Genomic DNA, 51,182 nt, shown 5'->3' with positions numbered 1-51,182 from the left:
CGGTTTGACACCCCTCCCTGCTTGTGGCTCGCTCTGCCCGGTTCGGGACGGGACCACCCCACCCGAACCGCACCACCCACGCAACGCACAGCCGCCCAAATCAACAGGCGTGCCATCAACCCACCAACGGCGCCGGCCCGGTCCTTGATCAGCTGGCGGGGTCCGGGGCGGAGCCCCGCGCCTGAAACAGGCACCCACAACGACAAGACGACCACCCCCTCCCGCCAACCCGAAAATTGGTCTATACCTAACGAAAGGAACAGCCCCGAGCCCAGGAGCACTGGTGACCGAGACAGCACCCTCACCGCAGGAACTGGTCCCCCAGCCCGTCCAGGTGCACCCGATCCCGAACGCGACCTTCACGCTGACCCCCGACACCAAGATCGTCCTGGCCACCGAGGCAGCCCACCACCCGGCAGCCAGGCTCGCCGAGGTCCTCCGCCCCTCCACGGGCTACGACCTGGAGATCACCACCGAACCGTCCTCGAACGCCATCCTCTTCGACACCGGCGAGACCGCCGAGGAGGGCTACGAACTGGACGTCACCGCCACAGGCGTGACCATTCGGGCCACCACCCCGGCCGGCCACTTCAACGCCGTGGCAACCCTCCGCCAGTTGCTGCCACCCGAGGTGGAGGCGAAGTCCGAACAGCCCGTCGAATGGCGCATCCCCGGTGTCAGGATCGAGGACCACCCGAGGTACCCCCACCGAGGCGCAATGCTGGACGTGACCAGGCACTTCTTCACACCGGACCAGGTGAAGAACTACATCGACCAGCTGGCAGCCTTCAAAATCAACCACCTCCACCTGCACCTCTCGGACGACCAGGGCTGGCGCCTGGAAATCAAGTCCTGGCCACAACTGACCAACATCGGCGGCAGAACAGAAGTGGGCACCAGAACAGGAGACTTCTTCTACACCCAGGCCGAGTACAAGGACCTCGTCGAGTACGCCCGAGCGAGGGGAATGACGGTGATCCCGGAGTTCGACATGCCGGGCCACACGAACGCGGCCCAGTCGAGCTACGCGAACCTGAACGCCGACAACACCAGGCGCGACCCGTACACCGGCATCGAGGTGGGTTTCTCCTCCCTGGCCATCCACGAGGACATCACGTACGAGTTCATCGAGGACGTGATCAGGGAGGTGGCCGCGATCACCCCCGGCCCGTACCTGCACATCGGCGGAGACGAGGCCCTGACCACCCCGGACGCCGACTACGAGGCGTTCATGACCAGGGCCCTCCCGCTCGTCGAGAAGTACGGCAAGACCGCCATCGGCTGGCACGAGTTCATCAAGACCACCACCGACACCGGCCCGGTGGTGCAGTTCTGGAACCAGACCACGGCCGACGAGAACGTCGCGGCGGCGGCCAAGCGCGGCACCAGGGTCATCCTGTCCCCGGCCAACCGCGTCTACCTGGACATGAAGTACACCGAGGACACCGAACTGGGCCTCAAGTGGGCGGGCGTGGTCGAGGTCAGGGACTCCTACGACTGGGACCCCGGCAGCTACCTGGAGGGCGTGCCGGAGGACCGGGTCCTCGGCGTGGAAGCTCCACTGTGGACGGAGACGGCCGAGACGCCGGCGGACCTCGAGTTCCTGGCCTTCCCCCGCCTGCCCGCCGCGGCGGAGCTGGGCTGGTCACCGCGGGCGACCCACGACTGGGACGACTTCGCCCGCCGCCTGGGAGCGCAGGCGAGGCGCTGGAAGGTCCAGGGCATCAACTACTACCGCAGCCCCCAGGTCCCCTGGCAGGACTAGAAGTACCCCTGCCCGCGGTCCGAGTAGCTGACCACCAGGTGCTTGACCCGGCGGTACCGGGACAGCGCGGCGGCGTCCGCGGGGTAGGCGTAGTAGTTGTTGACCCACACCCGCTCGGCGGCGAGCTCCTGGCCGACGTTGTGCGCCAGCGCGATGTCCCGGCACCAGAGCCCGGCGCCGAGCTGGGTGGTCGCGTCGTTCGCGATCTTCACGGCGTCGTCCCGGTCGTCGAACCGGGTCACGGCCACGACCGGCCCGAGGACGTCGGCGGAGAACACGGCCGACCGGTGGTCGCCCTCGAAGATCGTCGGCTCGACGAAGTGCCCGGAGGCCTCGCCGCCCAGCACCAGCCGCGCGCCCTCGGCCCTGCCCCGCGCGAAGTACGCGAGGACCCGGTCGCGCTGGGCGAGCGAGACGAGGGCGCCGACCATCGTGTCGGTGTCGAGCGGGTCGCCGGTCTTCAGGCGCCGGGCGCGCTCGGTGGCGAGGTGCAGGAGCTCCTCGTAGGCGGCGGTCTGGATCAACGCGCGGGACGGCGCCACCGGGATCTCGCCCTGGTTGGCGGCGAACATCGCGAAGCCCTCGAGGGCCTTGTCCAGGAAGCCGTCGCGCTGCGCGAGGACGTCCGAGAAGAAGATGTTGGGGCACCGGCCTGACACGACCGGGTGGTCATCCGATCCAGTGACCACGTTCACCACACCGGGCGGCAGCAGGTCGGCGATGACGTCGAGCAGGACGTGGATCGACGCCGGCGTCTGCAGAGCGGGCTCCAGCACCACGGCGTTGCCGGCCGCGAGGGCCGGTGCGAGCACACGACCCGCGTTCATCAGCGGGAACGTCCAGGAGAGGCGCTCGTGCACGACGCCGAGCGGCTGGAACGTGCGGTAGTCGCAGGTGCCGCGGCCGAGCTGCTCGACCTCGCCCAGCTCGGCGCGGACGACGGCGGCGAACTGGCGGAACTGCTCGATCAGCATGGGGACGTCGGCGACCAGCGCCTCGCGGACGGGCTTGCCGTTGTCCCACGTCTCGGCGACCGCGAGCTCGGTCGCGTGCTCCTCCACCCGGTCGGCGATCTCGCCCAGGACCGTGGCGCGCTCCTGCGCCGTCGTGCTCCCCCACACCCGCGCGGCGCCGCTGGCCGCGTGCAGGGCGCGTGCGCGGTCGGCGTCGGTGCCGCGGGCGACCTCCGTGAACACCTCACCGGTCACCGGCGACACGTTCTCCACGTACTCGCGGGCCACGGGAGCGACGTGGTCGCCGCCGATGTAGTGGTCGTACCTCGCTCGGTACGCGACCACGCTGCCGGGCTGACCCGGCGCCGCGTACTGCGTCATTCTCGACTCCCGCTGACGGACTGGGGTGGGGGAAATGAGAAAGTAGGCAGCAGAACGTTGCATGCTCGTTGCAAGCCGTGGATGGATTCAGTGGCCCACGACCCCGAGCAACACGCACTGTTGCTGAGTCGCGTAAGAGACGCCGTGTTGAGTGGTACTCGCACGGTTGATTCGCCACGCTCGGTGATTTCCGCATCGTGGCAGCGATCACTCGCCGCGAACGTCGATCCCGACCTGCACACCGCGCCGACCGTGTTCGCCGCGGACGAGCTGCCCGATCTGCGCGAGCGCCACCCGCTGCACCCGAGCCTGCCGGTGCTGCGCGAGACGTTGCTGGGCTTCGCGGAGGAAGCCGGGCACATCATGATCGTCACGGACGCGCAGGGCCACATCCTGTGGTGCGAGGGCTCGAAAGACACCCGCGGCATCGCCGAGGACGTCGGCCTGGCCGAGGGAACCCTCTGGTCGGAGGGCGCGGCGGGTACCAACGGCATGGGCACGGCGCTGGCGCTGAACTCCCCCGTCACGGTCCACTCCGCCGAGCACCTCGTGCGGACCTACCACCACTGGACGTGCGCGGCGAGCCCGATCCGCGACCCCGACAGCGGCACGACGATCGGCGTGGTCGACCTGAGCGGCCCGATCTCGACCGTGCACCCGTCGATGGTGGCGCTGGTGTCCGCGTCGGCCCGGCTCGCCGAGTCGGAGATGCTCGCCAGGATGCACGCCCGGGACGAGGCGCTGCGGGCGCGCAACATGCGCCACCTCATCGCGTTGCGCGGCGAGCCCGGCGCGTTGCTCAGTCCCAGCGGGCGCGTGGTCGCGGTCGAGCCGTACGGGTTGCTGCCGGCGCGCGTCGACGTGTCCTGCGGCCGCGTGCTGCTGGACGACGGCCGCGAGGCGGTGCTGGAACCCCTCGCCGAGGGCTACCTGCTGCACGTGCCACGGCAGCGGCACGTGCGGCGCAGCGTGCTGTCGCTGTCGTTCCTGCTGCCGGAGCCGAGGGTGGTGCTGGACGGGCGCGAGGTGCCGATCTCGTCGCGGCACGCGGAGATCCTGTGCGCGCTGACGTTGCACGGCAGGCTGTCCGCCGGCCAGCTCGCGCTGCGGCTCTACGGCGAGCGCGGCAACCCGACGACGGTGCGCGCGGAGCTGCACCGGCTGCGCGCCCAGCTGGGCCCGGACGTGCTCGCGACCAGGCCGTACCGGCTCACCGCCGACGTCGAGGCCGACTTCCTGGCGGCCAGGTCGGCGCTCGCCGACGGCGACGTCCCGCTGGCCGCCGCGCGCTACCGCGGGTCGCTGCTGCGCCGGTCGGAGGCGCCGTTCGTGCTGGCCGAACGCGACGACCTGGCGAGCGGCGTGCGCAGGGCCGTCCTGTCGCGCGGGGACGCCAACGCGCTGTGGACCTTCACCCAGACCGACTCGGGCGAGCACGACGTCGAGGCGCTGGAACAGCTGGTCAGGCTGTTGCCACCGGACGACGTCCGGCTCGCGATCGCCACCGCGCGGCTCAGGAGACTCAGTCAAGACGATTGACAAGAGTCTCAACACCTGAATATCTTCCCAACTAAGAGACTTAGTAGGGGAGGCTGTCATGCGCGTCATCGTCATCGGAGCGGGGACCGGTGGCCTGTGCCTGGCGCACGGGCTCAAGAAGGCCGGTGTGGACGTCGCGTTGTTCGAACGCGACCGCACGCCGCGCAGCATGCTGATCGGCTACCGGGTCGGGATCAGCCCCGATGGCAGCAAGGCGCTGCACAGCTGCTTACCGCCGGACGTGTTCGCCGAGTTCGTCCGCACGACGGCCAGGCCGCCGCAGCGGATCAACATGCGGACCGAGAAGTACCGGGAGCTGCTGGTCGGCGACATCCCGACGGACGTCGACGAGAGCCGCAACGAGAAGTCGGTCAGCCGGATCGCGATGCGCACGGCGTTGCTGAACGGCCTGGAGGACGTCGTGCGGTTCGACAAGACGTTCACGCACTTCACCCAGAACGACGACGGCACCGTCACCGCGTTCTTCGCCGACGGCACGTCCGAGACCGGCGACGTGCTGGTCGGCGCCGACGGCGCGCAGTCGAAGGTGCGCAAGCAGTACCTGCCGCACGCGAGGGTGGTCGACAGCGGCATCACGTCGATCGCGGGCAAGCTGCCGCTGACCGACGAGAACGTGAAGCTGCTGCCGCCGCTGGCCGACGGCGCCGTCACGCTGCTGTTCGGGCCGCGCGGCGAGTTCGTGATCGTCCACGTGATGCGGTTCGACGACAACGAGATCGAGGACGACTACATCATGTGGGGCTACGCGGCCTCGCACGACAAGTTCCCGGACATGAAGGGCATGAGCCAGGCCGAGCTCAAGCAGGTCGTCCTGAGCATGACCCCGGACGTGCACCCGCACCTGCGGCAGCTGTTCGCGCTGGCCATCCCCGAGACGGTGTTCCAGATCAAGGTCCGCACGTCCGAGCGGCTGAAGCCCTGGACGCCGAGCAACGTCACGATGATCGGCGACTCGGTGCACCTCATGACACCCGGCCGCGGCATCGGCGCGAACACGGCGCTGCGGGACGCGGAGCTGTTGTGCCGCAAGCTCGTCGAGGCCCAGCGCGGCAAGGACGTCGTCACGGCGATCTCCGAGTACGAGCGGGAGATGGTCGGGTACGCCTTCGACGCCGTGGAGGCGTCGCTGGAGATGATGGACGGCACCAGCCTCGCCCACAAACCGGTGATCGGCCGGGTCGTGTCGGCGTTCTCGCGGACGTTCCTGCGGGTGACCAACGCCGTGCCCGCGCTCAAGCGCAGGATGCTGGCCGAGGACGCGGCGGAGCGTGATCACGTAAGTTCGGCGCATGAGGTCGTTCACGCCGGGTGAGGTCGTGGTGCGGCGTGAGGTGCTGCACGGCGAGGTCTGGTCGGAGATGCCGGTCAGGGTGGTCGCGGACGAGCCGGGGCTGCTCGCGGTGTTCGTCGAACCGGGCACCCCGCTCACCTACCCCGCCCACCACCACCCGCACCCCTGGAACACGCCGAACCGCGGGTTCTGGCGCGGGCACGGCAAGCTCATGCTGCACCGCCCGGCCGACGCCTACTCCGTCGACCTGTTCTGGAAGGGCGACGACCGGGTGTTCGGCAACTACTACCTGAACCTCCAGGCGCCCTACCGCCGCGTCGAGGACGGCTTCGAGACCCTCGACCACGCGCTCGACTACACCCTGGACCCGGACGGCACCTGGGCGCAGCGCGACCTGGACGAGTTCGAGGAGCAGGTCGCGACCGGCAAGTACTCGGCGGAAGAAGCCTCGGCGATCAGGGCCGAGGGGGTCACGATCGAGAAGATGCTGGCCTCCGGCGAGATCTGGTGGGACACGGCGTGGGCCGGCTGGCAGCCGCCGGCGGTGTGGCGGTGAAGGTCCGGCCGCTGACGTTCGACGCGCTGGTCGCCGAGATCGTCCGCCGGGTGGGCGCGATGGACGGCCGGGTGCGCGTGCTCGTCGACGGCGCACCCGCCGCGGAACCGGGCAAGCTCGCGGACGCCGCCGTGGAACCGTTGCGCGCCTTGGGCCGCGCGGTGCAGCGGGTGTCCCTCGACGACTTCCTGCGACCGGCCTCGGTGCGGCTGGAGCACGGCCGCACCGACTCGTACTCGTACCGGCACGACTGGTTCGACTACAAGGGGCTCCAGCGCGAGGTCCTCGACCCGGCCCTCGACGGCAAGGTGCTGCCGTCGCTGTGGAACGCCGCCACGGACCGGGCGAGCCGCGCCGAGTACGTCGACCTGCCGGAGAACGGCGTCGTGCTCGTCGACGGCACGCTGCTGCTCGACCGGTGGCTGCCGGCCGAGCTCACCGTGCACCTGTGGCTCTCCCCCGGCGCGCTGAAGCGCAAGACGGCGCAGGAGTGGACGCTGCCGGCGTTCGACGACTACGAGCCGGTCGCCGACATGTTCGTGCGCTACGACCACCCGGACCGTCCCGGTCTCGTCGAGTCGTGAACCACACCCCACGACCCTCCCGGTTTCGGTAGTCTGCGAGGCATGTGGCGGCCAGAGACCAGGAACCGAGCGCTGCTGGTGCTCGCGGTCTTCCTGCCCGCCCTCTACGCCTTCACCCTGCTGTCCTCGCCCACCGAGGTCGTCGCGGCTGTGACCGCGCTCGCCCTCGCGCTGGTCGTGCTCGTCGCGCTGGTGCCCGTGTCGGTGGCGCCGGCGCGGTCGCTCTCGATCCGCGAACGGGCCCACCGCACAGCACAGCTGCGCCTGCGAAACCCCGATGCCGCAGGCAGACCCCGTCCTCGAGCGCCGGGATGCGGGACGTTCTGACGTCCCCCGCACCCCAACTCGATACGGAGAAACGACCCTTGTTCGCTGACCTGGGCGCCGCCCTGGCGGGCTTCGGCATGCCCGCGCTCGCCATCGTGCTGTTCACCGTCGCCGTGCGGCTCGTGCTGCACCCCTTCTACCGCGCGGCCGTGCGCGGCGAGAAGGCCAAGGCCAGGCTCGCGCCGGAGATCCAGAAGCTGCAGAAGAAGTACGGCAAGGACCTCGTGCGGTTCTCGGAGGAGTCGCAGAAGGTCTACAAGAGCAACGGCGTGTCGATGTTCGCCGGCCTGCTGCCGATGCTCGCGACCGTCCCGTTCTTCATGGTGGTCTACCAGGTCGTCACGACGCCGAACCCGTTGCTGGACGGCACGTTGTTCGGCATCTCGCTCGGCACGCACTTCACCACCGGCTTCGCGTGGGTGTTCTTCGTGCTGTTCGGGCTGCTCGCCGTCGTGGCGTACCTGACCGTGCGGTGGCAGCAGTCGCGGATGACCACCACGCCCCAGCCGGGGTTCATGACCGGGCTGGTGAAGGTGCTGCCGTTCGGCACGATCCTGGTGGCGGCCTACCTGCCGCTGGCCGCCGGGCTGTACCTGCTCACCACGACGACGTGGACGATCGCGGAACGCGCGCTGCTCTACCGCATCCTGAGCTGAAGCTGCGCGACGAGCCGGACGAGCGGGTCGTCGAGGTCGAGGCCGTCGGCACCCTCCTTGGCGCGCTTGAGCCGGTACCTCAACGTGTTCGGGTGGACGTGCAGCCGTTCCGCGGCGGTGCGCACGTCGCCCAGCGCGTCGAGGTAGGCCAGCAGCGACTTCGCCAGCTCCGGGTCGAGCGCGTCGATCCGGGGGTCCCGGATGCGCGGGTTGTCCTGCAACAGCGCCAGGATCTCGCTCACCAGGACCTGGGAGCGGACGTCGGCGAGCGTCGCCACCTCGGCGTCGAGGTCGCGCGCCATCGCGTCCAGCACGCGTTCGGCCTCCTGCCGGGAGACCCGCGCCTCGTCCAAAGTGGACACCGTTGAGCCGACGGCCGCCTGGACCGCCGTGTGCAGGTGCCGGCGTGCGGTGGTGACGATCTCGCGCGTCAGGGTGAGGAGCTGGGCGTTCGGGGCGAGGTCCGGCAGCAGCACGTAGGTGCGGCCGCCGGACTCGCTCACGAGCGCGCTGCGCCGGTACGCCGCCGCGTGCACGGAGATCAGGCCGGTCATCTCGGCGCGGCGCAGCTCGTGCTCGCTGCGGCCTCCCTCGGCGCTCCTGACCGCGAACACCACCACGGCGGCGGGTTTGCGGGGGTCGGCGCCGATCTGGCCCGCGACCGTGGCGGCGTCCATCCGGCCGGTGAGCAGGGCGGCGAGGAGGTTCTCGCGGAACCTCGACGTGGGCTGGTTGCGCTGCTGGACGAGGTGCGGCGCGGTGACGCGGGCGGCGCCGAGCAGTGCCCGTTCGGCCTGCTCGGTCAGCGGCTGGGCGCCCTCCTGCACCCAGATCGAGCCGAGCGGCTGGGCGCCCGCGTGGATGCCGACCGCGATGCGGCGGCGGATGCCGAGCTCGGGGCGCTCGTCGATGCGGACGACCTCCTCGCCCGACCGGAGCAGGTTGTAGACGCCCCACTCGCGCAGCATCTTCAGGTACGGCTCCGGGCCCTGGCGGCCGAGGATCGACAGCCGGCGCAGCTCGTCGACCTCGTCGGACGACCGCGAGTACGCGAGCACGCGGCTCGCGGTGTCCTCGATGCTGACGATGCCGCCGGTCAGGGTGGCGATCGTCTGCGCGAGCGCGAACAGGTCGCCGAGGACCTCGCCGTCGTCGGTCGTGGTCGTCAGCACGCCCTTGGCCAGCGACTCCAGGTGGCCCCAGCGGACCTCGGGCCTGACCTCCAGCAACGCGACACCGGCGTCCGTCGCGGCCTGGTCGAGCGCCGGAGAGCTCTCCTTGACGGCGACCGCGGCGGCCTTCGCCCGGCCGGCGGCCCTGATCAGCGGCAACGCGGCCCGGCCGCGGGCGCCGATGAGCAAGGCGAGATCGCCCGCGGCGACATCGGGTGGGTCGTCCGGATCCATGATCACGACGTCGCGCACGTCGACCTCCAGTCCGACCGGCGCGACCTGCAGTTCGACGAGCGGGTCGCCGAGCGCGATGAGGACGTGGCGGAGGCTCGACACTGTTCGATCGTACATCTGACCCGGTGAATCTTGGCCAGTTGGACAACCGGGGCCAAGTCGTGCGGACTTACGGTGTGCGTACCGACACTGATTCGAAGAGGAGTTGCGAGTGGACGCGGTCACCCAGGTTCCCGCCCCGGTCAACGAGCCGGTCCTGCAGTACGCCCCCGGCACCCCGGAGCGCGCCGAGTTGCAGGCCAAGCTGGCCGAGCTGCAGAAGGAGCCGCTCGAGCTGACGTTGACCATCGGCGGCGAACAGCGCATGGGTGGCGGGGAGCGTTTCGACGTCGTCCAGCCGCACAACCACCGCTCCGTCCTCGGCACACTCGCCGGCGCGACCCAGCAGGACACCACCGACGCCCTGCGCGCGGCCCGCGAGGCGGCCCCGGCGTGGCGCGCGCTGTCGTTCGACGACCGCGCGGCGATCCTCCTGCGCGCCGCCGACCTGCTCGCCGGCCCGTGGCGCCAGACCCTCAACGCCGCCACGATGCTCGGCCAGTCGAAGACCGCGATCCAGGCGGAGATCGACTCGGCGTGCGAGCTGATCGACTTCTGGCGCTTCAACGTGCAGTTCGCCCGGAACCTCCTGGCCGAGCAGCCGATCTCCTCCCCCGGCGTGTGGAACCGCACGGACCACCGCCCGCTCGAGGGTTTCGTCTACGCCATCACGCCGTTCAACTTCACCGCCATCGCCGGCAACCTGCCGACCGCGCCCGCGCTGATGGGCAACGTCGTGCTGTGGAAGCCGTCGCCCACCCAGTCGTTCGCCGCGCACCTGACGATGCGGCTGCTGGAAGAGGCGGGCATGCCGCCCGGCGTCATCAACCTGCTGCCCGGTGACGGCCTCGCCGTGTCCGAGGTCGCCCTGAGCTCTCCCGACCTCGCGGGCATCCACTTCACCGGTTCCACCGCGACGTTCCAGAAGCTGTGGGCGCAGGTCGGCGCGAACATCGCCAACTACCGCTCGTACCCGCGGATCGTCGGCGAGACCGGCGGCAAGGACTTCATCCTGGCGCACCCGTCGGCCGACCCGGACGTGCTGCGCGTGGCCATGATCCGCGGTGCCTTCGAGTACCAGGGCCAGAAGTGCTCCGCCGCGTCGCGCGCCTACGTGCCGCGCTCGGTATGGAACAAGATCAAGGACCAGTTCCTGGCCGAGGTCGAGGCGCTGACCTACGGCGACGTCACCGACTTCTCGAACTTCGGCGGCGCGGTGATCGACCGCCGTTCGTTCGACAAGCTCTCGGGCGTGCTGCAGGCCGCTCGCGCGGACTCGTCGCTGGAGATCGCGGCCGGTGGCACCGCGGACGACTCGGACGGCTTCTTCGTCCGGCCGACCGTGCTGCTCGGCTCCGACCCCGCGAACTCCGTGTTCACCACCGAGTTCTTCGGCCCGGTGCTCGCGGTCCACGTCTTCGAGGACGCCGACTACCTGACCGTGCTCAAGCAGATGGAGAGCGCGGCGCCGTACGGTCTGACCGGCTCGATCATCGCCCGCGACCGCGCCGCCGTGGCGCACGCGCAGGAGGAGCTGCGGTTCGCCGCCGGCAACTTCTACGTCAACGACAAGCCCACCGGTGCCGTCGTGGGCCAGCAGCCGTTCGGCGGCGGCCGCGCGTCCGGCACGAACGACAAGGCGGGGTCGGTCCACAACCTGCTCCGCTGGGTCAGCCCGCGGTCGGTCAAGGAGACCTTCGCGGCGCCCACCACCCACCTCCACCCGCACCAGGGCTAGATCCGGCCCGATCGATGAGTGGTTTCCGCCGCCACCCGCGGCGGGAACCACTCATCACCACACCCCGAGGACGTGAACATGTTGCGCTCCAGCCTCCTCTTGGCGTCCCGCAGCGCGGGTGCCCGCAAGCTCGTCGAGTCGACGCCGCTGACCCGGCCCGTCGTCGAGCGGTTCGTCGCCGGTGACGACGTCTCCGCCGCGATCCGCGCGACCGCCGAGGTGCTCGGCGACGGCCGCCTGGTGACCCTGGACCACCTCGGTGAGGACACCGTCGAGGAGTCGCAGGCCACCGACACCGTCGAGGCCTACCTGACGCTGCTGTCGCGGCTGGAGTCGCACGGGCTCACCGAGGGCGCGGAGGTGTCGGTCAAGCTGTCGGCCGTCGGCCAGTCGCTGCCGGTGGACGGCGAGAAGATCGCGCTGGAGAACGCGCGGCGGATCTGCGCGGCCGCCGCCGTCGTCGGCACGACCGTGACGCTCGATATGGAGGACCACACCACCACGGACTCGACGCTGGGCATCCTGCGCGAGCTGCGGGTGGACTTCCCGTGGGTCGGCGCGGTGCTCCAGGCGTACCTGAAGCGCACCGAGCAGGACTGCCGCGACCTCGCGCACTCCGGTTCGCGCGTGCGGCTGTGCAAGGGTGCCTACCAGGAACCCGCTTCTGTTGCGTACCAGGACAAGCACGACGTCGACCTGTCGTACGTGCGCTGCCTGAAGGTCCTGATGGAGGGTCAGGGCTACCCGATGGTGGCCTCGCACGACCCGCGTCTCATCGCGATCGCCGCCGACCTCGCCTCCGCGCGCTCCAAGGACACCTACGAGTTCCAGATGCTGTACGGCATCCGGCCCGAGGAGCAGAAGCGCATCGCGTCCGAGGGCAACCGGATGCGCGTCTACGTCCCGTACGGCGACGAGTGGTACGGCTACTTCATGCGCCGTCTCGCGGAGCGTCCGGCCAACGTGGCGTTCTTCGTGCGGTCGCTGCTCATGACCAGCTGAGCGCGATCTCCGCCTCCTCCACGGTCTCCAGGGCGAACTCCAGCTTGACCGGATCGCCCACCGCGCGGGCGATGCGCACCGCGCGGTGGGCGAGCTGGAGCGCCTTGACCGGTTCGTGCCGGGTCTCCACGCAGAGCCGGCCGTAGATCGTCAACGCGTCGGCGTACCCGGACTGCCGGTCCAGGTCCAGGCCCGTCATGTGCCACAGCACCAGGGCCGTGTGGGCGGTGTTCCTGGCGTCGTCCTTGCGTTCCGCGCCGCGCAGCCGGCACGCGTGCTGCTGGATGGCCGCGAGGTAGGCGTTGGGCGGCAGCTTCGGCAGCTGTGCGCGCCAGACGTCGACCGTGAACTCCGACAGCCGCAGGGCGCGGGCGTGGTGGTCGGACTCCGACAGCGCGCGGGCGGCGGACTGCAGCACCGGCGCCAGTTTCGCGCCGAAGAACTCGACGAGCTGCGACGGCAGCCGGTGGCAGATCTCCAGGCACTCGTCGGTGGTGCGCAACGCCTGGTCGTCGCGGTCGTGCAGGAGCTGCTGCTCGGCGAGGGCCGCGAGGGCGATCAGCAGGTCGGCCTGGTTCCAGACGAGGTCCTCGGCCACCAGCTCCCGGTGGACGTGGACGGCCTCCTGCGCCGCGTCGAGGTCGTCGGCGATCTGCGCGAGGACGAGCAGCGCGGTGCCGAGGCCCTTGCGGTTGCCCGTCTCGCGCCACGCCATCACCGCCTCGCGTGCGGTGAGCTCGGCGTCCAGGTCCTCGTCCAGCTGCCGCAACGCCTGGCTGTGCCGCATCAACGCCTCGGCGAGCTCCGCGCGGAACGTCTCCGGGTTCACGACGGCGAGCCGCCGGAACAGGTCGATGGCCTCCTTCACCGCCTCGCTCGCGGCACCGGCCCTGCGCAGGTCGATGAGCATCGTGCCCGCCACGACCAGGTTGCGGGCCAGCTCGGGTTCGAAGCGCGGGTCGTCCCGCGCGAGCACCCGCCAGTTCGCGATGGCGAGCTGCATGGAGTCGGCGGCGTGCTGCTTCTCGCCGTCGGCCAGGTGGCGGCGGGCCATCGCGGCCGCGACCCTGGCGAAGTCGGCGCGGAACAGCGCCGGGTGGTTCTTCGCGAGCTCCTGGTAGAGCAGGACGGCGCGGCTGATGGCGGTCGTCGCGGCCTCGTCCTGGCCGAGCGCCTGGTAGCGGTAGCTGATCTGTTCCAGCGCGGAGGCGAGCTGCGGACTGGTCTCCGGGTCGTCGAGCGCGATCTCGTGCCACAGCGCGATGGCCTCCTCGGAGACGGCCAGCGCCTCCTCGCGCCGCTGGGCGTTGATGAGCCGCAGGCCGAGGTCGCCCAGCGCGTCGGCGAGCAGCGGCCGGTTGTCCGCGTCCTGCCGGGCGAGCTCGCGGTAGCACTCCACCTCCCGCCGGGAGGCCTCGACGGACTCCTGGCGCAGGCCGCACAGCATCGTGCGGGCGCTGAGCATCCCGTACATCTCGGCGCGGTCGAGGACGTCGCCGGCGCGTTCCACCAGGCGGTGGGTGAGGATCGAGGGAAGGGCGTCGACGGCGAAGCGCTCGTCGCGGAAGACCTGGCGGGCGATGTGCACCGCGGTGGCGCTCGACCCGATCTCGGCGGCGATGCGGAGGCTGTCGCGGGCCATGTCCGGCACGACCTCCGGGCGGGCGGCGAGGAGCTCGTCGAGCCTCGGGACCAGGTGCGGCCACCGCTGGGCGGCGCGGGCGAGCACGTCCGGGTCGGGGTCCTCCGGCGTGGCGACCGCGAGGTAGTCCTCGGCGATCCGGCCGGTCGCGGGTCCGGTGTCGTGGTCGAGGAGACGGCGGACGAGCTGGGTGCGGTTGACGTCGCACGGGTCGCCGTGGACCGCGGTCAGCGCGGCCATGTGCAGGTCGAGGACGGTCTCGCGGGCGATGTTGGGCGGCGGCTCGTCGGGGGCGGTGACGTTCAGCTGCTTCGCGAAGTGCTGACAGGCGAGGGTGAACGACTCGGCGCGGCCGGCCGGTGCCGGACTCAGCGCGAGGTCGGTGACCTCGTGGTCGAAGTCGGCGATGCGCTGGCGGGTGGAGGACCACCACCAGCCCGTGGCCCTCGCGGTGAGCAGCACCCGCGTGCGCGCCGGTCCGTGCCTCAGCGTGTCCTGGAGCCGGGTGAACACGTCCTGCCACGGGAGGCGGTCGGCGTCGTCGACCACGACGAGCCTGCCGTGCCCGGCCTCGTCCCAGTGCTCGTCGCGGAAGTGCAGGAGCAGCCTGGTCTTGCCCGCGCCCGCCGGGGCGTGCAGCAGCATGGACGCCCGCGGCGCCGGGCTGTCGCGCCAGAGCACGAGGGCCTGCAGCTCGGGTTCTCTGCCGTGGAAGGGGACCACCTGGTGGGTGGGATCCAGCAGGGCGGCAACGCTCAGTGCTCGGTCCACGGCTTCATAGTCGGCCGGTGGTCAGGCCAGGGGTAGGAAGACCACACCATCGTGGTCTTTTCCTGTTTACGCCTCACTCCTTCGCCGTCTGTCTTGGAGAAGCTCCACCGGTTATCCGGCACCCGGAGTTCAGCCTGGACTGAAACTGTCAGGGCCGGTGGGCACAATCAGGGGCGTGCTGGTCGCCCTCGTCCCGGAAGCGGACGGTGCGGGCCGGTGGCAGAAGCTGCACGACGACGGGACACCCGCGGGTCCCGCGATGGCGGCGGCGTCGCTGGCCCCCGCCGTCGCGTCGCTGGAGCGCGCCCACCGGCCGCGCTGGGTGTGGGCGGACACGTCCGAGACGTACCCGCCGCTGCTCGCGGCCGGCGTGCGGGTCGACCGGTGCTGGGACCTGCTGCTGACCGAGTCGCTGCTGCTGGGCGCCGAGGGCAGGCACCGCGAACCGCGTGAGCTGGCGGGGGCGGTGGCCCGCGAGCTGCGACTGCCCGCACCGCCCGACGTCGGCGTGCGCAAGAAGGACGACGAGCTGACGTTGTTCGGGCCGGAGCCGGTGGTGCTGCCGGGCGGCACCGACGAGCTGGCGGCGTTGTCGCTGGTTTTCCGCGCCCAGCAACGGAACCCGGCGCTCGGCCTGCTGATCGCGGCGGAGTCGGCCTCGGCGCTGGTGGCCGCGGAGATGACGCACCACGGGTTGCCGTGGCGCGAGGACGTGCATCTGCAGATCCTGGAGGAGATCCTCGGGCCGCGGCCGGCTCCGGGCGCGCGGCCGAAGTTGTTGCAGGACTTGGCCGACCGGATCCAGGAGGCGCTGGGCGGGCGCGAGATGAACCCGGACGCGCCGGCCAGCATCGTGCGGGCGTTCGCCCGTGCGGGCATCGAGGTCCCGTCGGCCCGCCGGTGGGTGCTGAAGAAGGTCGACCACCCGGCGGTGGCGCCGTTGCTGGACTACAAGGAGCGCGCCAGGATGTGGGTGGCGCACGGCTGGTCGTGGCTCGACACGTGGGTCGCGGATGGACGGTTCCGGCCGGACTACGTCGTGGGCGGCGTGGTCTCCGGCCGCTGGGCGTCGCGCGGAGGTGCGGCGTTGCAGATCCCGCGCTCACTGCGCCGGGCCGTGGTCGCGGACGAGGGCTGGTGCCTGGTGGCGGCCGACGCCTCCCAGCTCGAACCGCGGATTCTCGCCGCCCTGTCAGGGGATCAGCGGCTGATGGAGGTCTGCGGCGACGACGACCTGTACGCGGCGCTGGCGGAGGACTCGTTCAAGGGCGAACGCCCCCGCGCGAAGATCGCGATGCTCTCGGCCATGTACGGCGGCACGTCGGGCGAGGCCGGTCCGCTGCTCGCCGTGCTGCGCAAGAGGTTCCCGGTCGCCGTCGGCTACGTCGAGGCGGCGGCGCTCGCCGGCGAGCAGGGCCGGATGGTGCGCACCCGGCTGGGCCGCACCTCGCCCACGCCGTCCGCGGCCTGGCAGGAGCTGACCGGCGGGGCGGACGACTCGGGCGACGTGTCGCGGTCGTCAAGGCAGGCGGCGCGGAACTGGGGCCGGTTCACCCGCAACTTCGTCGTGCAGGGCAGCGCGGCGGACTGGACGGCGGCGCTGCTGGGCGTCCTGCGCACCCGGTTGCCCGCCAGCGCGCATTTGGTTTTCTTCCAACACGACGAGGTCCTGGTGCACTGCCCCCTGGCCGACGCGGACGCCGTCGTCGAGGCGATCGCCGTGGCGGGACGTGAGGCGACGCGGCTGCTGTTCGGCGAGACCCCGGTCCGGTTCCCGATGAACGCGGTGACCGTGGAGTGCTACGCCGACGCGAAGTAACAGTCCACACGAGACGCTCCCCCTGCCGTGACCGTTTCGCGGCGTTGGTCCGAACGGGCGCTTGTTCTTGCGCCGTGAGAGCGCTCTCATAAATGGACTGCACCCGTGACAAGGAGGTCACTCGCGCATGAAGCAACGCCGCCGCGTCCTCGCGGCCACGACAGCTCTTCTTGCCGCGGTCCCCCTGGCGATCGCCGCCATGTCCGCCAACGCCTCGATCCCACCCCCTGCGACGGGATGGACGCAGGTGTGGGGTGACGACTTCAACGGTTCGAACGGATCGCTGCCGTCGAGCGCCAACTGGATCATCGACACCGGCCACGGCTACCCCGGCGGGCCCGCCAACTGGGGCACCGGCGAGATCCAGAACTACACGAACAGCACGAACAACCTGAAGCTCGACGGCAACGGCAACCTGCGCATCACGGCGCTCAAGGACGGCTCCGGCAACTGGACGTCCGCGCGCATCGAGACCCAGCGCTCCAACTTCAAGCCACCGGCCGGCGGCAAGCTCGCCATCGAGGGCCGCATCCAGATGCCGAACGTCACGGGCGAGGCCGCCCTGGGCTACTGGCCCGCGTTCTGGACCCTCGGCGCGCCGTACCGCGGCAACTACTGGAACTGGCCGGGCATCGGCGAGTTCGACATCATGGAGAACGTCAACGGCATCAACTCCGTCTGGGGCGTCCTGCACTGCGACGTCGCGCCAGGCGGTGCCTGCGGCGAGTTCACCGGCATCGGCAACTCGCGGGCGTGCCCCGGCTCGTCCTGCCAGTCCGCCTTCCACACGTACCGCTTCGAGTGGGACGACGCGGCCAAGACGTTCACGTGGTTCGTGGACGGCCAGTCGTTCCACCAGGTGACGCAGGCCCGCGTCGGCGCCGGCGTGTGGAACCAGATGACGTCGCACGCGGGGCACTTCATCCTGCTCAACCTCGCGATGGGCGGCGCGTTCCCGAACGCGCTGAACAACAACCAGCCGACCCCTGTCGCGGCCACCCAGTCGGGCCACTCGATGGTCGTGGACTACGTGGCCGTCTACTCGACTGGTGGCGGGACCACTCCCCCGACCACCACGACCACCACGTCGAACCCCGGCGGTGGGGGTTCCGCGTACAGCGAGCTGCAGGCGGAGAACGCCTCGGAGCGCTCCGGCGGGTCCGTGGGATCGGGTGACGGTGGCACCGGTGTGAACCAGATCGCGAACGGCGGGTACCTGAAGTTCTCCGGCGTCAACTTCGGCTCGGGACCGGCGCGGCAGTTCTACGCCCGCGTGGCCTCCGGCGCCGGGGGTGGCGTGAGCGGCCTGGTCGAGGTGCGGCTCGGTTCGCGCACCGCGACCCCGGTGGGCTCGTTCGCGGTCGGCAACACCGGGGGCTGGGACGCGTGGCGGACCATCCCCGCGAACATCTCCGACGTCACCGGCACGCACGACGTCTACGTCACCTTCACGAGCGGGCAGCCTTCGCCGTACGTGAGCGTGAACTGGGTGAAGTTCGGAACCTGACCCCGTGTGAACGCTTCGTCGAGGTGGTCCGCTAGGATCTCGTCCGCAAGCACGGACGATTAGCTCAGCGGGAGAGCACTACCTTGACACGGTAGGGGTCACAGGTTCAATCCCTGTATCGTCCACCAGTTCGTGCACGTCAGGAAGCCGGTCAGCGATCACCGCTGACCGGCTTCCTCGCGTTCGGCCCCCGGCAGGTCGAACATTCCTCGAACAGGACCTGAAGCGCGCTGTCACAGCATCTCCTCCGAAGGATCCACGCCCTCGAGGACGGAGACCCGCGTGCTGAAGAAGCGCACCACGGCGTTCGCGCTGTGCGTCGCGGTGGCCGGCTCCCTGCTGAGCCCGTTCCAGGCGTCGGCCGCCGCCCCACCTCCACCCGCGACCGGGGCGGGAACGGACCGGTCCACTGTGGACCCGGCCAGGCGCGACGCCGTGCTGGCGCCGGGCTGGAGCACCTCCCGGGACCTCGCCTGGACCACCAGCGGCGACTCCACCGGCCTGCACCTGCTCGTCGCCGAGGCCGCCACCGGCTACACCTGGCGCACCGCGGCCACCCTGGGCGAGTCGTGGGTCGAGACCGACCAGTGGATCGGCAACGCCTGCGTCACCGGTTCCGGCAAGCGCGCCGTGGTCGTCTACGCGCCCCGGCACTTCACCAACCGGGCCCACCTGTTCGACCGCGGCGCCTTCGCCGCCGTCGTGGACCTGACGAACGGGCACGTCACCAAGCTCGGCACCACCGTGTCGCTCGCCTACTACAACCCCGGCTGCGGCACGGGCGAGACCGCGGTACTCACCCAGTCGGGTGTCGCCGACTTCGGCGTGACCAGGCTGAACACCGTCGACACGGCCACCGGTGCGGTCGTGCGCGCCCAGGAGCTCAAGGGCGAGGTCACCTCCGCCATCCCCCTCGGGGACGAGATCGCCGCCGCGTGGGGCTCCCGCGTCGTCGCGATCGACGCCGGCGGGAAGGCCCGCGACCTGGCGTCCACGGGTGGTGTGCCCTTCCGGTTGCGCGCCGACGGCGGGGGCGGCGTGGTGTTCATGGACCGCGACGGCGACGACGGCCGGGTGCGCCGGGTCGCCGCCGGGAAGGTCGGCGAGCTGGCCCGCGGCGAGTGGGCCGCGCTGCGCGTCACCGGCGGCGTCGGCGGCGCGGTGTTCATCACCGGCAGGACCGCGAAGGTGGGCGCGCTGCCCGCGACCGTCCGCAGGATCGACGCCGACGCGAGCGCCGAGGTGTCCACGCTGGGCGGGATCGCGTTCGGCCACCGCGCGCCTCGGCCGGGCGACCACGTGAACCCCGAGGAGGGCGTGCGACTGGCCGCCCGCGTTCCCGCCACGGGCCAGGACGTCGAGTTCCGCGTCCGGCCCGCCGCCCGGCAGCGCGCCGACGCGGCCCAGGGCCTGACCGACTCGCCCGCGGTGACCGCCACGAGGAGCGCGGGGCAGGCCGCCGGCCCGTCCAGCGATCCCGTCGACCAGGACCGGCGCTGCTCGATCCAGCGCAACGACGTGAACCTCCAGGTGTACCAACCACATTGGAGCCAGGTCGAGTGGGCGGTGGAGCTGGCCGTGCAGAAGCAGCTCACGATCACCCGCCCCGCGAACTGGAAGAGCTCGGGCATGGCCTCGTCGTGGTCGCCCCAGGCGATGTTCCAGCCCGCCGACCTCACCGGCGGCGGCCAGGTGCCCGCGCAGATCATGCTCGCCGTGCTGGCCCAGGAGTCGAACCTGTGGCAGGCGTCGCCGCTGGTCACCGAGGGCGCCACCGGTAACCCGCTGGTCGGCAGCTACTACGGCGCCGAGGACGGTTGGAGCATCAACTGGACCGATGCCGACTGCGGGTACGGCGTCGCGCAGGTCACCGACGGCATGCGCAAGGCGGGCACACCCGATGCCGGGAACACCCTGCCGCCGGAGAAGCAGCTCGCGGTCGCGGTCGACTACGCCACCAACGTCGCGGCCGGTGTGCGCATCCTCCAGGACAAGTGGAACCAGACCAGGTCCATGGGCATGATCATCAACGACGGCGACCCCTCGAGGATCGAGAACTGGTTCGCCGCGCTGTGGGCCTACAACAGCGGCATCAACCCGCAGCGCACCAGCAACCCCACCAACTGCACGCCGGGACCGTCGTGCACCGACGGCGCGGGCAACTGGGGCCTGGGCTGGACCAACAACCCCGCCAGGACGGACTACCCGCCGGACCGCCTGCCGTTCCTCGACCACGACAACTACGCGGACGCCAAGAACCCGCAGCTGTGGCCCTACCCGGAGAAGGTCATCGGCTGGGCGGCGTTCCCCATCGTCAAGTACACCGGGGGCGACGGCTACGAGGGCGGCTACAAGCAGGCGTGGTGGTCGACCAAGGAGCTGCGCACCGCCGCGAAGCCCCCGGTGCGGAAGTTCTGCGTGCTCTCCGCGACGACCGGCAACCGCTGCAACCCCGACAACGTCCAGACCACCGCCGAGCCCTGCACCAGCTCGGACTTCCACTGCTGGTGGCACAGCCCCGCGACGTGGAAGGACTGCGCGAAGGCCAGCGGTCCGTGCGGGCACCCGGCCGACTCGATCGCCGCGCCGGGCACACCGGAACCACCCGACGCCGACGTCCCCGGCGCCTACACCGACGAGTCCCGCCCGCGCCGCTCGCCCAACTGCACCACGGCCGGGCTGCCCGCGAACGCGCTCATCGTCGACGACGCGCCGACGGCACCCCTGCTGCGTGCCGGCTGCCAGCGGCCGTGGAGCAACTCGGGGAGCTTCGCGCTGAACTTCCCCGCGCACACCGACGGCCTCTACCACTCCAAAGTGGACTTCCACCAGATCGGCGGTGGTTTCGGCGGGCACTTCTGGTTCACCAGGACGCCCTCGGCCGAGTCGATCAACCGCAACCAGTACGTCAGCGGCACCTGGACGCTGGGCAGGACGCTGAACCAGTGGGCACGCGTGATGGTGCACATGCCCGACCACCAGGCGCACAGCCAGCAGGCCAAGTACACGATCAACCTCGGCAACGGCCAGACCCGCACGAGGGTGGTCCTGCAGAAGACCCGTTCCAACAAGTGGGTGTCGCTGGGCGCCTTCCAGTTCGGCGGCACGCCGTCGGTGTCGTTGAGCTCCATCACCCGCGACGGCGACGGGACCCAGTCGCTGGCCTTCGACGCGATCGCCTTCCAGCCGCTGAGCGGGAAGCCCGCCGAGCAGGTGGTGGTGATGGGCGACTCGTACGCCTCCGGTGAGGGCGCCTCCGCGAGCGGGGGCGTGGACTACTACCAGGAGAGCGACGACGCCGGCTACACCGGTCCGGACTACCGCAACGCCTGTCACCGCTCGACGAAGGCGTGGTCGCGGCAGGCGACCCTGCCGGGGCGGACGCAGCCGGTCGGCGTCCAAGCCGACTCGTGGGACCAGACGATGGATTACCACATGACGGCCTGTTCGGGGGCGCGCACCCAGCACCTGCTGCCCTCCGGGGTGGCCGACGCCTGGGGACGCACCGGGTCCGGCCAGTACCGCGAGCTGTCGCAGCTGGAACGCGGTTTCGTCGATGCCGACACCACCACGGTCGCGCTGAGCATCGGGGGCAACGACGCCCACTTCAGCGACGTGGTGCAGCTGTGCACCGTCTGGTCGCCCGATCCGACGTCGGACTGCAGCCGCAGCGAGATGGGCGGCCGGGACTGGCTGGGCGGTGGCGCGCCCGTCCCGGGCTCCCTGGGGGAGGCGGTTCCCCTGGTGATCAGGGATCGCGTCAAGCCGTCGGTGCGCACCGCGCTCCAGCAGATCAGGACCGCGGGGCCGAACGCGCGCATCGTCGTGCTCGGCTACCCCAGGCTCTTCCCGCCGGGGCTGACGGACGGCAGCTGCACGCTGCTGGGCCTGAGCCACTGGGACATGAACTTCATGAACGCCATGGCGGACCTGCTCAACGACGCGATCCACGAGGTCGTCACGACCATGGCGCAGACCGACGGGCGCGTGCTGTTCTCCGACCCGCGCGACGAGTTCGAGATGGAGAACGCCTGCGCGGACGACCCCGCCAAGCAGACGATCCACCACGTCGTCCTCGACAAGACCCTGGGCGAGGACCCCGGCGCCCCGACCTCGGCGCAGTCGTTCCACCCCAAGATCTCCGGCGCCCGCAACTACGCCGACGCGCTGGAGCACACCCTGCGGGTGAACACCGTCGGGGCGAAGCTGCCTGTGACGGTCGGCAAGGACGTCGCCCTGGAGGTGCTGGACGACCTGAGGTCCAACCCCTCCGGGTCGCCCACCGGTTACAGCCGCTCGCTGTTCCCGCACTGGAAGAACGCGGTCGACAACTGCGACGCCCGGCAGGTGGCGCTGCGCCGCGACGCCACCACCTCCACGACACCCGCGAGCTCGTGCCCGGTGACCGGGGGCAACTGGGTCAGTCCCTACGACGGGGCGGCACTGGCCACCCCGTCGGCCGTGACCACCGACCACCTGGTGCCGCTGGCGCACGCGTGGACGGCGGGGGCCAGTGCCTGGACCCCCGAGCGCAGGACGGTGTTCGCCAACGACGTCGAGCACGCGCAGCTGCTGTCGGTCTCGGCCGCGAGCTACGCCGCCAAGGCCGAGCGGCCGCCGGACGCGTGGCTGCCCGCGGTGTCCTACCGGTGCGAGTACGCGCGGGCGTGGATCTACACGAAGAGCATCTACCACCTCAAGGTCACCGACGCGGAGTACGTGGCGCTGTCGGACGTCCTGCTGACCCGCTGCTGACCACCCGTCACGAGGCCGCGTGCAGGCGCACCAGCTCGTGGAAGGAGTAGCGGTCCGCACCGTCGACGACCAGCAGGTGCAGGTCCACCAGTTCTTCCAGCAGCCGGTGCGCCCGTCGCGGGGGCACGTCGAGCAGGGCCGCGGCGGCGGCCACGCCGAACCGGGCGGGCGCGCACCGGGCCAGCAGCGAGTGCGCGTGCCGCGAGTGGGCGTCCAGAGCAGCGCGAGAGGAGTCGAAAGCGTGCAGCAGCCGCAGTTCCGCCACCAGGTGCGCGGGGTCGGACAGCAGGGCCGCCAGGTCCCGCACCGTCCACAGGGGACGGTTGCGCAGCCGGGTCGCGGCGGTGCGCAGGGCCAGCGGGAGACCGCCGCACGGCGCCGTGACCTCGTCGACGCGCGTGGTCCCCGGCAGCGCCGCGGCGGTGCGGAACACCTCGTCGGACGCCGCGGGGGTCAGCGGTCCCAGCGACAGCGGCACGGCACGTCCACCGGCGGTCAGCCGCTGCCTGCTGGTGAGCACCACCGCGCAGCCGGGACCGCCGGGCAGCAGCGGCACGACCTGCGCGTCGCCGGAGGCGTTGTCCAGCACCAGGAGCACCCGTCGTCCGGCCACCAGGCTGCGCCACCGCGCGGCGGCGCTGTCGAGGTCGCCGGGCACGTCGTCCACGCCGAACGAGCCCAGCAGGTGCCGCAGGGCGTCCAGCGGTGCCACCGGCGCCCTGCCGGAGGTGAAGCCGTGCAGGTCCAGGAAGAGCTGCCCGTCCGGGAAGCGCGCGGCCAGGTGGTGCGCGGCACGCACCGCCAGCGCCGTCTTGCCGACCCCGGCCATGCCGTCCACCGCGCGCACCACCAGTTCGCCGCCTCCCGAGGACACGGCGCGCACCAGTGCCGCCACCTCCTCGTCGCGGCCGGTCAGCCCGGCGAGGTCGGCGGGCAGCTGCGCGGGCACCGTGCCGGGCACCGCAACACCGTGCGGTGCCGGTTCGGTCTCGCCACGCAGGATCGCGAGGTGCAGGCGCTCGACGTCTCCGGAGACGTCCAGGCCGTGCTCGCGGGCCAGCGACGTCCGTGCCCGCTGGTAGACCTCCAGGGCCTCGGGCGTCCGCCCGGCCCGGTGCAGCGCCAGCATCAGGTGCCCCACCAGGCGGGGCCGGTGCGGGTGGGCGCGGTGCAGGTCCAGCAGTTCGTCCACGGCGGCGGGCAGGCCCAGGCGCCCGCGCGCGTCCAGGCGGTCCTCCACGGCACCCAGCCGCGCCTCCTCCAGACCGCTCGACAGACCGTCCCGCACCTCGCCGGCCGCGATGCCGGCCAGGGCCGGTCCGCGCCACAGCGCCAGCGCCTCGTCCAGCGCGGCCAGCCGTCGCGCGTCGTCGCCCGCGGTGCGCGCCCGTCCCAGCAGGGCGCGGAACCGGTGCGCGTCCACCCGCAACGGGTCGCACCGCAGCGCGTAGCCGTCGCCCTCGCTGACCAGCCGCACCTCCTCGTCCGCGGCGTGCCTGGCCAGCGCCGAGCGCAGACCGCTGACGATGCCGTGCACCATGCGCCTCGCCGATCGCGGCGGGCCGTCGCGCCACACCAGGTCCACGATGCGGTCGGTGGCGACCGCGGAGTTCGCCTCCAGCGCCAGCAGTGCCAGCACGAACCGGTGCTTGCGCACCCCGACGTCCACCTCGGCTCCGCCGGATCTGGCTCCCACGGCTCCCAGCAGCACGATCTCCACCCGCAACACCCCCAGTGCTCCGACGCCGAACGCGGCGGCCCAGCATGGACACCGGGCGAGCCCGCCGTGAAGGATGTTTGCGCTGACGTGGAAACATCCTGCTGGGGGGCACATGGCGTCGTTGCGCATCCACTTCACCATGCGAGACATCGGCAGGACGCGCCTCGCCGACGCGAGCGACCCGCTGTGGGAGGTGGTGCACAGCGGCTTCCGGCTCAACTTCCCCGACCGCGACCCCGCGTTCGGCGAGTGGAAGCGCTCGTTGCTCGGGAGCGGGTCGGCCGAGGTGCGCGCGGGCGCCGCCCTGCTGGCCGTGCTGGCGCCGCAGGGCCCGTACTTCCCGGACTTCCTGAACCCGCCCGAGGCCTCCCGCGGCCTGGAGGAGGGGCTGGAGGCCATCCTGTCGACCCCGCGCGGCAGGCTGCGCGCGGAGCTGTCCCGCCTGGCGGAGAACTCGCCGGTGCCGTCCCGGTTCCAGGCGCTGGCCGAGGGCGAGCCCGCCGTGCTGCGCGGTGTGACCGCCGTGCTGCGGGCGTTCCACTCCGCGGTGGTCTCCCCGCACGACGGGGCGATCCGGTCGGCCGTGGCCGCCGATCGCGCCCGCCGTTCCCGCGTGCTGGCCGAGCAGGGCGTGGAGGGCCTGCTCGCGACGCTGCCGGCGGCCCGCTGGGAGGCGCCGGTGCTGGAGGTCGAGTACGGGGTCGACCGGGACCTGCACCTGGAGGGGCGCGGGTTGCTCCTGGTGCCGTCGTTCTTCTGCCAGCGGCTACCGCTCTCGCTGGCCGACCCGGCCATGCCGCCGGCGTTGATCTACCCGATCGACACCGCGCTGCGCTGGGAGGGCCTGGCCGCGGACCGCCCCGGCGGTCTCGAGGCGCTGATGGGTCCGACGCGGGCGGCCGTGCTGGTGGCGGTGGGAGAGCGCGCGGGCGCGACGACCACGCAACTGGCCCAGCGGCTCTCGGCGTCGCCGGCCTCGGCCAGCCGCCACACCGCCGTGCTGCGCGCCGCTGGACTGATCACGACCCACCGCGACGGTCCCGCGATGCTGCACACGCTGACACCGCTGGGAACCGCACTGCTGGAGACCTCCGGCCCCACCCGGTAGCAGCCCTCTCCACCCACCACTCCCGCGTCGGGTCCGTCTGGCCCGACCGCGGTCGAACCATGCCCGAAATCGTTGAGCGGGAACAGGATCCCGCCGTCCAAAGGGGATTGTCATGCGCAGTGGACAGAGTCTGAAGAGCACGATCACGAGAGTGCTGCTGGTGTTCGTCATGGCGGTCGCGGGGATCGTCGCCGGCCAGGCGGCGGCACAGGCCGCGTGCAGCGGCGCGGGGTGCGCGGGCCTCGACCCGCAGGCGCAGGGGTGCTCGTCCAGCGCCTCCGACCTGACCGCCACGCGGCTCCGCTCGACAGGCGCCGTCGACTACACCGCGCACGTGCGCAGCAGCAGCGGCTGCAACGCGCGCTGGGCGCGGGTGATCATGGATGTCAACTCGTGCTGCTTCACGCACGAGTTCGCCGTCGAGTCCCAGCGCCTCTCCGGCAGCACCTGGATCGCGGCCGACTTCCGGACCGTGACCGTGGGAGCGGGCGCGGTGGGGACGTTCTGGACGAACATGGTGAACAACCGCTCGGACGACAGGGTCCGGGTGTGTTCCCGGCTCGTTCCGAACGGTGGCTGGACCTGCGGGAACTGGGCTTCCTGAGCCAGGCCGCGACCGGAGTCCGGTCCATCCGGAGCCGCGTCCCCCGGGGCGCGGCTCCGTTTGCTTTGATGGACCCCGTGTACGCCGAACGTCCCGCTCCCGCGGGTCTGGCCTGTCTCTGGACGCGCACGGCGTCGTCGCCGGCCGTGCAGCGCGTCGTGCCCGACGGCTGCACCGATCTGATGTGGACTCCGGCCACCGGCGCGCTGTGGGTGGCGGGTCCGGACACTCAGGCGCAACTGGCTTCCGTCGCGCCCGGCACGTTGTACGGCGTGCGGCTGCCGCCCGGTGCGTTCCCCTCGGTGTTCGGCGTTCCGGCTCATGCCGTGCGCGACCTGCGTGTGCCGTTGTCGGACCTCGTGCCGTCGGCGCGGCTGTCGACGTTCTCGGAGATGGTGGCGTTCTGCGCGTCCCGTGTGGTGGTGGACCCGGCCCTGGACGCCACGGTGGCGTTGCTGCGCACCGGTGACGTGGCGTCGGCGGCGTGGGAGATCGGGCTGAGCTCGCGGCAGCTGCGGCGGCGGTGCCTCGACGCGTTCGGGTACCCGCCCAAGGTGCTGCAGCGGATCCTGCGGTTCGACTCGGCGCTGCGGCTGGCGTGGGGCGGCGTGCCGTTCGCGGCCGTGGCCTCCGAGGCGGGTTACGCGGACCAGGCGCACCTGGCCCGCGAGGTCCGCGCGTTGGCCGGCGTGTCGCTGGGTCAGCTGATCCGGCCGTAACGGCGCAGCGTCAGCAACGCGTCGATCGTGGCGATGGAACGCCATTCGAAATGGGTGATCGGCGTGAAGGCGGGGAAGTTGAAATTCCAACCACCGTCTTCCTGCTGACCGCGTTCGAGTTCGTCGAGATCATTCTCGAGCTGCTCGCCGGTGAACCACGCGCGGGCGAGGCTGGTGGGTTTCCGCGCGAACTCGTGCGGTGGGAGCGCCTCGCCTTCCGCGTACCCCTCGGTGCTCGGTTCGAGGTGCCGGAGCTTCTCTGCGACGAGCTCCGCGCGAGCCCGGTCCGGCACCTCGTCGAGGAACATCGCCGCACCGCGCAGCTCGTACGGGTGGGTCGCCTCGAGCTGCTCGATCTCCCGCCAGCAGTAGTCGGTGGCCCGGTCGAGCCACGGGTCGCTGATGCCGAGGGCGTGCAGTGCGGCGGCGATCTGCGAGGTGAGGAGGAGTCCGCCCTGGTCGTCGGCGGTGATCCAGGGCGCCTTGGGGTGGTCCTTCGACGTGGACAGGCCGAACGGGACGCTGCCGTCGGGGCAGGTCGCGTTCAGCCAGGTCAGGACGGATGTGGCGTGTTCAGGGGCGCCGACCTCGCCGAACACCTGCAGTGCGCGCAGGGCGTGCAGCGGCTGGCTGGTGGGGCCGCGGTGGTCGGGTTCGAGGGCGTAGCCGTAGCCGCCGTCGTCGTTGCGGTAGGCGAGCACCGCTCTCACCACGGCCTCGGCGCCGCCGCCGTCGAACGCGTGCTCGAACAGGCGTTGCTCCAGCGTGCGGGCGTTGTGCCAGATGAAGTCCCTCGCGCGTTCGATCATGCGTCGAAACTATGCCGGGTCGGCTGTGTGGTCTTGAACGAATCGGCCATGTGACCTGAACAGCTGATTCGTTCGCCTGCTGGGGGAACCGGAGGTGTGTAAAAATCCTCTTACCGGGGTGTCGAGTTCTGAGGGGAGCTGGCTGAGATGCTGATGTTCGACGCGGTGGTGCCGGCGGTGAAGGCGGCCGGCGCGGCGGCGGGTGCCGCTGCGGGCGCTGCGGCGGGTGCGGCCGGTGGCGGTACCGCGAAGTTCAGCGTCGATCCGGACCAGGCCCAGAAGATGATCACCGGCCTGGAGGCCGCCGTCGCCAAGCTCCGCACCCTGCGGACGACGGGCGACGAGCTGACGCAGTCCGGTGCTCCCGGCCCCGACCCCTACAGCGGCTGGGCGACGGTGCAGATGCGCACCGCGGCGGGGGCCGGCTCCGGCGGCTACCTGTGGGCCAACGACGCGGCGCGAATCGCGCTCGAGCAGACCATCGCGAACATCAAGAAGGCCCTGGCCGAGTACCAGGGCACCGACGAAGCCGCCGAGAACGCGGTGAAGGGCTGAGACGACCTTGAAGCGCATGACCGCTCTGCTGACCGCTGTCATCGCCGTCGGCGTGCTCGCCGGATGCTCCGAGAAGACCGGGGGCAACGCCAGCACGACGACTCCGACCGGCGGCGGGCAGACGAGCTCCGCTCCCACCAGTGAGAGCTCGTCCTCCGGTCTCAGCATCGCCAAGTTCGCCGACAAGCCCTGCGACCTGCTCACGACCGCCCAGGTCGCGAAGCTGGGCCAGGTCAGCGCGCCGAAGACGAGCACGAGCACGCTCGGCCCGAAGTGCACCTGGGAGGGCAAGGACGTCCTGAAGAACTCCACGTACACCGTGTACGCCAGCGCGGACAAGGACGTGGAAGCCATGGTCAACAACGTCAAGGGCAACCCGATCTTCACGGACAAGAAGATCGGCGACGTGCGCGTCGTCATCAACGACTCGACGGACGGGGTCATCCACTGCCGGGCGATCATCGAGGTCTCCAAGACCGATTCCGCCACCGTTGACGCCGACATCGCCGCGGACGAGCGGGCGGCGAAGCCCGCGTGCACCGAGGCCGAGTCGGTCGCGAAGATGGTCATCGAGACACTGAAGGGGTAGCGGACATGCCTGGGGATGAGCCGAACATCGCTGGTTTCGCGATGCTGCCCTTCGCGGGTGGCGAGACCGTCTACAACTGGTTCGACAAGGGCAAGGGCCCGAGCCAGAGCACCGCGCCGACCGCACAGGGCTGGCGCGACCTCTCCACCGGCCACATCGAGGTCTCGCAGCTGATCGAGAAGGCCGTGGCCGACTCGGGGGCGTCCTGGGAGGGCTCCGCCGGTGACGCGGCACGCGGCGCGACCTCGCCGCTCGCCACCTGGGCGGACATGACCGGCGAGTCGGCGACGGCCGCGGCCGACACCTCCGACCAGGTCGGCCAGTCGTACGCCAGCGCGAAGAACGCCATGGCGAAGCCGCCGGCGGTGCCCGACAAGCCGTTCCTCAACGACCTGGCCTGGTGGGAGACCGACTACGACGAGGCGGTCGAGAAGAACCAGCAGGTCAGCGAGGCCAACATGCGGGCGTTCACGCAGTACGGGGACGCCGTCTCGTCCAGCACGAGCAACATGCCGACGTTCATCTCGCCGAACGCCAACGACGCCAGCGTCGAGCAGCAGAGCGGTTCGGACCGGATCAACAACAACGTCGACAAGAACAACAACGCCAACGTGAACACCGGAAACAACACCGGCACGGGCAGCAGCAGCGGCACCGGCAGCTCGAGCGGCGGCAACGGCACCGGGAACGGCAACGGCACGGGCCTGTCGAGCTGGACCCCGCCGACGGACACCACGAACCCGTCGTGGACCAACCCGACGAACAACCCTCCCACCACCACCCAGCCGCCGGGGTTCGACCCGAACGACCCGCGCAACCGGCCGCCCACGGACACCGGCGTCCCGCCCGGAGGCCGGTGGGACCCGAACAACCCGAACGACCCCCGCAACCGCGGCCGGCTCGACCCCAACGACCCGCGCAACCGCGGCGGCGGCACCGGTGGTGCCGGCGGCCGCGGGATCGGCGGGCCCGGCGGAGGTAGTGGCGGCGGTGCCGGTGGTGGCGCCGGCGGCGGACGTGGTGGCGGCATGGGCGGTGGCGCCGGTGGTCTCGGTGGCGCCGCGGCCGCACGCGGTCTCGGCGGTGGTCCCGGTGGCATGGGCGGCGGCTTCGGCGGCGCGTCCGGTGTGGCCGGTGAGCAGGGTGGCCGCAGCGGCGTCGGCAGCTTCGGCCCGACGGGTGCCGGCTCGGCCGGAGCCGCGGGTCGCGCCGGTGCCGCGGGCATGGGTGGCGGCATGGGCGCCGGTGCCGGTCGCGGCGAGGGCGAGGAGGACAAGGAGCACAAGTCCGCCTCGTACCTGCAGGAGACCGAGGACATCTTCGGTGACGGAACGATGGTGGCGCCGCCCGTCATCGGCGGTTAAGGGGAGAACGTGCTTCGCAGCAAGGTCGCCATCGGCGTCACGGCGCTCTACCAGGCTTGGCATGCCGTCGGTCTGCCGAGCCTGCACCGCGCGCTGCTCACGGAGGTCGACTTCGACTCCGACCGCCTCGAGTCGGGCGACGTGAGCGAGCTGGAACGGCTGCAGCGCTCGGCGTGGGCGCAGCTCGAGCAGTTCGGGCTCGCGCGTGGCGGTCAGGTCCACCCGGACCTGACCAACGCGTTGCGGCTCGTCGTCGAGGCGGGCGTGGAGTACTGGGCGTTCTTCAGCCTGAAGGACGGGCCGCAGCAGAGCGTGCTGGTCGTGACGAACGGCCAGGACGCGCTGCGGATCCTGCTCACGCCGGACAAGCAGTTCGTGCTCGAACCGGTGCGCCCGGACGAGGCCCCGCAGGCACTGGTCGGCGCCCTGCCGCCCACGCCCGCGGGCAGGGGCAACCCGATCACGCTGCCCGAGGACGCGCTGAAGCCGAAGCAGCCGCGCTACGAGGACACCGGCTCGTTCATGCAGCAGAGCCGCCCGACGAGCACGCCGAACGACCAGCTGGTCGCGCAGCTGAGGGAGATCATGGGCCAGCCGCGCACCGGTGGCGGCCAGGTCTTCTCGGCCAAGCGCGACCACCTCGGCCGCAAGCAGCGCTGCGTCGCGCCGCTCACCTACATCGACACGCCCAACGGGCGTTACCTGGCGGCCAAGAGCGAGGGCTGGCTGCGGGTGCAGCCCGCCGACTTCGGCACCCTCACCCGGTTGACCGCCACGATGCCGTAGGACTCAGGCGAACCGCAGCGCGTCCGGCCCCAGGTCGGCCGGGCTGCGGTGACCCGAGAGCCCGAGCGTGAGGTCGAAGTCCGCGAGCAGGCTCCGCAGCACGTGCTTCACGCCGACCTGGCCGCCGTGCGCCAGCCCGTACGCGAACGGCCGCCCGACCAGCACGGCCTTGGCGCCCAGCGCCAGCGCCTTCACGACGTCCGCGCCCGTGCGGATGCCGGAGTCGAACAGCACGTCGACCTGCTCCCCCACCGCCTCGACGATGGACGGCAGCGCGTCCAGCGACCCGACCGCACCGTCGACCTGCCGCCCGCCGTGGTTGGAGACGACGACACCGTCCATTCCGAACTCGACGGCCTTGCGCGCGTCGTCGGCGTGCTGGATTCCTTTGAGGACGATCGGCCCGTCCCAGTGCTCGCGCAGGAACGACAGCTGGTCCCACGACTTGTCGGTGCCGGTGAACATCCCGACCCACCGCAGGATCGCCATCGGCAGGTCGTCCTCCGGCGCTTTCTGCAGCCCGGCCCGGAAAGCCGGGTCGCTGAACGGGATCGCCGTGCCGATGCCGCGCAGGAACGGCAGGTAGCCCTGGTCGAGGTCGTGCGGCCGCCACGCCAGCGTCCACGTGTCGAGCGTGACCACCAGCGCCGTGTACCCGGCCTTCTTCGCCCGCTCCAGCAACGACGCGCACACGTCGGGGTCGTTCGGCCAGTAGAGCTGGTACCACCGCGGCCCGTCGCCGGACGCCTCCGCGACCTCCTCGATGGTGTGCGACGACGCCGTCGACAACACCATCGGAATCCCGAGCTCCGCGGCCGCCCGCGCGGTGGCCAGTTCGCCGTCAGGGTGCAGGATCGACTGCACGCCAACGGGTGCGAGCATCACGGGCGCCGGCAGCTCGGTGCCCAGCACGGTGACACCGAGATGCCGTTCGGTGGCGTTCGTCAGCATCCGCGGCACCAGCCGCACGCGCTCGAACGCGTCGCGGTTGGCCCGCACGGTGGCGCCCGACCCGGCGCCTCCCGCCACGTACCAGAACGGTCCCGGCCCCAGCCGCTCGCGCGCCGACTGCTCCAGCGCGTCCGGGTCGGTGGTGAACGGCGGCACGGTGCCGCCGAGCCCCTGCAGGTAGATCTCGTTCTGGTACGCGGCGAAGTTGGTCATGCTCCTACTCTGCTACGAAGCGAGCAGGGCGCCTAGACCCGCGCTCCCGACGTGGCCGTCCTCGGACGCTTCGGCGGGGCGGCCTTGCGCGGCCACCTCGACTCCAGCCAGATCGCGATCGGCGCCGCGGTGACCACTGTGGACGCCGTGCCCGCCACCAGGCCGATCAGCAGCGCGGTGGCGAAGTCGGCCAGCGAGCCGTCGCCCAGCACCAGCAGGGCGGCGAGCACGAACAGCACGCCGATGCCGGTGTTCACGGTGCGGGGCACGGTCTGCACGACCGCGTCGGACACCACGTCCGGGTACGACCCCTTGAAGCGCGACCCGCGCAGCTCGCGCAGGCGGTCGAAGACGACCACCGAGTCGTTCACCGAGTAGCCGATCACGGTCAGCAGTGCCGCGAGGAACACGCCGTCGGCCGTCTTGCCCATCCACGCGAACACGCCGACCAGCACGAACACGTCGCTCAGCAGGGCCACGACCGTGGCGACGCCGAGGCGCCAGTCGAAGCGCACGGCCAGGTAGACGAGCTGCGCTGCCACGGCGATGGCCAGGCCGATGACGGCGTTGCGGCGCAGTTCGGACGACAGGGACGGGCCGATCAGCTCGTTGCTCGACTGGCGGGCGCCGCCGTCCACGGCGGAGGACACGACCTCGCCGATGCGCGACGAGGTGGCGTCGTCGATCGGGCCCGTGCGCAGCGAGACCTCGTTGCCCGACGACGACACGACGACGTCCGAGAAGCCCGCCTCCTCCAGGGCGGTGCGGACGCGGCCGGGGTCGATCGAGCCGCCCGCGGTGAAGTCGAGCATGCGGCCGCCGGTGAACTCGACGCCCAGGTTCAGGCCGCGCACGACCAGGCCCGTGACCGCCACCAGCACCACGGCACCCGCGCTGACCAGCCACAACGACGGGCGCCGGTAGAGCACGAGGGACAGCCGCTGCCGCACCCAGCCCAGCGTGTGCAGGCCGCTCAACCGCGGACGGCGAGCGACGAACCGCGTTCCCATCGCCCACACCACGAGCACGCGCGACAGCACCAGGGCGCTGAACATCGACGCGAGCACACCGATGGTCAGCGTGACGCCAAAGCCCCGGACGGGTCCGGTGGCCAGCCAGAACAGCAACCCGGCCGCCAGCAGCGTCGTCACGTTCGAGTCGGCGATCGCGCTCAACGCACCGCGGAAGCCGTTCTCCGACGCCCGCCGCAGGTTGGGTTTGCGCTTGTACTCCTCGCGGGCCCGTTCGAAGATCAGGACGTTCGCGTCGACCGCCATGCCGATCGCCAGCACGAAGCCGGCCAGGCCCGGCAGGGTCAACGTCGCCCCCACCGCGAGCAGGCCGGCGTAGGCGACGCCCGCGTAGCCGACGAGCGCGAGCACGGCCAGGAACCCGGCCAGGCGGTAGGCGACCATCAGGAACACCGAGGTCAGGGCGATGCCGATGATGGCGGCCTGGGCGCTGGCCTCGATCGCCTCGGCACCCAGCGTCGCGCCGACGGTCCGCTGTTCGATCACCTCGACGGGGACGGGCAGCGCGCCGGAGCGGATGACCAGCGCGAGCTCCTTGGCCTCCGCCTCGCCGAAGCGGCCGGTGATCGTCGTGGCGCCGCCGGCCTGACCGGCACCGCACGGCGTGTCGAGGCTGACCTCCGGCGACGAGATCGGGGCGCCGTCCAGCACGAACGCGATCTGCCGGCCGGGTGTGCCGGACGGTTCGCAGGCCGCCTCGCCGGTGACCTTCTGCCACTGCGCGGGGGCGCTGCCCTGGAACTGGATGTTGACCACGAAGCCCGCGCCCTGCGGGTTGCGCTGGGCGTTGGCGTCCGAGATGCCCTCGCCGGTCATGACGGTCTGGCCGTTGCGCTGGACGGTGAGCTGCGCGGTGCGGCCGAGGACCTTCACGGCCTCCTCGGGGTCCTGGACGCCGGGCAGTTCGACGATGATGCGGTTCTCGCCGGAGCGGGCGATGACCGGTTCGGCGACGCCCAGCGAGTCGACGCGGCGGCGCAGGACCTCGAGCGACCGGTCGGCGGCGTCGGAGTCGCCCTTGGCCTCCAGGACGATCTGGGTTCCGCCGCGCAGGTCGAGGCCCAGGCGCGGATCGGTGGTGAGCAGCAGGAATGCGGATGCGACGAGGACCCCGAGCGCTATGAGACCGCGCACGAGCAAGCCCTGTCGCGCGGTGTCGCGCGGCATGGGTGGGTGAGCCTTCCGGAAGAGAAAGTGGGTGCTGAGAAAGGGGTTTCAGCGACCGGAAGGTGGTGAGCGGTCCCGCTGCGGGGTGCGGTGGATGCCGTCGGGCGTGCGGTGCACGCGGCGGGCGAACGACACGACGAACCGCATCGGCATCGCGGGCTTCGCGACGGGCGGGACGTCCATCGGCACCTGCGACTGCGGCACCTGGGCGGCGTGGGGGTTGTGCGGTCTCGGGGCGGTGACCGGGAGGTTCGCGAAGTCGTGGCCGTGCCGGACGACCGACCCCTGGCCCAGCGCCGGTTCGGCGGGGGCGGCGACGATGAAGAGCTGACCGAGGAACAGCAGGAAGGCGAGGGCGAACGCGTTGCGACGCATCACCGCCTCCTTCCTCCTCCCACGTAGACGAGCGCCGCTCCGACGACAGCGCACAACCAGGAAAGCACAAGAGGCTGCATCGTGGTTGCGCCGAACAGCAACGCGACCGTCCACCCCACCAGGACCAGCACGGACGCGGCCAGCAGCGACACCGTCACGGCGAGCTTGCGCAGGCCGAAGAGCATCGTGAACGGACGCAGCCGCAACGCCACGACCAGGCAGCACAGCACCAGCGCGCCGGTGAAGAACCCCAGGTAGGGGGTCGGGCGCGGCATGCCGGCGATCAGGGCCAGTAAACCGCCGCCGACGAGCAGCAGCGACAGCATCCGCAGCGCACGCCACACCTGCGCCTTGTTCAACTGCGCCGGCGGCTTCGCCGAACGGCGCCGTTGCACGGTCGCGAGGTTCGCCCTGGAGTCCGAGTCGGACGGATCGAGCTTGATCGCGGTGCGGTAGGCGTGCTCGGCGGTGCCCCAGTCGCGCATCCTCAGTGCCGCGTCGCCCAGCACCTGGAACGCCCGCGCCTCGGTCGGCGCGAGCTGCGAGGCGTGCAGGGCGGAGTCGAACGCCTCGACGGCGCCGTCCTGTGCTCCGGCGAGCACCTCGGCCAGCACGACGTAGCCGCGCCAGTCGCCGGGCTTGCGGCGCACCGACTCGCGGGCCGCGACCGCCGCCTCCTGGGGCCTGCCCAGGTCGTTCAGCGCGAGCGCGGCCAGCCGCTGCGGCCAGGCGGGCTCGCCGTCGAGGACCATCGCGCGCTTGGCGGAGTCGAGCGCCTGGTCCGCCTCCCCCAGGTCGAGGTGGGCGGCCGCGAGCCGGCACCACGCCTCGGCGTGCCGAGGGTTCGCCGCCACGAGGGGCCGCAGCAGGTCGATCGCCTGCCGCGGCTTCCCCGAGGCGGTGAGCTCGGCTGCGCGCAGCAGCACGGCTGTCATCGGCTCGGACACGCCGCACAGTGTGGCAAAGCGCCTCGCGCACCCGAACGGGCGACCTCGGACCCGTGGCTCAGCGGGCGGCACCGAACCAGCGCGCGAGCTCCGCCTCCAGCGCCCGCTGGTCGTCGCCGGCCCACGCCACGTGCCCGTCGGGACGCAGCAGCACCGCGGGTGCGGAGAGCTCCTCGCTGACGTCGACGACGTGGTCGACGCGATCGGCCCAGCCTGCGACGGACAACGTCCCGGTCTGGTCGACGAGGATGCCTTGACCCGCGTGCATCTGCTCGTAAAGGCCGCCCCGCTTCAGCGCGAGGTCCCCGATCCGCCGTCCCACCAGGTCGTCGTCCGACCCCAGGTCGTACCGGACGGTGACGGCGATGATCTTCTCGATCAAGTACCGGTTGACCTCCTCGAACCGCACCAGCTCGGTGAGCAGCCGCCGCACCGCCTGCGGTCCTGGCTCGACCTTCATCAGCTCGATCTGCGCGCGGGTGTTGTTCAGCACCTCCTCGGCCACCGGGTGCCGTTCGGCCTCGTAGGTGTCGAGCAGGCCGTCGGGCGCCCAGCCGTGCACCGCGGCGGCGAGCTTCCAGCCCAGGTTGAACGCGTCCTGCAGGCCCAGGTTGAGCCCCTGCCCGCCGGTCGGCGGGTGGACGTGCGCCGCGTCGCCCGCGAGGAACACTCGTCCCGACCGGTAGTGCTCGGCCTGCCGGGTGGCGTCGCCGAAGCGGGACATCCACCGCGGCGAGTGCACGCCGAAGTCGGTGCCCGCGACCCGGCGCAGCTGCTCCCTGAAGTCGTCGAGCGTCGGCATGACCGCGCGGTCCTCGGAGACGCCGTCGGCCGGGACGACCACGCGGTAGGTGGCGGTGCCGCCGAGCGGGCCGACGCCGAACCGCTTCTGCGTCTTGCGGACTTCCAGCATCAACGGCATCGCCTCCTCCCACGGGATGCCGATCTCCATCTCCCCCAGGAGCGTCTCCACGCGCGTGGGTTCACCGGGGAAGTCGATCCCGGCGAGCTTGCGCACGGTGCTGCGGCCGCCGTCGCAACCGACGAGGTACCGCGCGCGCAACGACGTGCCATCGGCCAGTTCGACGGTCACGCCCTCGTCGTCCTGGCTGAACGCGCTGACGGTCTGACCACGCCGGATGTCGGCGCCCAGTTCGACGGCGTGCTCGGTCAGCAGGCGTTCGGTGACGGGCTGCGGCATCGAGAAGACGAACGGGTACTTGGTGTCGAGCCGCTCCGGCGCGGACCGTTCGATGCCCGCGAAGAACCCGGCGAGCGGGTGCGTGGTGCCCAGCGGGAGGAACCGGTCCGCGAGACCCCGTTGGTCCAGGATCTCGAGGCTGCGCGCGTGCATCCCCAGCGCGCGCACGACCTTGGTCGGTTCCCGCTCTCGTTCGAGCAGCACCACGCCCACGCCGTGGAGCCGCAGTTCGCCAGCGAGCATCACGCCGGTCGGTCCCCCGCCGGCGATGATGACGTCGATCATGGAGTGATCCCCGTTTCCCCAGTTCAGTGACGTTGGCCGGGAAATGATGGGGGACGCCTGGGGTCTTGCCGCAAGCCCTGGGGTGCGCTATATGTTGAAGTGGGAGGAGAGCGCTGCTCGCCTCCCGTTGTCGTGTCCGGGGGTTGTGAACGTTCACGGCCGCGGTCCGCGAACGTCAGGAGAGCAGTCCCTCGTCCTTGAGGTGGGCGAAGATGATCCGGTCGACCGGGGAGATCCGGTCCGCGTCGGCGGTCGTGAGCCAGGCGAGCTCCTCGATCTCGGCCGACGCCACCGGTTCGCCCTCGAACGACGCGGTGTAGCAGGTCATCCGCACGGTCACCCCCGACGAGTGGCCGTGCGCCTGCGCCTCGAACGTCCCCACGTGCCGTGCCGAGGCGGCGTCGATCTCGACGGACAGCTCCTCGCGGATCTCGCGCACGAGCGTCTCGACGTCGGACTCCCCCGGTTCCCGCTTGCCCCCTGGCAGGTAGTACGTGTCCTTGCCCTTCGACCTGGTGCCGAGCACGCGGCCGTTGTCCAGGTAGATCCATGCCACCTTGTCGATCACGCGACCGAGGTTAGGCGGACGCGAGCTCCTTGACCACGCGGTGCGCGTCGGCGAGCGACTCGACCGCGAGCTCGCGGAACTGGTGCAGCTGCGGGTTGACGTCGGCCAGGGTCAGCTCGGCGTGCACGAACTCCAGGTTCTGGTCGAGCCCGATCATCGAGAACACGGCCCGCAGGTACGGCTCCTGGAAGTCGAAGCCCTCGCGCGGCGTGCCCGGCTTGTACGAGCCACCGCGGGCGGTCACCACGACGACGCGCTTGCCGCCGAGCTCGAACGTGCCGTCCTCGCGCGGGAAGAACTCGCGGGTGGCGACCTGGTCGATCCAGGCCTTGAGCGTCGAGGGGATCGAGAAGTTGTACATCGGCGCGCCGATGAGGACCACGTCGGCGGCCCTGAGCTCGGCGACCAGGTCGGCCGTGACGTCGTGCGCGGTGCCGTCGACGTGCGGGATCGGCTGGGCGTTGACGTCGCGGTAGGTGTAGCCGCCCTCGGGGTTCGACGACCGCCAGGCGTCGGCGAACGCGCCGGTGATCTCGCGGGTGACGGAGCCTTCGCGGCGGATGCTCGAGTCGATGTGCAGCAGGTTGGTCATACTCAGAACATACGAGTGAAGAACTTCCGAGTCAAGATGTTCTGATCTGAGAACATCTCCTCCGGGATGTAGGATGGGACACATGGAGGAGCGGCCGCTGCACAACGCCTGTGCGGAGAAGTGGGACTTCAACTGGCTGCTGCACCGGGCAGCCCAGCGGGTCGGGTCGTCGTTCGCCGAGGAGGTCGCGAAGCACGGCATCTCCGTGCGCGGCCAGCTGATCCTCCAGGCCCTCGCGAACGAGGAGCTGCAACGGACCCAGCTCAAGCTCGGCGCCATGCTCGGCCTCGACAAGACCACGCTGACCAGCGAGCTCGACAAGCTGGAGCGCAGCGGCCTGGTCCAGCGGGTGCCCGACCCCAACGACCGCCGCGTGCGCACGCCGGTGATCACCGAGGACGGCGTGGAGCTGCAGCGCAAGGTCGGCACGGCGCTCGCCGACGTCGAGCGCGCCTACCGCGAGCGCTTCTCCGACGAGGAGATGGCGGTCATCCGCAAGGCGTTGATGAACCTCGCCGACGGCGAGGCGCCCGTCCACGGGTCCTGCATCTAGGCGAGCGACCCCAGGTCCGAGTCGCGCAGCTGCGCCGCGGTCACGGTCGCCTGCGCGTCCACCAGCGCGGACAACGCCGTGCCGTGGTCCCAGACGTTGACGTTCATCGCCGCCCGCAGCCGCCCGTCCCGCAGCCAGAACGCGATGAACTCGCGCGCGCCGAGGTCGCCGCGCACGACCAGCTCGTCGTCGGGGCCGGCGAGGCCGCGGTACTCCATGCCCAGGTCGTACTGGTCGGTGAAGAAGTACGGCGACTTGGTGTACGGCTCGTCGAAGCCGATCAGCGAGCCCGCGACGTGCGTGCCCTGGTCCTTCGCGTTCGCCCAGTGCTCCACGCGGACCCGGCCGCCCAGCCGCGGGTGGTCGTGCGCCGCGACGTCGCCCGCCGCGAACACGTCGGGAGCGGACGTGCGCAGGGCCGCGTCGACCGCCACGCCGCCGTCAGCCAGGTCCAGGCCGGCGGCCTCGGCCAGTTCGAGGCGCGGGGTCGCGCCCACGGCCAGCACGGTGACGTCCGGCAGCAGTTCGGTGCCGTCGGCCAGCACGACGCCGGACGGGGTGAAGCCCTGCACGCCGGCCCCCAGCCTGAACTCGACGCCGTGCTCCTCGTGCAGACGCCGGAACACCGTGCCCATCTCCGCACCCAGGACGCGCATCAGCGGTTGCGGCATCGGATCGACGACCGTCACGCGGCAGCCGTGGGCGCGGGCCGCGGCGGCCGCCTCGCAGCCGATCCAGCCGGCACCGATGACCACGACGTGGCTGCCCTCGCGCAGCGCGGACCTCAACGCCAGCGCGTCGTCGACCGTGCGCAGGACATGTCCTTGCGCGCCAGGCAGGACGCGCGGACGGGAGCCGGTGGCGAGCAGGAGGCGGTCGTAGGTGCGGACCGCGCCGTCGGAGTCCACGACCGTGTGATCGCCAGGACGCAGTTCGAGCACCGAGACACCGAGCTTCAGGTCGATCTCGTTGTCGGTGTAGAAGCCCGGCTCGTGCACCCACGCGGGTTCGGCGGCCTTGCCCAGCAGCAGGTCCTTGGACAGCGCGGGAAGCTCGTACGGGCGGTGCAGCTCCGTGCCGTACAGGGTGATCCGCCCGTCGTAGCCGCGGTCGCGGAGCGCTGCGGCCGCGGAGGCGCCGGCGAGACCCGCCCCGGCGATCACGATGCGTTGCGGTTCCGCCATCTTCACCCCTCCAGGTGACCTGCTGCCGTCCTGGGTGCGACGCTAACCGCAGCTCGGCGCGGTCGCTCGACGGAGAAGGCGAATTCGTCGTCATGACCTCCCGTCGATCACGTCTAATGGGAGTGAGCGCCGCTACAGCCGCACCGGCGCGCCGAGCAGCTGGAGGAAGAAACCCGTGGGAGCCAAAGAGGAGTGGCAGGTGAGCTGCCGCGACATCGCTTCGCGCCGACGGGACATGACGGTGTTCGTCAGCCAGGGGCACATCGTGGTCACCGTGCCGCCGGGGGAAGCCGCCGTCTTGACGCCGCTGGAGGTCGGCCGCCTGCGCGCGGCGCTGCGCGATGCGGTGGTGAGCGCGTCGAACACTGAAGTGTGACCGCCGCCACACCACTACCTACTCGCGAGTAGGTAGATGGCAGAGTGGGTCCCATGCTGACCCGCGTGCTGCTGACCCTGGTCAAGGCCGGAGTGATCCGGCCGATCGGCCCGCGTGGGCTGTCCGGCACCGTGCGCGGGTACGTGCAGTGGGACATCACCCTCGCGTGGGGGTACCAGACCGGCGCGGGACGGCACCCGGACCGCGCGGCGATCATCGACGACGACGGCGTGCTCACGTACGCGGAGGTCGACGAGCGCACCAGCCGGCTCGCGCACGCCTTCCGCGCCGGGGAACGCGTCGGGCTGCTGTGCCGCAACGGCCGTGCGTTCGTCGAGACGATGACGGCGTGCACGAAGATCGGCGCCGACGCCGTCCTGCTCAACACGAGCCTGAGCGCGGGGCAGCTGGCCCAGGTCGCGCGGGACCAGCGGATCGACCGGATCGTCGCCGACCGCGACTTCACCGGCGTCCTGCCCGACGTTCCCGTGTACTTCAGCGACGAGCTGGAGTCGCTCGTGCTGAACGGGCCGCGCGCGAAGCTGCCCCGCCGTCCCCCGCGCGGCCGCCTGATCATCCTGACCTCCGGCACCACCGGCACCCCGAAGGGCGCACGCCGGCCGGAACCCGCGAGCCTCGCCCCCGCCGCCGCGCTGCTCTCGCGGATCCCCCTCCGGCACGGCGACGTCGTCTCCATCACCTCGCCGCTCTTCCACGCGTGGGGGCTCGCCGCGTTCCAGCTCGGCCTCGTCCTCGGCGCCACCCTGGTGCTGCGCAAGAAGTTCGACCCCGCGCAGGCGCTGCGGGACGCCGAGCGGTGCGACGCGATGTTCGTCGTTCCCGTGATGCTGCAACGCATGCTGGAGACGCCGCACCGGCCGAAGCTGCGGGTCATCGCCTCCAGCGGGTCCGCGCTGCCGCCGAAGGTCGCGACCCGCACGCTGGAGGAGTTCGGCCCGGTTCTCTACAACCTCTACGGCTCGACGGAGGTCAGCTGGGCGAGCATCGCCACGCCGGAGGAGATGCTGGCCGAGCCCGGCACCGCGGGCAAACCCCCGCTCGGCACGCGACTGGCCATTGTGGACGACCACGGGAAACCGGTGGCACCCGGCGAGACCGGGCGGATCTTCGTCGGCAACGAGATGCTGTTCGACGGCTACACCAACGGCACGAGCAAGGAGTCGTTGAACGGCCTGATGTCCACCGGTGACCTCGGCTACGTCAAGAACGGCCTGCTGTTCGTGGCGGGCCGCGACGACGAGATGATCGTGTCCGGCGGCGAGAACGTCTACCCGCGCGAGGTCGAGGACCTGCTCTCCACTCTGGACGGCGTCACGGAGGTCGCGGTGACGGGCGTGCCGGACGAGGAGTTCGGCCAGCGGCTCGTCGCCCACGTCGTGGGCGCGGACTCGCTGACGGCCGACCGCGTGCGCGACCACGTGCGGGCCAACCTCGCGCGGTTCTCCGTCCCCCGCGACGTCTTCTTCCTCGACGAGCTGCCCCGCAACGCCGCCGGGAAGGTCGTCAAGCGCGAGCTCCGAGAACAGACCTAGTCGCCCGAACGGCCGCTTGCCCTGGACCGGGTACCACCTGTTATCAGGTGTTCCACCCCGTGACACCGAGGTGAATTGGGTGATGTCGCAGATGACCCCTCTGTGTCATGCTCCGTTCACAACGTGTCCGGTCGACGAGCTAGGGACGGTCATGACGGGGCAACGTCGCCCGCTGCCGGCGCCGGCACGCTCAGTGCTCGCGCGGCGCGACCCGTGCCACGTCCCGCCACAGCAGCGGATCGACGCCCCCGGGACCGACGTGCTCCGGCACCGCTGCATCGCCGCCGGACCCGGCCGCCGCACGAACGGATTCGGCCGTCCGGGCGAGGCGCCACGACGAGGATGCGCGCAAGATCTACTCGAGGGCGTCCACCGCCGGACCGGGAGACCACGACGTGCGCAGCTCCACCGCCGCCAGGAGCAGGCCCCCGTGGTCCCACCGCCCCGCCGGCACCGCGAGGCGGGACACGTAGCCCGTCGAGACACCGGGACCGCGGGGTCCTTTCGCGACAGAGCGCCGCGCGGGCGCGCACCGGACCTCGTCCACGACTTCCCGCCCTCATCCACGGCCGCCACCAACCGGAACGGAGCACCTCGATGAAGTTGAACATGATCGCCCGCACCATCGCCGCCGTCGTCCTCAGCCTGGGAGCGCTGATGGCGCTCGGCGGCACGGCCTCGGCGGGTGAACCCGACGCCGGCTTCACCCCGCCGTACGTCGTCCAGCCCTGACGGCCCGCTCCTGACCGGGTCGGTCCCGCCTCCCTCGCACGCGGGACCGCCCCGGCCGGCGGCACACCAATTGACACACCTGACCACACCGCCCGCCGAGGGTGGTGCACCCTTGTGGGGTGACTCTGCAACTGCGCACGCCTCGGCACCAGGTGAGCCCCAAGTCCGTCGTGCTGTGGACGATGCAGGCCGCCGTGTTCTGGCTCGTGCTGTTCGTGCCCCAGCTGGTCGTGTTCCTGGTGGTGGGCAACCCGCCGACGTGGGAGCTGGCTCTCCTGGTCGCCACCGGCGTCGTCGGTCTCGTGCACACCGCGGTCGAGCCGAGCTGGCGCTACCGCGTGCACCGCTGGGAGACCACGCCGGACGCCGTCTACACCCTCTCCGGCTGGCTGAACCAGGAGTGGCGAGTCGCACCGGTCTCGCGGATCCAGACGATCGACACGAAACGCGGGCCGTTCCAGCAGATCCTCGGGCTGTCCACGGTCACGGTGACGACGGCGTCGGCGGCGGGCCCGGTCGAGATCGAGGGCCTGGACCACGAGGTCGCGCGGCAGCTCGTGGTCGAGCTGACCAACACCACGCAGGCCACGCCGGGTGACGCCACGTGAGCACCCCCGCCGGAGTTCCCGCCGGGCTGCCCGCCGCGCCGGAGCTCACCGAGCCGCTGGAGCGGTGGCACCGCCTGCACGTGCGCATGCTGGTCGTGCGGCCGCTCAACGAGGGCATCGCGATGCTGGTGCCGATCCTCGTGCTGCTGTTCACCGGCAACGGCGAGCGGTGGCGGCTCATCGCCAGCGGGGTCACGGTCGCCGCCATCCTCGCGTTCAGCTACTTCCACTGGCGCACCACGAAGTACCGCATCACCGACGACCAGGTCGAGCTGCACACGGGGTTGCTGACGCGCAAGCAGCTCGCGGTGCCGCGCGATCGCATCAGGACGGTCGACCTCACCTCGAAGCCGGGTCACCGGATCTTCGGCCTGTCCGCGGTGCGGATCGGCACCGGGCAGCAGGACACCCCCGGCACGGACGGCCTGACGCTCGACGCCGTGACGCAGCAGGAGGCCGAACGGCTGCGGGTCCTGTTGCTGCAGAAGGGGGTCGCGCCCAGGCCGGCCGCGACGACCTCCGACGCCCCGGACGCGGAACCGGTGCCGCTGCCCGAGTCCGAGACCATCTCCCGGCTCGACCTCAAATGGCTGAAGTACGCGCCGCTGTCGTTGTCCGGGCTGGTCGCGATCGGCGCGCTGTTCGGCGTCCTGTCCAACTACGCCGACGACGTGGGCCTGCACCCGGTGCAGGACCTGTTCGAGTGGCTCTTCGAGCGCCCGAACGCGGGGGTGATCGGCACGTTCGTGGTCGGCCTCGTCGTGGCCGGGCTGGTCCTCTCCGTGCCGCTCTACGTCCTGCAGTTCTGGAACTACCGGCTCACCCGCGAGCCGGACGGGACGCTGCGGGTGCAGCGCGGCCTGCTCACCACCCGGTCGGTGTCCGTGGAGGAGCAGCGCCTGCGCGGCGTCGACATCCAGGAACCGCTGCTGGTGCGGGCGGGCAAGGGCGCGAAAGCCGTTGCGGTGACGACGGGTCTGGGTTCGAAGGGCGAGAGCAACCTGCTGCTGCCGCCCGCCCCTCTCGCGGTGGCGCACCAGGTTTCGCGTGACGTGCTGAAGGTCGATGACGACCCGACCACGCGCACGCTGCGCAAGCACCCGTTCGCCGCCCTGCGCCGCAGCCTGTTCCGGCACGTCGTGCCGTGGGTCGTGATCGCCGTGGGCCTCGCGGTCTGGGCGCCGTCGTGGGCGTGGCCGATCCCGGTGGCGGTCCTCCCGTTCGCCGCGCTGGTCGGCTGGGACCACTACCGGTCGCTCGGCAACGCGCTCGACGACCGCTACCTGGTGACGCGCAACAACTCCCTGGTGCGCAGCACGGTCGCGTTGCAGCGCACCGGCATCATCGGCTGGCGCATCCGGCGCTCGTTCTTCCAGCGCCGCAGCGGGTTGATGACGATCGGCGCCACCACGGCGGCGGGCGCGGGCGTCTACCACGTCACGGACGTCGGCGAGTCCGACGGCCTGGCGCTGGCGGACGCGGCCGTACCGGACCTGCTGCGCCCGTTCCTGGTCGACGACTCCACTGTGGACTAAGCGGTGCGGAACGTCTGGCGGTAGGCGGTCGGGGACACCCCGATCGTCGCCGCCAGCTGCTGCCGCAACGCCGCCCCCGTGCCGAACCCGGAGTGGTTCGCGACCTGGTCGATCGGCAGGTCGGTGGACTCCAGCAGGTGCCGGGCCCGCTCGACGCGCTGCTGGGTCAGCCACTGGCCCGGCGACATGCCGGTCTCCGCGCGGAACCGGCGGGTGAACGTGCGCACGCTCATCCGCACCTGCCCGGCCATGGCGGCGAGGTCGAGCGGTTCTTGGAGCCGCTCCAAGGCCCATTCGCGGGCGAGCGCGGTGGAGGTGTCCGGGTAGCTCGGCACCGGGCGGTCGACGAACTGCGACTGGCCGCCCTGCCGCCACGCCGGGACGACGCAGTAGCGGGCGACCCGGTTCGCGACGTCGCTGCCGTGGTCGGACCTGATCACGTGCAGGCACAGGTCGATGCCGGCCGCGACACCGGCGGAGGTCAGCACGTCGCCGTCGTCGACGAACAGCACGTCCGGGCTCAGCCTCACCTCGGGGAACAGCCGGCCGAACGCCTCGGTGGCGCTCCAGTGCGTGGTGGCGGGCCTGCCGTCGAGGAGGCCGGCGGCGCCCAGCACGAACGCGCCGGTGCAGATCGACATGATCCGCCGGGCCTTCGTCGTGGTCAGCGCGTCGAGCACGGCCGGTTCGAGCCGGCCCTCCCGCCGGGCGAGCGGGTAGCGGGTGCCCGGCACGAGCACGGTGTCGGCGTCGCGGATCACGTCCAGGTCGTGGTCCGGCGCGATCGAGAACCCGCCGCTCGTGGCGACCTTGGCGCCGCCCGGCGAGCACACCAGCAGCTCGTAGTCCTCCGGCAGCTGCCCGAAGATGTGCGTGGCGGTGCCGAGGTCGAACGCGATCGACGTCTCCAGCGCCAGCACGGCGATCCGATGGGTCATGGCCCGATTCTTTCACATGTTGGCTTTTCGGCCACTGGTTGCCGGGTCGGTCATCGCCGAACCTTGTCGGCGTGAGACTGCATTGGGCCTGGGTTGTCGCGGGCGTGTCCTTCATCGCCCTGGTCGGCGCCGCGTCGTTCCGCGCGGCGCCGAGCGCGTTGATCGAGCCGTTGCGGGCGGAGTTCGGCTGGACCACCGGCACGATCTCGCTCGCCATCTCGATCAACCTGTTGCTGTACGGGCTGACCGCGCCGTTCGCGGCCGCGCTGATGGACCGGTTCGGTGTGCGGGTCGTGGTGACCTTCGCGCTGACCATGGTCGCGCTCGGCAGCGGGTTGACCGTGTTCATGACCTCGTCGTGGCAGCTGGTGCTGCTCTGGGGTGTCGTCGTCGGGACCGGCACCGGGTCGATGGCGCTGGCGTTCGTCGCGACGATCACCGGACGGTGGTTCGTGCGGCACCGCGGCCTGGTCACGGGCGTGCTGACGGCCGGTGGCGCGGCCGGGCAGCTGGTGTTCCTGCCGACGGTGGCGTGGCTGTCCGAGAGCTACGGCTGGCGGCCGGCGTCGCTGGTCATCTGCATCGCCGCGCTGGCCGTGGTGCCGCTGGCCGCGTTCTTCCTGCGCGAGTACCCGCGGGACGTGGGCCTGCTGCCGCTGGGCGCCACCGAGGACACTCCCCCGCCGCCGTCCGGCGGTGCGGCCCGGCGCGCTCTCGGCGCCTTGAAGTCGGCCGCCCGCACCCGGCCGTTCTGGTTGCTGGCCGGTGGTTTCGCGATCTGCGGTGCGTCCACGAACGGTCTGGTGGGCACGCACTTCATCCCCGCGGCGCACGACCACGGCATGCCGACGACGACCGCCGCCGGGCTGCTCGCACTGGTCGGCGTGTTCGACATCGTGGGCACGATCGCGTCCGGCTGGCTGACCGACAAGGTCGACTCGCGGCTGCTGCTCGCGGCCTACTACGCGCTGCGCGGGCTTTCGCTGATGCTGCTGCCGCAGCTGTTCGGCGAGTCGGCGCACCCGTCGATGCTGGTGTTCATCATCTTCTACGGCCTGGACTGGGTCGCGACCGTGCCGCCGACCGTGGCGTTGTGCCGCCAGCACTTCGGCATGTCCGGGCCGGTCGTGTTCGGCTGGGTGTTCGCGTCGCACCAGCTCGGTGCCGCGCTGGCCGCGTCCGCCGCCGGGCTCACCCGCGACCACCTGGGCAGCTACGACCTGGCCTGGTACGTCGCGGGCGCCCTCTGCATCGGCGCGGCCGTGCTCTCAGCGTCGCTTGCGCGAGGTGCCGAAGACGCCCCGCGTGATCTCGCGCGCCAGGGCGCTGCCGGCTGACCGCAGGAACGACTTGACGGCGCTGTTGCCGAGCACCTTCTCGACGAGCCCCGGTTCCTCCTTCTCGTGCCGCTGCGCGGGAGGAGCTTCCGGGGCTTGCTCCTGCTCCTGTCGAGATGGCGCGACTTTGGCCATCAGCTGCTCGTAGGCCGACTCGCGGTCGACGGTCTCCGCGTACTTGCCGTGGAGGTCCGAGGCCTGCGCCGCCTGCTTGATCGCGTCGTCGCCGATGGTGTCCATCAACGAGCGCGGTGCCCGCAGCCGGGTCCACGCGACCGGCGTCGGCGCGCCCTTCTCGCTGAGCACGGTGATGATCGCCTCGCCGATCCCGAGCGACGTGAGCGCCTTCTCCAGGTCGTAGTGCGGCGTCGTCGGATACGTCTTCACCGTGCGCGCCAACGCCTTCTGGTCGTCCGGCGTGAACGCGCGCAGGGCGTGCTGGACGCGGGCGCCGAGCTGCGACAGCACGTCGTTCGGGATGTCGGTCGGCAGCTGCGTGCAGAAGAAGACGCCGATGCCCTTGGACCGGATGAGCTTCACGGTCTGGGTGATCCGGTCGAGGAACGCCTTGGAGGCGTCGGCGAACAGCAGGTGCGCCTCGTCGAGGAAGAAGACGAGCTTGGGCTTCTCGACGTCGCCCTCCTCGGGCAGCGTCTCGAACAGCTCCGCCAGCAGCCACATCAGGAACGTGGAGAACAGCGCCGGGTTGCCCTGCAGCTCGGCGAGCTCGAGCAGGCTCACGACGCCCTTGCCGTCGCGTTCGCGCATCAGGTCGGCCGGGTCGAGCTCCGGTTCGCCGAAGAACCGGTCGCCGCCCTGCGCCTCCAGGTTCACGAGCGCCCGCAGGATCACGCCTGCCGTCGCACTGGAGACACCGCCGATGCCCTTGAGGTCGGCCTTGCCCTCGTCACCGGTGAGGTGCTGGATGACGCTGCGCAGGTCCTTGGTGTCGAGCAGCGGCAGACCGCGGCTGTCGGCCCAGTGGAAGATCAGGCCGAGCGTCGACTCCTGCGTGTCGTTGAGGCCCAGCACCTTCGACAGCAGGATCGGGCCGAAGCTCGTGATCGTCGCCCGCAGCGGCACGCCGAGACCGCCGGTGCCGATGGACAGGAACTGCACGGGGAACGCCGTGGCCTGCCAGTCGTCACCGGTGTCGGCGGCACGGGCGGTCGTGCGGTCGCTCGCCTCACCCTGCCGCGACAGACCGGACAGGTCGCCCTTCACGTCGGCCATGAGCACCGGGACGCCGTTGTCCGACAGCTGTTCGGCGAGCAGCTGGAGGGTCTTCGTCTTGCCCGTTCCCGTCGCGCCGGCGACCAGGCCGTGGCGGTTGACCATGGACAACGGGATGCGGACGCGCGCGGCCGGTTCCACGGTCCCGCCGACCAGCACCGAGCCGAGCTCGATGGCCGCGCTCCCAGACGCGTAACCAGCCGCGATCTCACCCTGAGCCGTCATGCACGGGGAGCGTAACCATGTTGCCGCACGCCGCCACTCGAAGTTGACGCCCCGCGCAGTAATGTTCCGGGGGTGATGGATCGTCTGGTGTGGATCGACTGCGAGATGACCGGACTCGACCTGGGCAAGGACGCTCTGATCGAGATCGCGGCACTGGTCACGGACGCCGAGCTGAACGTGCTCGGCGACGGCGTGGACATCGTGATCCACGCGACCGACGAACAGCTCGCCTCGATGCCGGAAGTCGTCGTGCAGATGCACGCCAAGTCGGGCCTGACCGAGGAGGTGCGCGCCTCCGCGGTGACGCTGGAGGAGGCCGAGGCCGCCGTGCTGGCCTACATCAAGGAGTGGGTGCCGGACCCCCGGACCGCTCCCCTGGCCGGCAACTCCATCGCCACCGACCGCGGTTTCATCGCCCGCGACATGCCGGCGCTGGACGCCCACCTGCACTACCGCATGGTCGACGTGTCGTCGATCAAGGAGCTGTGCCGGCGCTGGTACCCGCGCATCTACTACGCGCAGCCGGGCAAGGGCCTCGCGCACCGGGCGCTCGCCGACATCGTCGAGTCGATCCGGGAGCTCGCGTACTACCGGCGGACGGCCTTCGTGCCGCAGCCGGGCCCGACGTCCGAACAGGCCCAGGCCGTGGCCGCTGACCTGCTGAAGAACATCCAGTGACCCCCTGATTTCTTTATCGGTAGCTGCCGTTGCTATGCTTTCCCCGCCGGTCAACGACCGGCAATGGTGGGTGTAGCTCAGCCGGTAGAGCACTGGGTTGTGATCCCAGGTGTCGCGGGTTCAAGTCCCGTCACTCACCCTTTGTCGAAAGGCCTCCGCATCCGCGGGGGCCTTTCTTCACGTTTACGGGAGTCTTCATGACCACGCTCGTCGCCAAGGACCTCGCCGCCGGTCACGGCGACCGCGTCCTGTTCTCCGGCCTGGACCTCGTGGTCGCCCCCGGCGACGTCATCGGGCTCGTCGGCGTCAACGGCGCGGGCAAGTCGACGTTGCTCAGGACCCTGGCCGGGCTCATCCCCGCCGAGTCGGGCCGCGTCCAGCTCAACCCGCCCTCGGCCAACGTCGGGCACCTGCCGCAGGAACCCGAACGCCGTGAGGGCGAGACCGTGCGCGACTTCCTGGCCCGCCGCACCGGTGTCGCGGCGGCGCAGGCGTCGCTGGACGCCGCCACCGAGGCCCTGACCGCCGGCGACGACGAGGGCTACTCCGACGCGCTGGACCGGTGGCTCGCCCTGGGCGGCGCGGACCTGGAGGAGCGGTCGCTGGAGGTCGTCGCCGACATCGGGCTGTCCGTGGGCCTGGACGCGCTGATGACGTCGCTGTCCGGCGGCCAGGCAGCGCGGGCGGGCATGGCGTCGTTGCTGCTGAGCCGCTACGACGTGTTCCTGCTCGACGAGCCGACCAACGACCTGGACCTCGACGGCCTGGAGCGGCTGGAGAAGTTCGTCACGGGCCTGCGCGCCGCCACCGTGCTGGTGTCGCACGACCGCGAGTTCCTGGCCCGCACGGTGACGAGCGTGCTGGAGCTCGACCTGCACCAGAACGCCGTGCACCTCTACGGCGGCGGCTACGAGTCGTACCTCGAAGAACGTGCGCGGGCCCGGCAGCACGCCCGTGACGACTACGACGAGTACGCGGACACGAAGGCGTCGCTGGAGGCCCGTGCGCGCATGCAGCGGGCGTGGATGGAGAAGGGCGTGAAGAACGCCCGGCGCAAGGCGGGCGACAACGACAAGAACGCCCGCAAGTTCCGCGCCGACGCCACCGAGAAGCAGGCCTCGAAGGCCCGGCAGACCGACCGCATGATCGAACGGCTGGACGTCGTGGAGGAGCCCCGCAAGGAGTGGGAGCTGCGGATGGAGATCGCGTCCGCACCCCGGTCCGGCGCGGTCGTGGCCTCGCTGCGGGCGGCGGTCGTGGAGCGCGGCTCGTTCCGGCTGGGCCCGGTGGACCTCCAGGTCGACTGGGCGGACCGGGTCGCGATCACCGGCGCGAACGGCGCGGGCAAGTCGACGCTGCTGGCCGCGTTGCTGGGACGCGTCGAGCCGTCCTCCGGCTACGCGACGCTGGGTTCCGGCGTGGTGGTCGGCGAGGTGGACCAGGCGCGCGGCCTGTTCCTGGGCGACCTGCCGCTCGTGGACGCGTTCCAGGAGGCGGTGCCGGACATGACGCCGGCCGACGTGCGGACGCTGCTCGCGAAGTTCGGGCTGAAGGCGGCGCACGTGACGCGCCCGGCCGCGTCGCTGTCACCGGGTGAGCGGACGCGGGCGGCGCTGGCGCTGCTGCAGGGCCGCGGGGTGAACCTGCTGGTGCTGGACGAGCCGACGAACCACCTCGACCTGCCCGCGATCGAGCAGCTGGAGCAGGCACTGGAGAGCTACACCGGCACGTTGCTGCTGGTCACGCACGACCGGCGGATGCTGGAGGCCGTGCGGGTGAACCGTCACCTGACCGTCGCGGACGGACAGGTGACGGTCTCCTAGAACATCAGCGG

The 51,182-nt window shown here is 71.3% G+C and carries 44 protein-coding genes and 2 tRNA genes; 30 read left to right on the top strand and 16 right to left on the bottom strand.

Annotation, left to right across the window (positions count from 1 at the left end):
* Nucleotides 1-283: 283 nt before the first annotated feature.
* Entirely contained in the window at nt 284-1,765 is a 1,482-nt protein-coding gene (locus tag VF330_RS10345; protein ID WP_330851308.1) for a beta-N-acetylhexosaminidase, read from the top strand.
* Here VF330_RS10345 and VF330_RS10340 read toward each other — a convergent pair.
* Nucleotides 1,762-3,099, bottom strand: coding sequence for an aldehyde dehydrogenase family protein (locus VF330_RS10340; RefSeq protein ID WP_330851307.1), 1,338 nt, complete (start codon nt 3,097-3,099; stop codon nt 1,762-1,764). The genes VF330_RS10345 and VF330_RS10340 overlap by 4 nt on opposite strands.
* Before the next feature lie 183 nt (nt 3,100-3,282).
* Between VF330_RS10340 and VF330_RS10335 the strand changes: the two genes are divergently transcribed.
* The 6 genes from VF330_RS10335 to VF330_RS10310 are packed head-to-tail and all read left to right on the top strand — an operon-like array spanning nt 3,283 to nt 8,073.
* Nucleotides 3,283-4,638 carry a GAF domain-containing protein gene (locus VF330_RS10335; protein ID WP_330851306.1) on the top strand — a complete coding sequence of 452 codons (1,356 nt, stop codon included), beginning with the start codon at nt 3,283-3,285 and terminating at the stop codon, nt 4,636-4,638.
* A gap of 58 nt (nt 4,639-4,696) precedes the next feature.
* Complete coding sequence (locus VF330_RS10330; protein WP_330851305.1) at nt 4,697-5,971, top strand: NAD(P)/FAD-dependent oxidoreductase; 1,275 nt, start codon at nt 4,697-4,699, stop codon at nt 5,969-5,971.
* Nucleotides 5,949-6,506: a DUF402 domain-containing protein gene (locus tag VF330_RS10325; RefSeq protein ID WP_330851304.1), complete on the top strand. Its 558-nt coding sequence runs from the start codon at nt 5,949-5,951 to the stop codon at nt 6,504-6,506. Before VF330_RS10330 ends, VF330_RS10325 begins: the two co-directional genes overlap by 23 nt.
* The gene (locus VF330_RS10320) at nt 6,503-7,090 is read left to right on the top strand and encodes a uridine kinase (protein ID WP_414675363.1); all 588 of its coding nucleotides are present in this window, start codon (nt 6,503-6,505) and stop codon (nt 7,088-7,090) included. The genes VF330_RS10325 and VF330_RS10320 overlap by 4 nt, the downstream gene beginning before the upstream one ends.
* 42 nt (nt 7,091-7,132) lie before the next feature.
* Complete coding sequence (locus VF330_RS10315) at nt 7,133-7,417, top strand: DUF6412 domain-containing protein (protein WP_330851302.1); 285 nt, start codon at nt 7,133-7,135, stop codon at nt 7,415-7,417.
* A 38-nt stretch (nt 7,418-7,455) separates the two neighbouring features.
* Nucleotides 7,456-8,073 carry a YidC/Oxa1 family membrane protein insertase gene (locus VF330_RS10310; protein ID WP_330851301.1) on the top strand — a complete coding sequence of 206 codons (618 nt, stop codon included), beginning with the start codon at nt 7,456-7,458 and terminating at the stop codon, nt 8,071-8,073.
* Here the strand turns inward: VF330_RS10310 and VF330_RS10305 are convergent.
* On the bottom strand, nt 8,055-9,581 hold the full coding sequence (locus tag VF330_RS10305; RefSeq protein WP_330851300.1) for a PucR family transcriptional regulator: 1,527 nt from the start codon (nt 9,579-9,581) through the stop codon (nt 8,055-8,057). The genes VF330_RS10310 and VF330_RS10305 overlap by 19 nt on opposite strands.
* Nucleotides 9,582-9,690: 109 nt before the next feature.
* Here VF330_RS10305 and pruA point away from each other — a divergent pair, with 109 nt between their 5' ends.
* Entirely contained in the window at nt 9,691-11,316 is a 1,626-nt protein-coding gene (pruA, locus tag VF330_RS10300) for an L-glutamate gamma-semialdehyde dehydrogenase (protein ID WP_330851299.1), read from the top strand.
* A gap of 78 nt (nt 11,317-11,394) precedes the next feature.
* Nucleotides 11,395-12,318, top strand: a complete 924-nt coding sequence (locus VF330_RS10295; RefSeq protein WP_330851298.1) for a proline dehydrogenase family protein — start codon at nt 11,395-11,397, stop codon at nt 12,316-12,318.
* Here the strand turns inward: VF330_RS10295 and VF330_RS10290 are convergent.
* The gene (locus tag VF330_RS10290; RefSeq protein WP_330851297.1) at nt 12,305-14,731 is read right to left on the bottom strand and encodes a hypothetical protein; all 2,427 of its coding nucleotides are present in this window, start codon (nt 14,729-14,731) and stop codon (nt 12,305-12,307) included. The genes VF330_RS10295 and VF330_RS10290 overlap by 14 nt on opposite strands.
* Nucleotides 14,732-14,888: 157 nt before the next feature.
* On the opposite strand from VF330_RS10290, the gene VF330_RS10285 reads away from it, so the two are divergent.
* The 4 genes from VF330_RS10285 (at nt 14,889) to VF330_RS10270 (ending at nt 22,812) form a co-directional block, all read left to right on the top strand.
* Nucleotides 14,889-16,550 carry a bifunctional 3'-5' exonuclease/DNA polymerase gene (locus VF330_RS10285; RefSeq protein WP_330851296.1) on the top strand — a complete coding sequence of 554 codons (1,662 nt, stop codon included), beginning with the start codon at nt 14,889-14,891 and terminating at the stop codon, nt 16,548-16,550.
* Between the two features lie 127 nt (nt 16,551-16,677).
* On the top strand, nt 16,678-18,057 hold the full coding sequence (locus tag VF330_RS10280) for a carbohydrate-binding protein (protein ID WP_330851295.1): 1,380 nt from the start codon (nt 16,678-16,680) through the stop codon (nt 18,055-18,057).
* 53 nt (nt 18,058-18,110) lie between these two features.
* Nucleotides 18,111-18,185 (top strand) — tRNA-Val (locus tag VF330_RS10275).
* Nucleotides 18,186-18,339: 154 nt separating this feature from the next.
* The gene (locus VF330_RS10270; RefSeq protein ID WP_330851294.1) at nt 18,340-22,812 is read left to right on the top strand and encodes a hypothetical protein; all 4,473 of its coding nucleotides are present in this window, start codon (nt 18,340-18,342) and stop codon (nt 22,810-22,812) included.
* Nucleotides 22,813-22,819: 7 nt separating this feature from the next.
* Here VF330_RS10270 and VF330_RS10265 read toward each other — a convergent pair whose 3' ends face one another.
* Complete coding sequence (locus VF330_RS10265) at nt 22,820-24,532, bottom strand: AfsR/SARP family transcriptional regulator (protein WP_330851293.1); 1,713 nt, start codon at nt 24,530-24,532, stop codon at nt 22,820-22,822.
* Between the two features lie 112 nt (nt 24,533-24,644).
* Here VF330_RS10265 and VF330_RS10260 point away from each other — a divergent pair, with 112 nt between their 5' ends.
* From VF330_RS10260 to VF330_RS10250, 3 genes are all read left to right on the top strand, one after another.
* Entirely contained in the window at nt 24,645-25,640 is a 996-nt protein-coding gene (locus VF330_RS10260) for a helix-turn-helix domain-containing protein (RefSeq protein ID WP_330851292.1), read from the top strand.
* Nucleotides 25,641-25,752: 112 nt separating this feature from the next.
* The gene (locus VF330_RS10255) at nt 25,753-26,244 is read left to right on the top strand and encodes a DUF2690 domain-containing protein (protein ID WP_330851291.1); all 492 of its coding nucleotides are present in this window, start codon (nt 25,753-25,755) and stop codon (nt 26,242-26,244) included.
* A gap of 68 nt (nt 26,245-26,312) precedes the next feature.
* Complete coding sequence (locus tag VF330_RS10250; protein WP_330851290.1) at nt 26,313-26,963, top strand: helix-turn-helix domain-containing protein; 651 nt, start codon at nt 26,313-26,315, stop codon at nt 26,961-26,963.
* Here the strand turns inward: VF330_RS10250 and VF330_RS10245 are convergent.
* Nucleotides 26,945-27,772 (bottom strand): hypothetical protein, encoded by an 828-nt coding sequence (locus VF330_RS10245; RefSeq protein ID WP_330851289.1) that lies wholly within the window; start codon nt 27,770-27,772, stop codon nt 26,945-26,947. The two genes, VF330_RS10250 and VF330_RS10245, sit on opposite strands and share 19 nt — an antisense overlap.
* A gap of 147 nt (nt 27,773-27,919) precedes the next feature.
* Between VF330_RS10245 and VF330_RS10240 the strand changes: the two genes are divergently transcribed.
* Genes VF330_RS10240 through VF330_RS10225 form a run of 4 tightly spaced genes read left to right on the top strand, consistent with a single transcriptional unit; the run spans nt 27,920 to nt 31,066 of the window.
* Nucleotides 27,920-28,327 carry a hypothetical protein gene (locus VF330_RS10240; protein ID WP_330851288.1) on the top strand — a complete coding sequence of 136 codons (408 nt, stop codon included), beginning with the start codon at nt 27,920-27,922 and terminating at the stop codon, nt 28,325-28,327.
* Nucleotides 28,328-28,343: 16 nt separating this feature from the next.
* On the top strand, nt 28,344-28,916 hold the full coding sequence (locus tag VF330_RS10235; RefSeq protein WP_330851287.1) for a DUF3558 family protein: 573 nt from the start codon (nt 28,344-28,346) through the stop codon (nt 28,914-28,916).
* A 5-nt stretch (nt 28,917-28,921) separates the two neighbouring features.
* The gene (locus tag VF330_RS10230) at nt 28,922-30,280 is read left to right on the top strand and encodes a PPE domain-containing protein (protein ID WP_330851286.1); all 1,359 of its coding nucleotides are present in this window, start codon (nt 28,922-28,924) and stop codon (nt 30,278-30,280) included.
* Between the two features lie 9 nt (nt 30,281-30,289).
* Nucleotides 30,290-31,066 (top strand): ESX secretion-associated protein EspG, encoded by a 777-nt coding sequence (locus VF330_RS10225; protein WP_330851285.1) that lies wholly within the window; start codon nt 30,290-30,292, stop codon nt 31,064-31,066.
* A 3-nt stretch (nt 31,067-31,069) separates the two neighbouring features.
* On the opposite strand, the gene VF330_RS10220 is transcribed toward VF330_RS10225, so the two are convergent.
* From VF330_RS10220 to VF330_RS10190, 7 genes are all read right to left on the bottom strand, one after another.
* Nucleotides 31,070-32,230 carry a lactate 2-monooxygenase gene (locus tag VF330_RS10220; RefSeq protein WP_330851284.1) on the bottom strand — a complete coding sequence of 387 codons (1,161 nt, stop codon included), beginning with the start codon at nt 32,228-32,230 and terminating at the stop codon, nt 31,070-31,072.
* 32 nt (nt 32,231-32,262) lie between these two features.
* On the bottom strand, nt 32,263-34,395 hold the full coding sequence (gene secD / locus VF330_RS10215) for a protein translocase subunit SecD (protein ID WP_330851283.1): 2,133 nt from the start codon (nt 34,393-34,395) through the stop codon (nt 32,263-32,265).
* An 81-nt stretch (nt 34,396-34,476) separates the two neighbouring features.
* Nucleotides 34,477-34,803, bottom strand: a complete 327-nt coding sequence (locus VF330_RS10210) for a hypothetical protein (protein WP_330851282.1) — start codon at nt 34,801-34,803, stop codon at nt 34,477-34,479.
* A complete protein-coding gene (locus VF330_RS10205; protein ID WP_330851281.1) occupies nt 34,803-35,750 on the bottom strand; it encodes a tetratricopeptide repeat protein in 948 nt (315 codons plus the stop codon). Before VF330_RS10205 ends, VF330_RS10210 begins: the two co-directional genes overlap by 1 nt.
* A 58-nt stretch (nt 35,751-35,808) precedes the next feature.
* The gene (gene rox, locus VF330_RS10200; protein WP_330851280.1) at nt 35,809-37,236 is read right to left on the bottom strand and encodes a rifampin monooxygenase; all 1,428 of its coding nucleotides are present in this window, start codon (nt 37,234-37,236) and stop codon (nt 35,809-35,811) included.
* A 175-nt stretch (nt 37,237-37,411) separates the two neighbouring features.
* Nucleotides 37,412-37,804, bottom strand: coding sequence for an NUDIX domain-containing protein (locus VF330_RS10195; protein ID WP_330851279.1), 393 nt, complete (start codon nt 37,802-37,804; stop codon nt 37,412-37,414).
* Between the two features lie 10 nt (nt 37,805-37,814).
* Complete coding sequence (locus VF330_RS10190) at nt 37,815-38,396, bottom strand: FMN-dependent NADH-azoreductase (RefSeq protein ID WP_330851278.1); 582 nt, start codon at nt 38,394-38,396, stop codon at nt 37,815-37,817.
* An 82-nt stretch (nt 38,397-38,478) separates the two neighbouring features.
* Between VF330_RS10190 and VF330_RS10185 the strand changes: the two genes are divergently transcribed.
* A complete protein-coding gene (locus VF330_RS10185) occupies nt 38,479-38,949 on the top strand; it encodes a MarR family winged helix-turn-helix transcriptional regulator (protein WP_330851277.1) in 471 nt (156 codons plus the stop codon).
* Here the strand turns inward: VF330_RS10185 and VF330_RS10180 are convergent.
* Entirely contained in the window at nt 38,946-40,133 is a 1,188-nt protein-coding gene (locus VF330_RS10180; RefSeq protein WP_330851276.1) for an NAD(P)/FAD-dependent oxidoreductase, read from the bottom strand. The genes VF330_RS10185 and VF330_RS10180 overlap by 4 nt on opposite strands.
* A 175-nt stretch (nt 40,134-40,308) precedes the next feature.
* Between VF330_RS10180 and VF330_RS10175 the strand changes: the two genes are divergently transcribed.
* Nucleotides 40,309-40,509: a hypothetical protein gene (locus VF330_RS10175; RefSeq protein WP_330851275.1), complete on the top strand. Its 201-nt coding sequence runs from the start codon at nt 40,309-40,311 to the stop codon at nt 40,507-40,509.
* A 53-nt stretch (nt 40,510-40,562) separates the two neighbouring features.
* Nucleotides 40,563-42,062, top strand: coding sequence for an AMP-binding protein (locus VF330_RS10170; protein WP_330851274.1), 1,500 nt, complete (start codon nt 40,563-40,565; stop codon nt 42,060-42,062).
* 355 nt (nt 42,063-42,417) lie between these two features.
* On the opposite strand, the gene VF330_RS10165 is transcribed toward VF330_RS10170, so the two are convergent.
* Nucleotides 42,418-42,609, bottom strand: a complete 192-nt coding sequence (locus VF330_RS10165; RefSeq protein WP_330851273.1) for a hypothetical protein — start codon at nt 42,607-42,609, stop codon at nt 42,418-42,420.
* 50 nt (nt 42,610-42,659) lie between these two features.
* Between VF330_RS10165 and VF330_RS10160 the strand changes: the two genes are divergently transcribed.
* From VF330_RS10160 to VF330_RS10150, 3 genes are all read left to right on the top strand, one after another.
* On the top strand, nt 42,660-42,794 hold the full coding sequence (locus VF330_RS10160; protein WP_330851272.1) for a hypothetical protein: 135 nt from the start codon (nt 42,660-42,662) through the stop codon (nt 42,792-42,794).
* A gap of 125 nt (nt 42,795-42,919) precedes the next feature.
* Nucleotides 42,920-43,402 carry a PH domain-containing protein gene (locus VF330_RS10155; RefSeq protein ID WP_414675362.1) on the top strand — a complete coding sequence of 161 codons (483 nt, stop codon included), beginning with the start codon at nt 42,920-42,922 and terminating at the stop codon, nt 43,400-43,402.
* Nucleotides 43,399-44,937, top strand: coding sequence for a PH domain-containing protein (locus VF330_RS10150; protein WP_330851271.1), 1,539 nt, complete (start codon nt 43,399-43,401; stop codon nt 44,935-44,937). The genes VF330_RS10155 and VF330_RS10150 overlap by 4 nt, the downstream gene beginning before the upstream one ends.
* Here the strand turns inward: VF330_RS10150 and VF330_RS10145 are convergent.
* A complete protein-coding gene (locus VF330_RS10145) occupies nt 44,934-45,875 on the bottom strand; it encodes a GlxA family transcriptional regulator (protein WP_330851270.1) in 942 nt (313 codons plus the stop codon). The genes VF330_RS10150 and VF330_RS10145 overlap by 4 nt on opposite strands.
* 71 nt (nt 45,876-45,946) lie before the next feature.
* Between VF330_RS10145 and VF330_RS10140 the strand changes: the two genes are divergently transcribed.
* The gene (locus VF330_RS10140; protein WP_330851269.1) at nt 45,947-47,212 is read left to right on the top strand and encodes an MFS transporter; all 1,266 of its coding nucleotides are present in this window, start codon (nt 45,947-45,949) and stop codon (nt 47,210-47,212) included.
* Here the strand turns inward: VF330_RS10140 and VF330_RS10135 are convergent.
* Nucleotides 47,144-48,670 (bottom strand): helicase HerA-like domain-containing protein, encoded by a 1,527-nt coding sequence (locus VF330_RS10135; RefSeq protein WP_330851268.1) that lies wholly within the window; start codon nt 48,668-48,670, stop codon nt 47,144-47,146. The genes VF330_RS10140 and VF330_RS10135 overlap by 69 nt on opposite strands.
* A 72-nt stretch (nt 48,671-48,742) precedes the next feature.
* On the opposite strand from VF330_RS10135, the gene orn reads away from it, so the two are divergent.
* The 3 genes from orn (at nt 48,743) to VF330_RS10120 (ending at nt 51,171) form a co-directional block, all read left to right on the top strand.
* On the top strand, nt 48,743-49,348 hold the full coding sequence (gene orn / locus VF330_RS10130; RefSeq protein ID WP_330851267.1) for an oligoribonuclease: 606 nt from the start codon (nt 48,743-48,745) through the stop codon (nt 49,346-49,348).
* A 66-nt stretch (nt 49,349-49,414) separates the two neighbouring features.
* Nucleotides 49,415-49,487 (top strand) — tRNA-His (locus VF330_RS10125).
* A 58-nt stretch (nt 49,488-49,545) separates the two neighbouring features.
* Nucleotides 49,546-51,171 (top strand): ABC-F family ATP-binding cassette domain-containing protein, encoded by a 1,626-nt coding sequence (locus tag VF330_RS10120; RefSeq protein WP_330851266.1) that lies wholly within the window; start codon nt 49,546-49,548, stop codon nt 51,169-51,171.
* The last annotated feature ends 11 nt before the right edge of the window (nt 51,172-51,182 follow it).

It is taken from the genome of Lentzea sp., assembly GCF_036380075.1.
In the GTDB taxonomy this organism is placed as follows: Bacteria; Actinomycetota; Actinomycetes; order Mycobacteriales; family Pseudonocardiaceae; genus Lentzea.
Note: the sequence above shows the minus strand (reverse complement) of the source record. Positions and strands in the feature narration are given on the sequence as shown.

Excerpts from the sequence above, each read along its gene's own strand:
- VF330_RS10340 (WP_330851307.1), bottom strand. The coding sequence starts at position 3,099 with ATGACGCAGTACGCGGCGCCGGGTCAGCCCGGCAGCGTGGTCGCGTAC.
- VF330_RS10330 (WP_330851305.1), top strand. The coding sequence starts at position 4,697 with ATGCGCGTCATCGTCATCGGAGCGGGGACCGGTGGCCTGTGCCTGGCG.
- VF330_RS10325 (WP_330851304.1), top strand. The coding sequence starts at position 5,949 with ATGAGGTCGTTCACGCCGGGTGAGGTCGTGGTGCGGCGTGAGGTGCTG.
- VF330_RS10315 (WP_330851302.1), top strand. The coding sequence starts at position 7,133 with ATGTGGCGGCCAGAGACCAGGAACCGAGCGCTGCTGGTGCTCGCGGTC.
- VF330_RS10295 (WP_330851298.1), top strand. The coding sequence starts at position 11,395 with ATGTTGCGCTCCAGCCTCCTCTTGGCGTCCCGCAGCGCGGGTGCCCGC.
- VF330_RS10280 (WP_330851295.1), top strand. The coding sequence starts at position 16,678 with ATGAAGCAACGCCGCCGCGTCCTCGCGGCCACGACAGCTCTTCTTGCC.
- VF330_RS10260 (WP_330851292.1), top strand. The coding sequence starts at position 24,645 with ATGGCGTCGTTGCGCATCCACTTCACCATGCGAGACATCGGCAGGACG.
- VF330_RS10255 (WP_330851291.1), top strand. The coding sequence starts at position 25,753 with ATGCGCAGTGGACAGAGTCTGAAGAGCACGATCACGAGAGTGCTGCTG.
- VF330_RS10250 (WP_330851290.1), top strand. The coding sequence starts at position 26,313 with ATGGACCCCGTGTACGCCGAACGTCCCGCTCCCGCGGGTCTGGCCTGT.
- VF330_RS10245 (WP_330851289.1), bottom strand. The coding sequence starts at position 27,772 with ATGATCGAACGCGCGAGGGACTTCATCTGGCACAACGCCCGCACGCTG.
- VF330_RS10240 (WP_330851288.1), top strand. The coding sequence starts at position 27,920 with ATGCTGATGTTCGACGCGGTGGTGCCGGCGGTGAAGGCGGCCGGCGCG.
- VF330_RS10235 (WP_330851287.1), top strand. The coding sequence starts at position 28,344 with ATGACCGCTCTGCTGACCGCTGTCATCGCCGTCGGCGTGCTCGCCGGA.
- VF330_RS10230 (WP_330851286.1), top strand. The coding sequence starts at position 28,922 with ATGCCTGGGGATGAGCCGAACATCGCTGGTTTCGCGATGCTGCCCTTC.
- VF330_RS10220 (WP_330851284.1), bottom strand. The coding sequence starts at position 32,230 with ATGACCAACTTCGCCGCGTACCAGAACGAGATCTACCTGCAGGGGCTC.
- VF330_RS10210 (WP_330851282.1), bottom strand. The coding sequence starts at position 34,803 with ATGCGTCGCAACGCGTTCGCCCTCGCCTTCCTGCTGTTCCTCGGTCAG.
- rox (WP_330851280.1), bottom strand. The coding sequence starts at position 37,236 with ATGATCGACGTCATCATCGCCGGCGGGGGACCGACCGGCGTGATGCTC.
- VF330_RS10190 (WP_330851278.1), bottom strand. The coding sequence starts at position 38,396 with ATGACCAACCTGCTGCACATCGACTCGAGCATCCGCCGCGAAGGCTCC.
- VF330_RS10185 (WP_330851277.1), top strand. The coding sequence starts at position 38,479 with ATGGAGGAGCGGCCGCTGCACAACGCCTGTGCGGAGAAGTGGGACTTC.
- VF330_RS10180 (WP_330851276.1), bottom strand. The coding sequence starts at position 40,133 with ATGGCGGAACCGCAACGCATCGTGATCGCCGGGGCGGGTCTCGCCGGC.
- VF330_RS10170 (WP_330851274.1), top strand. The coding sequence starts at position 40,563 with ATGCTGACCCGCGTGCTGCTGACCCTGGTCAAGGCCGGAGTGATCCGG.
- VF330_RS10160 (WP_330851272.1), top strand. The coding sequence starts at position 42,660 with ATGAAGTTGAACATGATCGCCCGCACCATCGCCGCCGTCGTCCTCAGC.
- VF330_RS10145 (WP_330851270.1), bottom strand. The coding sequence starts at position 45,875 with ATGACCCATCGGATCGCCGTGCTGGCGCTGGAGACGTCGATCGCGTTC.
- VF330_RS10135 (WP_330851268.1), bottom strand. The coding sequence starts at position 48,670 with ATGACGGCTCAGGGTGAGATCGCGGCTGGTTACGCGTCTGGGAGCGCG.
- VF330_RS10120 (WP_330851266.1), top strand. The coding sequence starts at position 49,546 with ATGACCACGCTCGTCGCCAAGGACCTCGCCGCCGGTCACGGCGACCGC.